This is a genomic window from Micromonospora sp. NPDC047793 (assembly GCF_040642635.1).
Classification (GTDB): Bacteria; Actinomycetota; Actinomycetes; order Mycobacteriales; family Micromonosporaceae; genus Micromonospora.
On sequence record NZ_JBEYSG010000002.1, the window covers coordinates 1 to 55,735 of the forward strand.

The 55,735-nt window shown below is 70.4% G+C and carries 57 protein-coding genes and 1 pseudogene (1 of these 58 cut by a window edge); 38 read left to right on the plus strand and 20 right to left on the minus strand.

Annotated elements, in window-relative coordinates; all coding sequences use genetic code 11:
- Positions 1-307: 307 nt before the first annotated feature.
- On the minus strand, positions 308-2,098 hold the full coding sequence (locus tag ABZ738_RS04585) for a hypothetical protein (protein ID WP_357210986.1): 1,791 nt from the start codon (positions 2,096-2,098) through the stop codon (positions 308-310).
- 504 nt (positions 2,099-2,602) lie between these two features.
- Here ABZ738_RS04585 and ABZ738_RS04590 point away from each other — a divergent pair.
- From ABZ738_RS04590 to ABZ738_RS04620, 7 genes are all read left to right on the plus strand, one after another.
- A complete protein-coding gene (locus ABZ738_RS04590) occupies positions 2,603-3,142 on the plus strand; it encodes a hypothetical protein (protein WP_357210989.1) in 540 nt (179 codons plus the stop codon).
- A 263-nt stretch (positions 3,143-3,405) separates the two neighbouring features.
- Positions 3,406-3,744 carry a MarR family transcriptional regulator gene (locus ABZ738_RS04595; RefSeq protein ID WP_357210991.1) on the plus strand — a complete coding sequence of 113 codons (339 nt, stop codon included), beginning with the start codon at positions 3,406-3,408 and terminating at the stop codon, positions 3,742-3,744.
- Between the two features lie 272 nt (positions 3,745-4,016).
- Entirely contained in the window at positions 4,017-4,214 is a 198-nt protein-coding gene (locus ABZ738_RS04600) for a hypothetical protein (RefSeq protein ID WP_357210994.1), read from the plus strand.
- 23 nt (positions 4,215-4,237) lie between these two features.
- Positions 4,238-4,666 carry a hypothetical protein gene (locus tag ABZ738_RS04605; RefSeq protein WP_357210997.1) on the plus strand — a complete coding sequence of 143 codons (429 nt, stop codon included), beginning with the start codon at positions 4,238-4,240 and terminating at the stop codon, positions 4,664-4,666.
- Positions 4,667-4,705: 39 nt separating this feature from the next.
- Positions 4,706-4,900 (plus strand): hypothetical protein, encoded by a 195-nt coding sequence (locus tag ABZ738_RS04610; RefSeq protein ID WP_357210999.1) that lies wholly within the window; start codon positions 4,706-4,708, stop codon positions 4,898-4,900.
- A 753-nt stretch (positions 4,901-5,653) separates the two neighbouring features.
- On the plus strand, positions 5,654-5,872 hold the full coding sequence (locus ABZ738_RS04615) for a hypothetical protein (RefSeq protein ID WP_357211002.1): 219 nt from the start codon (positions 5,654-5,656) through the stop codon (positions 5,870-5,872).
- Positions 5,869-6,918 (plus strand): hypothetical protein, encoded by a 1,050-nt coding sequence (locus ABZ738_RS04620; protein WP_357211004.1) that lies wholly within the window; start codon positions 5,869-5,871, stop codon positions 6,916-6,918. The genes ABZ738_RS04615 and ABZ738_RS04620 overlap by 4 nt, the downstream gene beginning before the upstream one ends.
- Positions 6,919-7,093: 175 nt before the next feature.
- Here ABZ738_RS04620 and ABZ738_RS04625 read toward each other — a convergent pair whose 3' ends face one another.
- From ABZ738_RS04625 to ABZ738_RS04635, 3 genes are all read right to left on the minus strand, one after another.
- Complete coding sequence (locus ABZ738_RS04625; protein ID WP_357211007.1) at positions 7,094-7,366, minus strand: hypothetical protein; 273 nt, start codon at positions 7,364-7,366, stop codon at positions 7,094-7,096.
- A 97-nt stretch (positions 7,367-7,463) separates the two neighbouring features.
- Positions 7,464-8,957: a hypothetical protein gene (locus ABZ738_RS04630; RefSeq protein ID WP_357211008.1), complete on the minus strand. Its 1,494-nt coding sequence runs from the start codon at positions 8,955-8,957 to the stop codon at positions 7,464-7,466.
- Positions 8,958-9,897: 940 nt separating this feature from the next.
- Positions 9,898-10,089 (minus strand): hypothetical protein, encoded by a 192-nt coding sequence (locus ABZ738_RS04635; RefSeq protein ID WP_357211009.1) that lies wholly within the window; start codon positions 10,087-10,089, stop codon positions 9,898-9,900.
- Positions 10,090-10,363: 274 nt separating this feature from the next.
- Here ABZ738_RS04635 and ABZ738_RS04640 point away from each other — a divergent pair, with 274 nt between their 5' ends.
- From ABZ738_RS04640 to ABZ738_RS04670, 7 genes and pseudogenes are all read left to right on the plus strand, one after another.
- Positions 10,364-11,227 (plus strand): hypothetical protein, encoded by an 864-nt coding sequence (locus ABZ738_RS04640; RefSeq protein WP_357211012.1) that lies wholly within the window; start codon positions 10,364-10,366, stop codon positions 11,225-11,227.
- On the plus strand, positions 11,220-12,632 hold the full coding sequence (locus ABZ738_RS04645; protein ID WP_357211014.1) for a tetratricopeptide repeat protein: 1,413 nt from the start codon (positions 11,220-11,222) through the stop codon (positions 12,630-12,632). Before ABZ738_RS04640 ends, ABZ738_RS04645 begins: the two co-directional genes overlap by 8 nt.
- A 79-nt stretch (positions 12,633-12,711) precedes the next feature.
- Positions 12,712-12,963 (plus strand): hypothetical protein, encoded by a 252-nt coding sequence (locus ABZ738_RS04650; RefSeq protein ID WP_357211017.1) that lies wholly within the window; start codon positions 12,712-12,714, stop codon positions 12,961-12,963.
- Positions 12,960-13,379: a hypothetical protein gene (locus ABZ738_RS04655; protein ID WP_357211018.1), complete on the plus strand. Its 420-nt coding sequence runs from the start codon at positions 12,960-12,962 to the stop codon at positions 13,377-13,379. Before ABZ738_RS04650 ends, ABZ738_RS04655 begins: the two co-directional genes overlap by 4 nt.
- A gap of 369 nt (positions 13,380-13,748) precedes the next feature.
- A pseudogene (locus tag ABZ738_RS04660) lies at positions 13,749-13,951 on the plus strand (hypothetical protein).
- Positions 13,952-14,428: 477 nt separating this feature from the next.
- Complete coding sequence (locus tag ABZ738_RS04665; RefSeq protein ID WP_357211020.1) at positions 14,429-14,914, plus strand: anthrone oxygenase family protein; 486 nt, start codon at positions 14,429-14,431, stop codon at positions 14,912-14,914.
- Positions 14,915-15,037: 123 nt separating this feature from the next.
- Positions 15,038-16,120: an NAD-dependent epimerase/dehydratase family protein gene (locus tag ABZ738_RS04670; protein ID WP_131057732.1), complete on the plus strand. Its 1,083-nt coding sequence runs from the start codon at positions 15,038-15,040 to the stop codon at positions 16,118-16,120.
- Between the two features lies 1 nt (position 16,121).
- On the opposite strand, the gene ABZ738_RS04675 is transcribed toward ABZ738_RS04670, so the two are convergent.
- The 5 genes from ABZ738_RS04675 to ABZ738_RS04695 all read right to left on the minus strand — a co-directional run bounded on the left by ABZ738_RS04675 (position 16,122) and on the right by ABZ738_RS04695 (position 20,100).
- Positions 16,122-17,348, minus strand: coding sequence for a hypothetical protein (locus ABZ738_RS04675; RefSeq protein WP_357211023.1), 1,227 nt, complete (start codon positions 17,346-17,348; stop codon positions 16,122-16,124).
- A 59-nt stretch (positions 17,349-17,407) separates the two neighbouring features.
- Complete coding sequence (locus tag ABZ738_RS04680; protein WP_357211025.1) at positions 17,408-18,100, minus strand: ABC transporter permease; 693 nt, start codon at positions 18,098-18,100, stop codon at positions 17,408-17,410.
- Entirely contained in the window at positions 18,097-18,915 is an 819-nt protein-coding gene (locus tag ABZ738_RS04685) for an ATP-binding cassette domain-containing protein (RefSeq protein WP_131056970.1), read from the minus strand. The genes ABZ738_RS04680 and ABZ738_RS04685 overlap by 4 nt, the downstream gene beginning before the upstream one ends.
- Entirely contained in the window at positions 18,912-19,250 is a 339-nt protein-coding gene (locus tag ABZ738_RS04690) for a PadR family transcriptional regulator (protein ID WP_131056968.1), read from the minus strand. Before ABZ738_RS04690 ends, ABZ738_RS04685 begins: the two co-directional genes overlap by 4 nt.
- A gap of 130 nt (positions 19,251-19,380) precedes the next feature.
- Positions 19,381-20,100, minus strand: coding sequence for a PP2C family serine/threonine-protein phosphatase (locus ABZ738_RS04695; protein WP_357211029.1), 720 nt, complete (start codon positions 20,098-20,100; stop codon positions 19,381-19,383).
- Positions 20,101-20,162: 62 nt separating this feature from the next.
- Here ABZ738_RS04695 and ABZ738_RS04700 point away from each other — a divergent pair, with 62 nt between their 5' ends.
- Positions 20,163-21,305, plus strand: coding sequence for an AAA family ATPase (locus tag ABZ738_RS04700; RefSeq protein WP_357211032.1), 1,143 nt, complete (start codon positions 20,163-20,165; stop codon positions 21,303-21,305).
- Positions 21,306-21,351: 46 nt separating this feature from the next.
- On the opposite strand, the gene ABZ738_RS04705 is transcribed toward ABZ738_RS04700, so the two are convergent.
- The gene (locus tag ABZ738_RS04705; RefSeq protein WP_176092300.1) at positions 21,352-21,894 is read right to left on the minus strand and encodes an XRE family transcriptional regulator; all 543 of its coding nucleotides are present in this window, start codon (positions 21,892-21,894) and stop codon (positions 21,352-21,354) included.
- A gap of 60 nt (positions 21,895-21,954) precedes the next feature.
- Here ABZ738_RS04705 and ABZ738_RS04710 point away from each other — a divergent pair, with 60 nt between their 5' ends.
- Positions 21,955-23,196, plus strand: a complete 1,242-nt coding sequence (locus ABZ738_RS04710; protein ID WP_176092301.1) for a benzoate/H(+) symporter BenE family transporter — start codon at positions 21,955-21,957, stop codon at positions 23,194-23,196.
- A 16-nt stretch (positions 23,197-23,212) separates the two neighbouring features.
- On the opposite strand, the gene ABZ738_RS04715 is transcribed toward ABZ738_RS04710, so the two are convergent.
- The 4 genes from ABZ738_RS04715 to ABZ738_RS04730 form a co-directional block, all read right to left on the minus strand.
- Positions 23,213-23,572, minus strand: a complete 360-nt coding sequence (locus ABZ738_RS04715; protein ID WP_162854399.1) for a hypothetical protein — start codon at positions 23,570-23,572, stop codon at positions 23,213-23,215.
- A gap of 144 nt (positions 23,573-23,716) precedes the next feature.
- Positions 23,717-23,986: a hypothetical protein gene (locus ABZ738_RS04720; protein WP_176092302.1), complete on the minus strand. Its 270-nt coding sequence runs from the start codon at positions 23,984-23,986 to the stop codon at positions 23,717-23,719.
- 81 nt (positions 23,987-24,067) lie between these two features.
- On the minus strand, positions 24,068-24,541 hold the full coding sequence (gene mscL / locus ABZ738_RS04725) for a large conductance mechanosensitive channel protein MscL (protein WP_357211037.1): 474 nt from the start codon (positions 24,539-24,541) through the stop codon (positions 24,068-24,070).
- Between the two features lie 40 nt (positions 24,542-24,581).
- Complete coding sequence (locus ABZ738_RS04730) at positions 24,582-25,262, minus strand: FCD domain-containing protein (RefSeq protein WP_357211040.1); 681 nt, start codon at positions 25,260-25,262, stop codon at positions 24,582-24,584.
- A gap of 50 nt (positions 25,263-25,312) precedes the next feature.
- Here ABZ738_RS04730 and ABZ738_RS04735 point away from each other — a divergent pair, with 50 nt between their 5' ends.
- Positions 25,313-26,626: an MFS transporter gene (locus ABZ738_RS04735; protein ID WP_357211043.1), complete on the plus strand. Its 1,314-nt coding sequence runs from the start codon at positions 25,313-25,315 to the stop codon at positions 26,624-26,626.
- Between the two features lie 10 nt (positions 26,627-26,636).
- Here the strand turns inward: ABZ738_RS04735 and ABZ738_RS04740 are convergent, their stop codons facing one another.
- The gene (locus ABZ738_RS04740; protein WP_131056589.1) at positions 26,637-26,990 is read right to left on the minus strand and encodes an STAS domain-containing protein; all 354 of its coding nucleotides are present in this window, start codon (positions 26,988-26,990) and stop codon (positions 26,637-26,639) included.
- Between the two features lie 165 nt (positions 26,991-27,155).
- Between ABZ738_RS04740 and ABZ738_RS04745 the strand changes: the two genes are divergently transcribed.
- From ABZ738_RS04745 to ABZ738_RS04770, 6 genes are read left to right on the plus strand one after another with little or no spacing between them, the layout of a single operon-like run.
- Positions 27,156-28,016, plus strand: a complete 861-nt coding sequence (locus tag ABZ738_RS04745) for an STAS domain-containing protein (RefSeq protein ID WP_357211046.1) — start codon at positions 27,156-27,158, stop codon at positions 28,014-28,016.
- Positions 28,016-28,432 (plus strand): STAS domain-containing protein, encoded by a 417-nt coding sequence (locus ABZ738_RS04750; protein WP_176092306.1) that lies wholly within the window; start codon positions 28,016-28,018, stop codon positions 28,430-28,432. The genes ABZ738_RS04745 and ABZ738_RS04750 overlap by 1 nt, the downstream gene beginning before the upstream one ends.
- Positions 28,429-28,848 carry an ATP-binding protein gene (locus ABZ738_RS04755; protein WP_131056583.1) on the plus strand — a complete coding sequence of 140 codons (420 nt, stop codon included), beginning with the start codon at positions 28,429-28,431 and terminating at the stop codon, positions 28,846-28,848. The genes ABZ738_RS04750 and ABZ738_RS04755 overlap by 4 nt, the downstream gene beginning before the upstream one ends.
- Entirely contained in the window at positions 28,836-29,858 is a 1,023-nt protein-coding gene (locus ABZ738_RS04760) for an ATP-binding SpoIIE family protein phosphatase (protein ID WP_357211049.1), read from the plus strand. The genes ABZ738_RS04755 and ABZ738_RS04760 overlap by 13 nt, the downstream gene beginning before the upstream one ends.
- Positions 29,855-31,204 (plus strand): sensor histidine kinase, encoded by a 1,350-nt coding sequence (locus ABZ738_RS04765; protein WP_357211052.1) that lies wholly within the window; start codon positions 29,855-29,857, stop codon positions 31,202-31,204. The genes ABZ738_RS04760 and ABZ738_RS04765 overlap by 4 nt, the downstream gene beginning before the upstream one ends.
- A 1-nt stretch (position 31,205) precedes the next feature.
- Positions 31,206-32,741, plus strand: a complete 1,536-nt coding sequence (locus tag ABZ738_RS04770; RefSeq protein WP_357211055.1) for a SpoIIE family protein phosphatase — start codon at positions 31,206-31,208, stop codon at positions 32,739-32,741.
- Between the two features lie 19 nt (positions 32,742-32,760).
- Here the strand turns inward: ABZ738_RS04770 and ABZ738_RS04775 are convergent, their stop codons facing one another.
- Positions 32,761-32,979, minus strand: coding sequence for an AlpA family phage regulatory protein (locus ABZ738_RS04775; protein WP_131054236.1), 219 nt, complete (start codon positions 32,977-32,979; stop codon positions 32,761-32,763).
- A 188-nt stretch (positions 32,980-33,167) separates the two neighbouring features.
- On the opposite strand from ABZ738_RS04775, the gene ABZ738_RS04780 reads away from it, so the two are divergent.
- Positions 33,168-33,410, plus strand: a complete 243-nt coding sequence (locus ABZ738_RS04780; RefSeq protein WP_131054235.1) for a flavin reductase — start codon at positions 33,168-33,170, stop codon at positions 33,408-33,410.
- Positions 33,411-33,472: 62 nt separating this feature from the next.
- Here the strand turns inward: ABZ738_RS04780 and ABZ738_RS04785 are convergent, their stop codons facing one another.
- A complete protein-coding gene (locus ABZ738_RS04785) occupies positions 33,473-34,306 on the minus strand; it encodes a helix-turn-helix domain-containing protein (RefSeq protein WP_131054234.1) in 834 nt (277 codons plus the stop codon).
- Positions 34,307-34,337: 31 nt separating this feature from the next.
- On the opposite strand from ABZ738_RS04785, the gene ABZ738_RS04790 reads away from it, so the two are divergent.
- The 4 genes from ABZ738_RS04790 to ABZ738_RS04805 are packed head-to-tail and all read left to right on the plus strand — an operon-like array spanning position 34,338 to position 37,682.
- Positions 34,338-34,904, plus strand: coding sequence for a TIGR03086 family metal-binding protein (locus tag ABZ738_RS04790; protein ID WP_131054233.1), 567 nt, complete (start codon positions 34,338-34,340; stop codon positions 34,902-34,904).
- A 32-nt stretch (positions 34,905-34,936) separates the two neighbouring features.
- A complete protein-coding gene (locus tag ABZ738_RS04795) occupies positions 34,937-35,473 on the plus strand; it encodes a PadR family transcriptional regulator (protein WP_357211059.1) in 537 nt (178 codons plus the stop codon).
- Entirely contained in the window at positions 35,470-36,171 is a 702-nt protein-coding gene (locus ABZ738_RS04800) for an ABC transporter ATP-binding protein (protein WP_176092314.1), read from the plus strand. The genes ABZ738_RS04795 and ABZ738_RS04800 overlap by 4 nt, the downstream gene beginning before the upstream one ends.
- Positions 36,168-37,682, plus strand: coding sequence for an FtsX-like permease family protein (locus tag ABZ738_RS04805; protein ID WP_357211063.1), 1,515 nt, complete (start codon positions 36,168-36,170; stop codon positions 37,680-37,682). Before ABZ738_RS04800 ends, ABZ738_RS04805 begins: the two co-directional genes overlap by 4 nt.
- Positions 37,683-37,754: 72 nt before the next feature.
- Here ABZ738_RS04805 and ABZ738_RS04810 read toward each other — a convergent pair whose 3' ends face one another.
- Positions 37,755-39,857: a S9 family peptidase gene (locus ABZ738_RS04810; RefSeq protein WP_357211065.1), complete on the minus strand. Its 2,103-nt coding sequence runs from the start codon at positions 39,855-39,857 to the stop codon at positions 37,755-37,757.
- Positions 39,858-39,939: 82 nt separating this feature from the next.
- Here ABZ738_RS04810 and ABZ738_RS04815 point away from each other — a divergent pair, with 82 nt between their 5' ends.
- Positions 39,940-41,283 carry an FAD-binding oxidoreductase gene (locus ABZ738_RS04815; RefSeq protein WP_176092316.1) on the plus strand — a complete coding sequence of 448 codons (1,344 nt, stop codon included), beginning with the start codon at positions 39,940-39,942 and terminating at the stop codon, positions 41,281-41,283.
- Positions 41,284-41,337: 54 nt separating this feature from the next.
- Here the strand turns inward: ABZ738_RS04815 and ABZ738_RS04820 are convergent, their stop codons facing one another.
- Complete coding sequence (locus ABZ738_RS04820) at positions 41,338-43,401, minus strand: SpoIIE family protein phosphatase (RefSeq protein ID WP_131053683.1); 2,064 nt, start codon at positions 43,399-43,401, stop codon at positions 41,338-41,340.
- A gap of 156 nt (positions 43,402-43,557) precedes the next feature.
- On the opposite strand from ABZ738_RS04820, the gene ABZ738_RS04825 reads away from it, so the two are divergent.
- Positions 43,558-47,928, plus strand: coding sequence for a HAMP domain-containing protein (locus ABZ738_RS04825; RefSeq protein WP_131053682.1), 4,371 nt, complete (start codon positions 43,558-43,560; stop codon positions 47,926-47,928).
- Positions 47,925-48,485 carry a response regulator gene (locus ABZ738_RS04830; protein WP_131053681.1) on the plus strand — a complete coding sequence of 187 codons (561 nt, stop codon included), beginning with the start codon at positions 47,925-47,927 and terminating at the stop codon, positions 48,483-48,485. The genes ABZ738_RS04825 and ABZ738_RS04830 overlap by 4 nt, the downstream gene beginning before the upstream one ends.
- A gap of 102 nt (positions 48,486-48,587) precedes the next feature.
- Here ABZ738_RS04830 and ABZ738_RS04835 read toward each other — a convergent pair whose 3' ends face one another.
- Positions 48,588-48,923, minus strand: coding sequence for an STAS domain-containing protein (locus ABZ738_RS04835; protein WP_131053680.1), 336 nt, complete (start codon positions 48,921-48,923; stop codon positions 48,588-48,590).
- A gap of 139 nt (positions 48,924-49,062) precedes the next feature.
- Between ABZ738_RS04835 and hemL the strand changes: the two genes are divergently transcribed.
- The 7 genes from hemL to ABZ738_RS04870 form a co-directional block, all read left to right on the plus strand.
- Positions 49,063-50,397, plus strand: coding sequence for a glutamate-1-semialdehyde 2,1-aminomutase (gene hemL, locus ABZ738_RS04840; RefSeq protein ID WP_131053679.1), 1,335 nt, complete (start codon positions 49,063-49,065; stop codon positions 50,395-50,397).
- A gap of 4 nt (positions 50,398-50,401) precedes the next feature.
- Positions 50,402-51,049 (plus strand): histidine phosphatase family protein, encoded by a 648-nt coding sequence (locus ABZ738_RS04845; RefSeq protein ID WP_131053678.1) that lies wholly within the window; start codon positions 50,402-50,404, stop codon positions 51,047-51,049.
- A gap of 1 nt (position 51,050) precedes the next feature.
- Positions 51,051-51,629 carry a TlpA disulfide reductase family protein gene (locus tag ABZ738_RS04850; protein WP_131053677.1) on the plus strand — a complete coding sequence of 193 codons (579 nt, stop codon included), beginning with the start codon at positions 51,051-51,053 and terminating at the stop codon, positions 51,627-51,629.
- Positions 51,629-52,489: a cytochrome c biogenesis protein CcdA gene (locus tag ABZ738_RS04855; protein ID WP_357211069.1), complete on the plus strand. Its 861-nt coding sequence runs from the start codon at positions 51,629-51,631 to the stop codon at positions 52,487-52,489. The genes ABZ738_RS04850 and ABZ738_RS04855 overlap by 1 nt, the downstream gene beginning before the upstream one ends.
- Positions 52,489-54,189, plus strand: coding sequence for a cytochrome c biogenesis protein ResB (locus tag ABZ738_RS04860; protein WP_357211071.1), 1,701 nt, complete (start codon positions 52,489-52,491; stop codon positions 54,187-54,189). The genes ABZ738_RS04855 and ABZ738_RS04860 overlap by 1 nt, the downstream gene beginning before the upstream one ends.
- Positions 54,189-55,205, plus strand: coding sequence for a c-type cytochrome biogenesis protein CcsB (ccsB, locus tag ABZ738_RS04865; RefSeq protein ID WP_357211074.1), 1,017 nt, complete (start codon positions 54,189-54,191; stop codon positions 55,203-55,205). The genes ABZ738_RS04860 and ccsB overlap by 1 nt, the downstream gene beginning before the upstream one ends.
- A gap of 65 nt (positions 55,206-55,270) precedes the next feature.
- Positions 55,271-55,735, plus strand: partial view of an ATP-binding protein gene (locus ABZ738_RS04870; RefSeq protein ID WP_201272376.1) — the 5' portion only. The gene runs 1,017 nt beyond the window's last position; 465 of the gene's 1,482 nt are visible here — the first part of the coding sequence; the start codon lies at positions 55,271-55,273; the stop codon falls past the right edge of the window.

Sequence of the window (55,735 nt, forward strand, 5' to 3'; positions counted from 1 at the left end):
ACACCCACCAGGCCCGACCCGACGAGACGACTATCGTTCAGCCTGAGCCCACCGGCGCCAGGTAACCAACCCTCCGGCAAACCGGGGGAACCTCACGTGTGACCCTCTGCCGGGCTAGAGCCTGGTTCGGCTTCGACGAGATACGGGCGGGAGTCAAGACACCCTCGACGGCTGCAAAGACTCTTTGGATCAATGCTTGGCCCTGGTCCCACTGCGTGGTTGCGTGCCCCAGCGGTGAGCGGGTCGATCTCTCGTTGGCTTCCCACTGTACTTTCAGCTCGGCAGGGCGCGCACCATTCGCGAGCTGTTAGCTGGGCTGTCTTGACCTGTCGTGATCTTCCGCGTGCGCCGATGGCCGAATTGGCTCCGGTGTCCTCCCGCTGCTGATTGCTGGGCTGTCCACGATGACGGCTGGTGCCACAAATACCCGTCCTCGGGAAGCGTCGGCGATGGGCTCTTCGCCGGACGGGCTTCCAAGGTGGCGGTAGGCGAACTCGCCTGGAAGCAGGTCAAGGGTAATGCTGATGCCCCCGTCGGTGTTCCGGATCAGGTTGGTGCTGACTGATAGGCGGCAGCGCTGAATATAGATGACGCTCGGGCCAAGGTCTAGTTTTCGTCCGCCGATCCGAATAGTGGTGCGCGGCGAAGCCTGGATGAGTCGAAGTTCCCCGCCGAATTGCTGATCAAACTCTGCTGGATTGTTCGGGTAGAAAGTAAAGGTGACACTTTGGTCGGCAATCGGGACGTGTTCTCCAGCGATAAGGCGCGCCGACTGGCGAATCGTCGTAGCGTCCTGGCGGGTCAGGTTGGCCGGCACTGCGAAGGACGAGCGTGTGTGATCCTGGATTACAGCCAGATCGCCGATCAGGTTCAGTATCTCCTGCGGCACGGGATTATTCAGGGATTCGTCGATTGCGGTGTCTACGAGCGGTTCGCTCTCTTCGTTGAGATAAAGTCGGAGGAGGTTCGGCGGTCGGAAGGCAGTGAGCAGTCGGAGAAGGGGTAGCGTCGCGGAGGGGCTGCCCAGTGGATGTTCCACTACGGACACCACGATCCGTCCTGTCCGCTGTAAGGGATTCAAACGTAATTGAAGTCTAAGTACTCCTAGGGCGTCGGCGCCCTTTAGGATGACGCCGCTCTGCCCGCGGAACCGCTCGAAAAAGGCGATTTCTAGACCTTGCTGAGGTAGCCCGGCTGGCGACAGCACCGTTAGCGTTGCCAGTAGCGGAGGGTCGAGGCGCTCCGGCGTCGACCGGATGAGCAGTCGACTAACACGCTCGGTTCCTGTGATTCCCAGCTCCGCTGGCGCGTTCACTGTAACTGATCCGATGAACGGGTCGGAAACATCCAGATCGGTACCATAGGTAAAGGAATCCACAACTTGCTGGCGGGCCTCGCGACCTTCCGGTGTGGCGGGAAAGCTGAATTCGCCCGTGATCGTGATGGGCGGCGGCTGCACACCCGGCCTGGCTCTAACCGTTACCGCCGTCTCACCGTTGACCGTGCACGCCTCAACCGCATAGTCTGCCGAGATCTCTTCGGCCCGGCGGCTTAATGCCTCTACCCTGGACACTAGGTCCGGGATCCCGCCAGAGAGCGTGTCTCGCTCAGCCCTGTGCTCGCGAATCGATTCGAGTAGTTCATCGTTGACAGTCCTAAGTGCACCACGGACGATCTCGGGATGAGCATCGAGTTGCGTGTTTAACCATGTGAGTCCATGCCACTCACGAATGAACGGGTGCTTTTCCTTGAGTCTGCCAAACCACTCTAGCTCCCAGGTATTGTGGTTGATCGGCACGACGAGATACCAGGCAAATGGCTTCAACTTCGCCGCCTGGGCCAACGACTTTTCGACTTGCTTTCGGCGGTCCGGCTTGCGCCCGAGGCGACCGGTGAAGCTCTTCAGCTCGTAGATGCTGAGCCTCCCCGCGTACCGGACCTGTACGTCCCGGCCGCCGTCCCCACCCGAACCATCGATCACCTCCGCGCGAGGAAAGAGCCGGACGAGTAGGCGGGACACGAGTTCGGCGTACTGCGGCTCAGGAAGCTCGTCCCACGGAACCGACACCATAGAAGAGCCTCCAACCACCTCAAGCAAGAAGAGCAGATAACTATACCGAGGTCAGCGACCGCAATCTCCTCGGTGGGACCAGAGGTAGCTCCTATTTCGATCTTCGTTTCGGTCGCGGCTGCCTTGCGGTCGGGGCAGCACACCTGGTGCCAGGTCATTCTCGCTACGCTTGCCGGCTACAGCCTCGACGGACGTACACCGCGGTGTCATGAGCCGCAGTAACCTCGGCGGGGGGCGGGGGTCCGGAGAGACGACTAGGTGACGGCTGAAAGCCCTCCGCACGGCGCACCGGCTGGCAACTACCGGAGACCTCTCCCATTAGCGACCACCGCCACACCCCACATCAACGCCCTACGAAACACGGCCTAGCCGTAGACTCACGGACACGGCGGCCTCACGCCCGCCCGACTCCGAGCCGCAGGCGCCCACGCCGTCGGTGGCGACCGAGGACAAGCCGTCCATGACGCAGCGTGGGGTCCTTCCGTGAAGGCCTTCTTTCGCGGAGGGCGTGGGGCTCCGTCGGAGGACATCATGGGCAAGCGCAACCGTGGGCGTACCCGGGCCATCCGAGCCGAGATGGCGCAGACCGGAGAGAACTACACGAGGGCGGCGGCCGCGGCCGGCGGCAGGCCCGCCAAGCTGCCGGGCCGGGCTCACTCCGATGTGGTTCGAAACCACATCGTTCGCCTCCTGGAGGAGAACGCCCGCCGGAACGCGAAGTACGACGAGCGCCTCGATGAACTCGAACGCCTCGGTCACCGGTTCGTTGACGGCGGACAAACCGGCCACGACACCTGGGAGATCAGGGACTGGCTCAGCGGCGAACTGATCGCCGAAGGCGACGGAGGCTACGAGGGCTACGACGCCGCAACGGCAAGGCTCGACCCGGACGAGAAGTGGCTCCACATCGATCACGTAGGCACCGACATCCCGTGGATCAACGTGGACACCGCTGGATTGCCAGGGGGCCTCGGCGAGGCCATCGAACAATGGGTCAACGGCCACGCCACCGATGAAGAGATCGCGGAGTTCATCGGCTGGCCGGTCGACAAGGTCAAAGACCATCGGTGACCTCGGTGAGGGCCAGAGAAGACGGCACCTGACAGGCGTGGTGCGAGTTGGTCGAAGGCCTCACGATCCTCGCCCACGCTCAACAACGACGAGAGCCCTGTGCGCGGCCGGGGCGACTGCGTACTTGGGGTCGGGGGAGCACAGCGTCCACCGGCGGTCCCGTCCGGCGACGACGAACAGCAGTCCTCATTCGTCCGGAGAGGCACGCTCAGCACTCCCTACCTAAGTAGACACGAGCCAAGCTACCTAGGTAGAGTTGGGGAATGGGAGCAGAACCACGCCTGACACCGCAGACCGTCGCGGTCGTGCGCGCCTTGTTGGCCGACCCGACGAAGCCCCGTTGGGGCCGTGACATCGCCGCCGAGACCGGGTTGAAGTCCGGCAGCTTGCACCCGATCCTGGCACGCCTGGAACAGGCCGGATGGGTGGAGAGCTACTGGGAGGACCCCGCCGCGCACGAGGACGCCGGGCGGCCCCGCCGCCGCTACTACCGTTTCACGACCTCTGGTGCCCAGGCCGCCCGGTTCGCCCTTGCCGAGCTGCCTCAAGCCTCGTCCCGCACCTCCGCCTCCGGCCGACTGCACCCGCAGCCCGGCTACTGACGGGCGGGGATATCCAAGTGTCAATATGGCAGTATTTCAAAACTCACGTCAGTGTCATTATCAATTCGATCGCCGCAGCGGGCATGGCTGGTTTCCTCATTTTCGCCCAGGGAATTTCATCCACGACCATTGAGTTCGCTGCTTCACTCATAGCCTCTCTCCTTAGCCTTGTGTCCCTTTCTATTGTCCTTCTCGAACGGCGGAAAAATCGGACAGAGAGGATTGGTCCATCTCGGGTTGGCCGTGCCCACCCGGCCCGGCACGGTCAAGTGTTGCGGTGGGCGACGGGGTTGTTGCCGGGTGAGGCTGCGGACCGGTACCGCGAGGAGTGGCTCGGGGAGTTGTACGACCTGCGGGCCGAGGGCGCGTCGTGGTGGCGTCGCGTCGGCTACGTGCTCGGGATCGTGGTGTGCAGCGTGCCGCGCCTAGCGGTGAGCCTGCGTCTGCGCCGGTACTGGGCGGTGGATTGATGGTTCGCAATCCGGGTAGAGGTATGCGTTACGGGATTCGTGCCGATGAATCGCTTCCTCCTGATGCCATCGAGCGCCGTCAGGCTTATGACATAGCTTTTACGCGCAACGGGGCGGAGTATCGAGTCGAGGTGAAGAGGGTGGAAGCCTTCAACCGCAGGGTTGAGTTCCACAACCGGAGTGTGGTGAGGGCACGTCTGGCGAGGGTGTCTCCACCCAAGTTTCTTGAGGGAGTTGGCGAGTCGCGGCTCGTGCGGTGGACGACGGGGTTGTTGCCAGGGGAGGCTGCGAACCGGTACCGCGAGGAGTGGCTCGGGGAGTTGTACGACCTGCGGGCCGAGGGCGCGTCGTGGTGGCGTCGCGTCGGCTACGTGCTCGGGATCGTGGTGTGCAGCGTGCCGCGCCTAGCGGTGAGCCTGCGTCTGGGCCGGCGCCGGGCGGTGGACCGGTGACCCGCCGCCATCATGCCGCGCGCCAGGGGGAGGGGACCCATGCCTGACTGGGTGTTTCCCACGATCCTGTTGTCCTATACCGGGCTCGTCGTCCTCCTGGCCCTCGCCGGGGTGTTCAGCGAGACCGAGGCCCGGCGGACCGCCGCGTTCCAGGTGCTGCGGGTGATGCTGCCCTGGGGCGTGCTCACCGTGGCGGCCCAGGCGGTCGCCACCCACTTCACCACCAGCACGTAACTTCCTCTGGTCCTTGACAGCTACGGACCTGAGGCATGGTCTCAGCGGTGGTCGGCGCTGGTGACGGCGGCGGAGGCCGCGACGGTCACCCTGATCACCCGTCAGGGGCGGATGTGGGCCGCTGGTGCCGATGCCGGAGGTGGCCGAGCCGGTGGCCGGTCTGCCGAGGTGGTCGCTGCCGGGTGAACTACCGATCGCCTGATCTGGGTTGATCGGTAATTCAGTGGAATCGTGCGCTGGTAGCCCCGCACGGCTCCGCGTCCATCCGCGAGGTGAGGTGGCCGGCTATGTGACGGCCACCTCTGCCCCGTCTAGATCATCCGGACTGATAGGTGAGGCAACGAACGATGATGTCGACCACCCGCACAACGATCCCTGCTAGCGTCAACGCCCTGCCGCCGTCGTGGCGTTGACGCCTGACTGGTCGACGGCGCCCTGCAGAGCTTCTTCTCTTCCTTCGCGTCTTCATGGTGATACCTCGCTTCGTCGGGGGGCGCTGGCTTTTTCCCGCGCCATGAACAACTCATCGGCAACTACTGGCGCCAAACCCCGACGGAATACAGGATGCGATCTGTGTGATCTGCGGCACTAGTCGCAGGCGAGCCTGTCCCGCCCCAGCTAGCAGGGGGTTTAGGGCGAAGGCCAGCCCCCGTTGCATGTCTCAAGATTCTTTGCTGAATCTCGGTGCCTTTTCCCCTTGTAGGAGGTGAAAGGGCTGGCCGCTGGGGCTTGGCCGAGACGATGGAGGACGAGATGGTCGACGACCCCGTGACGGCGGCCGTTGTCGCTGCGGTGGCCGCCGCGACGTTGCAGTTAGCAGGCGCTGCCGCCTACTGGACGCGGATGCGTGGTCGAGCCCGTCTGGTGCACGCCGCAGCGAACCTCCCGCTGGGTACCCGGGTGAGCGAGGTTTGTCCTGACGGCACCGAGTGGACGGCCGGACCGTCGAGCGGCGGCGAGGCGGGCCTGTGACATCCATCGACCCGACCGACCAGACCACGGAGCTGGGGAATTGGCATTTTGACCCCAACGATCCCCGGCATGAGGGCTGGCTGTTTGAGTACACCGCTTTCGACCACGACAACCGACGCGACTTGGAACGTTTCGTGCGGCGGTTCGCTGGCAGCAGAGGGCTCTCCGAGTCGGAGGTGTCTCCAGAGAGCATCGTCCAAGCCGCTTTGACCCTGGCAGCCCTGCGATGGCCTGAACTGGCCACGAAGGAGTATGTGCGCCTCTGGGTCTACAAGGTCGCGGGGAACATGGTTCGTGCCACCGCGAAGAACCGGCGCGAGGCTTGGGAGCGGACTGCCGTCATGCCTGGCTGGACCTCCGGCGGAGGGCATCACCCCTTTGCGTCGGCGGATCTCCCGTCTGGGGTGGATGGTGAGGCCACTGGTCAGCATCTCTCAGCCATGATCGCTTATCGGGTGACGATCAATTCTTCGTTGGCCAGGCTTCCGCGTGAGGAGCAGGTTGCTGTCCTCCTCACTGATAGCTTCGGCTTCCGGGCGAGGGAAGTAGCCATGGTGCTGGACTGCACGCCGGAGAAGGTGGCATCGCTGCTGCGTGCTGGCCGCGCGAAGCTTCGAAACGATCTAAACGATCTGACTTGTGGCTCCATGTATGCCCGCGTCAGTATTCACGGTGGCGGATTCGTCGCTGCTGGAGACCTCTGGTTCGGACAGAGCTCGCGGTCCAGACGATGGGTAGCTGCGGCTGGTGTCGGGGTGGTGGTGGCGCTGGGTGCGCTCGCCTACACATTGCGCATGCTGGTGGCGGCACGCAGCGCTCTCGATATTGCTCCGCCGCTTGTGGTTGCTGTGGTCGCGACGTTGCTGGCGATGATCGCGGCTTCTACCAGAGAATGGCGGGCTGGGATTGCGACTCGGCTGACCAGGATGGTGAAGGCGGTTCTCGGAAAGGCCGGTCGGAAGGAGCGTGTCGGGGCCTCCTGGCCCCGACACAGCCGTAAGCGTTCGAGCGTCCGCCCGGGCGGGTGGGTCCGCCGGAAGAGGTAGCTGAACCGGACGTGGTGGCATAGCGATCACGGCTGGCGAGATTCGGTGGAATCGCCTGGGATCGGGATGCCTCCATAAGTGTTCTTATCGAGGCATAAGAACGCGGATTCGGACCGCGGGCTCCGACCTCTTCGTCGGACTAGCTGATCTTGTACACGTCAGCCACTTTCTGTGATCATCGTTCCCATTCCAGGGTGATCTTCGCCTTGCGGGGCGACGCCAAGTAGAGCAGGCCGGTCACGGCGACTAGGGCGAGACCGCCGTGGAACTTGGTCTCGAGGCCAGCCGGAAGCAAGCCAAGGGTCTGCGTGAGTGACGAGGCCAACAGCGTTCCGAAGCCGCCGGTGGCAAGGACCTTGACCTTGCGGTTGGTGCTCGGGTTGGGCTGGTTGTTCGGGGTCGTGTTGCGGTTTTTGGGCGTGCGGGAGCCGTCCGCGTTCGCGGGCATGGAGAACCTCCGGGAGAACAAGCGAGAAGAGTCTGGGGGCGCCGCTCGCGACCGTTCACGGTCGCGAGCGGCGGCGTCCGTCGCAGAAGGGACGAGCTCAGCCGAACGCTGGCCTGGTCCTCGGTCTCGTCGTTGTGGGGATGTGGAGTTCGCCGGCCTGTCGGCTGGTGAAGCCTTTGCCCAACCGGTTCAACTTCCTGCGGACGCGCTGGCCAAAGGCTGGCGGTTGTCCGGCTGCTGCGGCGGCCAGATCCCATGTCATGCCGTCGTGAACTGCATAAAGGTCAGCGACTTTCCGCTCTCCGGGCTTGAGCTTGTCGAGGACACGGTCGATGCGAGGGTCGCGGAACTCGGGCAAGCTGAGCACGAGTTCCTCGACGGAGCGCGGGTCGGCGAGCGCCTCAGCCAGGGTGAGGACCACGTCGCTGTCGCTGCCCGCCTGGCCCAACGGCGAATGCAGCGACACGATGCGGCGGTGCCCAAGCTCGGTGTCGCCGATCAGCCGGTGGTTGCGGTGGAACTTTTCGATCCGCTTGAGTAGCACCTTCCTCACGTCCTCCGGCTCAGCCTTCAGCCAAGCGTCCTCAAGCAGTGCCTCCTTCGCGGCCTCGACGTGCGGCCGGCCCTTCGGAAAGAGGTCCAGGACATCGCGCATGAACTTCCGGACGATCTCCTCGCTGTTTTCCCCGTGGATGACCGACTCGCGGGCCTCAACGGCCGCCCGGAAAACCGCGCGGACCACCAGCTCGACGAGCTTCTCGGTCACCGCCGACCAGCCAGGCCATCCGATGTCGCGGACGATCGTCAGGAGGTTGTCCGTGATCGGCCGGAGGAACTCAGTGAGGTCGGGCAGTTTCCAGCTCCAAGAACCGACCATCGAGCTGACCTGCCGCCGCAGCTTCGCCTGATAGGTCATGAAGCCCGAGGCCCAATCGCGCGTGGGCCAGAACACGCCCATGAGCCAGTTCGAGCTACCGGTCACCGCGTCCCGGACGCGCTGGGTAGGACTGAACACTGGCCAGACGGAGGCGGCAACCTGCTCCTGGATGCGACGCAGCGCCTCGAACATCGGACCCCGGACCAGCCTCTGGAGCTTCTCCTGCATCTCCTCAAACCCTGCGAGCCGGAGCGGCCGGACCATGTTGTCCGCGATCTGGCTCAGCACCTTCTGAAAGGGGCCCATCATGCTCGCCATGACGGCCTGGAAGCCCTCGGTCGATCCCGCCCAACTGGCCAGAAAGGCGCCGAAAAGGCGCGACTCGCGGCTCGGCGAGCGACGAGCCCGCCCGGCATCCTTACGGGCGCTGCGGGTGAACCGGTGGTCGATCAGCCGCCGACGCACCCGGAAGGCAACGCTGCGAGACAGCACCCGCTGACGGCACCGGACCACCACGACCTCCAAAGGCGACACCACGACGCGAGGCATAGCCGATGTCACCGCAGTGACCTTGGGGAACATGGCCACGAGCGGGACACCCGTCGGGTTCGCGGCCGCCGCTCGGTGAAACGCCCGGGCCAGGGGAACCCCCTTGCGGACCGGCGGGGCGAGCGAGTCGGGGTTCTCGGCGGAGGCCGCCTCGTTGTGGTTCATGGTGCTCCTTCGTGTCTGGAGTGGTGCTCCTACTCCTCCAGGCCGTCAGAGCGGGGTACCGGCAAAAATTTAGGAACTATTTCTGGAGGGGCATTTTGGCGCCGACTCCGCGAGGACGGTCTTGTCGGCTCAAGCCTAAAGCGGCGGCCGACAACGTTCGGCTCGGAGGAGGTGCGGGGCTCGGGGGAAGGCTCGAGCAACACCATGGTGGCCGTCCCGGAGCGCGGCCGCTCGAGGGAGGCGATCTTGTTCCGCGCGGCCTCGCGCCAGAGGCAAATCGAGGAACTCCTTGATCCGGAGGCCGGTATGGCGCAGGGTCTCAATCACCGCGCTGGACCGTGCCCACCCGCTCACCGGTGCGGCCGGGGACGGCTGCGACGGGTACGTGCCTATGCACGATGCTGAGCTGGTGCAGACCGTGACCGACGATGAGTTCCGGTACGCCTGCTGGCACCCGGCGTGCCCGCGGGCCGAGTCAGGATGTCGAACGGGATCGACGCCCGCGCGACCAGCGGTGCGGCCGATGCCCGATGCCACGGAATCGCCGACAGGGGCAGCGAATCAGCCCAGGTGCGCTGGCCGCTACCAGGGTGCGCGCCGGTCGGACTCTCCAATATTGACGCCTCCGGCGGGGCCTGACTCGGAGATCCGGCAGGGACCCATCGGCGCCGGGTGGGTGAATGGTCACCCAGGGGTGGGATCTCCCCGCGCCGGCCGCCCTGGCCGACCGAAGATCGGCCGACACGAGGAGATCCCACCCCACCACCCGGGCACCGTGCGTGGGCAAGCCCGCAACCCTCTCCACAAGGGCCTTTTCGGTAGTAAGCAGCGAAGATCAACGGCAACGCTGGTCAGCGCAGGAGCGGCCGTGCCGCTCGAATACGGACGGCTACCTTCTGGCGCCGGTCATGCTGGTCGGCGCCAGAAGGAGACCCGTCCGTCACCGTCCGATGATGGTGTGGAACAGCAGAAGGGACCCACCTGCGGCGCCGCCGCCGCAGAGTACGGCCGATGGGACAGAATTGTCGGCCAGGTACGCGAGACAGCTGGCGATCACCCCGATGATCAGGGCGATCAGCAGGACGACGGCCGCACGGACAGTCAGCAGTGGGCCGGGGGGTGTCGATGGCACAGGAGGAACCTTCCAGTTGGGTGGTGAAAGGACACCCGCTGGTAAGTCAGAGTGGATGGGGCGCCCCACGACCTGAGCTCGCATTTCTCCACGCCGGAAGGCTCACACAAAGAGTTCGAGAAAGTTCGTGGGGTGGACCCAGGCGGCGCACCTACAAGAGGTTGTTTTGAGCTTGCGTTGTGACTGAGAGAGCTCTGGTGAGTGATCAGCCACGACGGGCGCCGAAGGCGCCCCCGACCCTGGGGCGCCTTCGGCAACGACCGAAAGGGCGACGGTGACGGTGGACGGCGGCGGCGCGGCGGGCAATACGCCCGCAGAGCAGGCGCGCGGGGCTGCTGTCGTACAACCTGGCGTTAGGCTCGGCGACGAACTCGGTCGCCCCGTGCCGGTCAACCAGGTGCTGGTCAACATGACGTCGGAGTTCGCCGAGGAGACCCGGCGTCTGCAGGAGAACCTGCAGCGGCGTGAGGCCGACCAGATGCTGCTCGCCGAACTCGCCGCCGGCAACTTCACCGGCCGCAGCTACGAGCGGTTCGAGAACGAGCTCGCCGCGTACGCCATGTCGGTGCTGCGTGGCTGGATGCACTCAGGCTTCATCTTCAAGCTCACCGCAGGGCGTGGATTCTCCCTTAACCCGTCCGGTCACGAGCTGGAGGAACTGTTCCGTGAGTCCGACGCCCGGGAGGAGCTCGCCATCATGACCGTCGCGCTGGCGTTGCCGCGATTCCGCGAGCAGGCCCTGGTCGGCGGTGGATGGCGGTTCGAGGGTGGGGCCAGCCTCGCCACCTATTTCATGGGGGCCTGCCTGTATGTGTTTCCCAACGAGGTGCGCAAACGCCGGGCGCAGCGCAGCCGGTGGCGCCTGCAGGACAACGGCGATCCCGGGCTCACGCCGCCGCGCGAGGACCAGATCAACGACCCGTGCGTAATCATCGTGGGCAACCAGCGGGTGAGCGACGACCTCGGCCGCACCGATGACCGGACCAGGGCGATCGTCGCGTTAACGATCGACGGCTACAGCCAGGAGGAAATCGTCGAGCTGCTCAACGAAACCTCGGTGCGCGCCATCGAGGGCGTGCTGCACCGGTGGCGCAAGAAGGAGCAGCGCCGGCAGCCAGGAGGTGAGTCGGATGGATGAGCACGACGAAGAGTTGGAACGCTTTGACCAGTTGCTTGCGCGGTCCTCCCTTGGCACCCCCGGCGCCCGCCGGCTGCGTCGGCGTACCCCGCCCTCCCAGGTGGCGGCGGCGCGACGCATCGCTCATCTGGCCACCGCCGCACCGGCAGCTCGCGACCTGCTGCAGGTGGTTGCCCGGCTAGCTCCGGACCACCCATTCCCCCTCTCGCTGCTATGTAAGGCGAGCGACCTCCTTCCGGGGCTGGCGGAAGCCGCCTGTGCTACCTCGAACGCGTTGCGCGAGACCTGCGAGGCACTGCACAGCAGAGGACTGCTAGAACTCGATGGCACCTGCGTGTCAGTACGGGCAGACATCGCCGGCCACGTGGTCGGCCAGGTGACACCGGATCAGTCGGTCCACTGGACCAAGGCGGTGCTGCGCTTCCTTACTCACGCCCTGCGCCCTGACACCCATCACCGCGACTCCTGGGCCGAGTGGAAGCTCGTTTACCCGCACGTACTGGCCGTGTGTGAAGAGGCGGAGCGCCACCAGATCCAGTTGGGTGACGTCGGCTACCTGCTCGACCGGGCGTCGGTCTATCTGCGCGAGGGCGTCAAGGATCCGGATGGGGCGACCGCACTTGCGGAACGCGCCGTCACGTTTGCCAGCACCGCGGACGACCGCGAGCTGATCGGCGACAGCTTGGGCAACCTGGCGTTGGCGCACTGGGCAGCCAACCGGCTGGCCGACGCCATCCACGCCTCCACGGCGTCACTCAGCCAAGTCGCCGAGACGTACGGAACCGATCACGAGACGTACGCCGAAAGCCTGACCATCCACGGCAACATTCTCGCCGCCGCCGGACGAACCGCGGAGGCTGGCCTGGTACACGAGCAGGCGGTTGAAATTCTCCGGACACTCCACACGGCGCGACCCACCGGCCAGATCCGCGGGCTGCTGGTCGCGGCCCTCAACGACCTTGCAGCACAACTGCTCTCTACCGGGGGGCCGGCAGCAGCGGGTGTGGAGCTACTGGCGGAGGCAAATGAGCTGGTGCGGCGCGGTGAGTACGGCTGGGCCCAGGTCACCATGAACCTGGCCAGGGCGTGCCGTGCCGTCGGTGATGCGATCGGCGCACGTGACCATCTTGAGTCAGTGCGGGACCACTGCGTCAAGACCAGGCAGGAACAGTCGATCACCCTTATTTGCGCCCTTGCGGACCTGGCCGAGGTCTACAAGGAGTTGGGTGACAGCCGCGCCGGTCCGACTCTGCGTGAGGCGCACCGCGTCGACAGCGCAAGCGCCTTGGACGCCGCGTCGGATCGGCCACCGAGCATCGAGGCCACCACAGCGAAACCTTTCATGGCGAACCCGGCCAAGGCGTACATCTCGCCGGCTAGGCCCATCGTCGGCATCGAGAGCTGAGGACGGTCACCGGCGGGCCTGAGCCCGCTTACCCCGCTGGTAGCACCGGCGGTACTACCAGCGGGGTAAGCTCGCAACCATGACCGCGAAACGCTCCATCAGCGTCCCCGACGACGTGGCCCAGTGGCTCGACGGCCAGCCCAACGCCAGCGCCGCCATCACCGCAGCCGTCCGCGCGCAGATGGCTGGCACCCAGCTCGACGAGGTGCTGCGCCGCGCCGGCATCGAGGTCACCGACGCCGGCAAGGCTCGCTGGCGCGACCGCCTCGCCACCCCCATCCCCGATGAGGCCCTCGCCGAGGGCCAGCGCCTGCTCGACGAGGCCGCGTGAGCGGCGACCAGGTCGCCGTCGTCCTGGACGCCACCGCGCTCGCCGCGTACGTCGACGGTCAAGTCGCCGTCGGTGAGCTGATCGCCGAAGTCGCCGACGAGGGGCGCACGGCAGGCGTGCCGGCAGTCTGCCTCGCCGTCGCCTACGCCGCCACCAGCAGCGAGGTCAGCACCGCCCTGCTCACCCTCCTGACCACCACCCCGGCCGTCACCGTGCTACCCCTCGGCGCCGAGCCCAGCATCGACGACGCCCGCCAGGCCGGCGTCCTCGCCCGCGCCGCAAGCGGCGACATCGCCCTCGGCCACGCCGCCCGCACCGCCATCGCCCACCAGGCGCACCTGGCCACCACCGCCCCCACGCCGGCCGCCGCCGTCCTGCCCGCCGGCTGGAGCATCCTCGACCTCAACCAGGTGTAACCCACGTACTGAAGAAGACCCTGCGCAACATGGTCACTTTCGGGTCAACGTTGAGTTCATCGGTGCCCCGTGCGGTGGAAGTTGCAGCAACGGTGGGCTTGCCCGATGCCTGCCTTCGGCAGCGACGGCAGCCGGTGACGGGTGCGGACCGGATCACCGTGGCGGGAGGTGCCCGCAGAGTGTCCGCCGTGCCACACCCTCCGCGCTTGCGTCCTCGCCACGATCGGCGACCAACCGCACCGGCCTGTTGAAGATGGCGAGCAGCAACCCGGCGAACGAAGGTATCCACTCCAAGGCGGGAAGCCGAGATCGCCTTTACCCAGCTTGATCCAGCGGGGCGCGGTCCTCTATGGGCGGCGGACCCGGTGCATGGGTCTCGACGATGTCGAGCAGCACCGTCGGAGGACGCGCGTGCTGATGCGCGGCGGGCCAGGTAACGGGCCGGCGGTGGGCCGAAGCGGGAAGAGCGTGGTGCGGCGCCAATGCCTACATCCGATCACCCCCGAGCGCGGCCACCGGCGCGGCAGCGACCGCGGGTCTACCGGCATTGCGGGGATTGCAGCGAGGCGTAGGGACGGGGCGGCGAGGACCGCTGCGAGTGAGCCGCCGTTGCCAGCTGCTCCGCCGAACGGGTCAGCCGGGCGTCGGCTGATCGGCCCGTGGGTGCTCCGTGGGTGCTCGGATGCCAGCGGCCCCAGATGGATTTCCTCTTTAGATGCTGGATTCCTGCCACGAGCGGCTGCCGACGCGGCAACTACGTTGAGTAACGACCACGCTGACCTGCTAATACTGAAGCGACTCTGCCCGGATCTGCGGACGAGATTCCGGACGGAAGCGCCTTGCGGGCAGCAGTCAGGGGCAGGACCGTCCGCAGTGGATTAAAAGTCCACAGCTCTGCCATTGAGCTAGCGGCCCGCGCGCTCAGGTTACCGGACACTGCGGGGATCGGGCTCGCGGCTGTCGAGCAGCCGTCGATGACTGCCCGGTGGCCGGGTGGTGCCGGGTTGGCAGGATCGACTCGGGCGTCGGTTCGACAGGGGGAGGCAAGCGTGCCGGAAGGCGTACGGGTCGTGGTGCTGGCCGGGGGCGTGGCGGCCACGGGGCTGGTGGCGGGGTTGTTCTTCGCGTACGCCTGCTCGGTCATGCCGGGGTTGGCGGCGACCGACGATCGGACGCTGGTCGGCACCATGCAGTCGATCAACCGGAAGATCGTCAACGGCTGGTTCATCTCGGTGTTCCTGGGTGGGCCGGTGCTGGTGGCGGTGGCGGTCGTCGGGTACTTCGGTGACGGCGGTGCGGTGCTGTGGTGGCTGGTCGCCGCGCTGGTCCTGCACCTGGTGACGCTCGGTGTAACGGCGCAGTGCAACGTGCCGCTCAATGATCAGTTGGACGCCGCCGGGTCGGTCGACGGGATCACCGACCTGGCGGCGATCCGGCGTCGGTTCGAGGTGCCGTGGGTGCGCTGGAACCTGGTTCGGACGGGCAGTTCGGTCGGGGCCTTCGCCAGCATGATCGGCGCGCTGCTGGCCCGGTAGCGTCGCCGCGCACGCGGGACGTCGGCCGGGTGGGGCCGCGACCGCCGGGGCCGCGCACGGGAGCGCCGCCGGTCGGGAGCCAGGTGGACGCGTGGAAAGCGACTGACCGGGTACGGACCGGACATGCGGATCGTGGTGGTGGGCGCGAGCGGCAACATGGGTACGGCACTGCTGCGCCGGTTGTGGCGTGAGCGCGGTGTGGAGATCGTCGGGGTGGCGCGGCGGCTGCCGCACGCGGGGGCCGGTGAGCCGTACGCGGGGGTGCGGTGGCACTCGTGCGACATCGGGCGGGCCGGTGCCGTTGACGAGTTGACCGAGGTGTTCGCCGGGGCGGACGCGGTGGTGCATCTGGCCTGGCAGATCCAGCCCAGCCACGACCAGCAGGTGTTGCGGCGTACCAATGTGGGCGGCAGCCGGAATGTCGTGGACGCGGTGCTGCGGGCGGGCGTACCGGCGCTGGTGTACGCGTCGTCGGTGGGGGCGTACGCGCCGGGGCCGAAGAACCTGCCGATCAGCGAGCGGTGGCCGGCGACCGGGGTGGCCGAGTCGTCGTACAGCCGGGACAAGGCGGCGGTGGAGGAGATGCTCGACGGGGTCGAGCGGACCCGTCCGGAGCTTCGGGTGGTACGCCTGCGGCCGGGGTTGATCTTCCAGCGGGAGGCGGGTACGGAGATCAGCCGCTACTTCCTGGGGCCACTGGTGCCGGTGCGGCTGCTCCGGTTCGGGCGGCTGCCGTTGGTGCCGGCCAACCGCCGGCTGCGGATGCAGGCGGTGCACGCCGACGACGTGGCCGACGCGTACGCCCGGGCGATTCTGGGTGACGCGCGCGGCGCCTTCAACGTCGCCGCGGACCCGGTGTTGACGCCGGAGCTGGTGGCCCGGCACTTCCACGGCTGGACGGTGCCGGTGGCCGCCCCGGTGCTGCGGACGGCTGCCGCGCTGACCTGGCGGGCCCGGCTGCAACCGGTCGACGCGGGGTGGGTGGAGTTGGCGTTGAACGCGCCGCTGATGTCCAGCGAGCGCGCCGAGACCGAGCTGGGCTGGCGGCCACGCGTGGACGCGGTCACCGCGCTCAAGGAGTTGGTGGCGGGCATGGCGGAGCGCGCCCACACGGCCAGTCCGCCGCTCTCCGCCACCCCCGACCTGCCCGGCCGTCCCGCCGCCCTCCTCAAGGCCCGCCCCGCCGGCCAGGGCAACCCCTACTGACTCAGCGGATGGTGGAGGCGGTGATGGTGGGGCCGGAGCCGGCGCCCTGGTAGAAGATGCCGGGGTGGGTCTGGAAGCCGTGGCTGGGGTTGCGGCGCAGGGTCGACTTCTCGATGCGCAACGTGCCGGTGCGGTTGTTGCTGACGAAGAAGATCGCCCCGCCGCACTCCTTGGCGTCGTTCCCCTCGATCAGGGTGCCGGCGACGCGGACCGAGAATTCGTTGCCGTCGGCGTAGATCGCGCCGCCGCTGCCGCCGCCGGGAGTGCCGGAGCGGGCCGGGTTGGCGCCGGTGCCGACGGCCGCGTTGTCCCGCAGCACGCTGTTCAGGATGACCCAGGAGACGCCGATGCTGCTCAGTGCGCCGCCGTTGGCGCAGGTGCCGCCGGTGAAGGTGCTGTCGACCACGTACACCGGTTGGCCGTCGTGCTGGTCGAGCACCCGGATGGCGGCGCCGCCCACGTCGGGGCCGGTGCGGTCGCAGCGGTTGCCGACGAAGTGCGAGTCGACCACCTTGAGCCGCCCGCCGCGTACGAAGATCGCGCCACCGCCGCCACCGTCGACGCGCTGGCCGGTGGCGTCGCCGTCGGCGAAGGTCAGGTTCTGCACGGTGAGCTGCGGGTGGTCCTGGTTCTGGCAGCGCGCGGTGGTCCAGCCCTGGAGCGGGTCGCAGGTGTTCATGTAGAGGATGCGGCGCTTGCCCTGCCCGCTGAGCGTGATCTTGCCGCCGCCGTCCAGCACCACCTTCGGGCCGTTGGCGTTGCGGACCTTCGCGGTCGCCGCCATCGTGATGGTCACCGGGTCGGGGCCGCAGTCGAAGGTGATGATCCCGCCGGCCGCGACCGCCCGCACCACCGCTGCCGAGGTGCAACTGGCCGGGGTGCCGTCACCGATGGTGCGGGTCGGGTTCGAGGTGTCGACGGCCTGGGCCACGGCGGGCACGGGGGCCGCGTCGGCCGGGGGCGCGCTGTCGCGTACGCCCGGGTTGTCGGCCGACCGGGTCGGGTCGGCACCGGCGGCGGGGGTGCCGAGCGCGGCGGTGCCGGACGGGCTGGTCTCGGCGCTCTGGTGCTGTCCGGGCGGTGCCTCGGAGGTCGGCTCGGCGGGATCGCCGCCGGCCGGCTGCTGGACGCTACGCGGGTCGACGCGGGGTACGGACGGGCCGCCGCAGCCGGTCAGACCGACGGCGACACCGAGCGCGACCACGGGAGCGAGGGATCTGAGACGCACCAGGTGATGCTAGAGCCTGCGCGGGGGTCCGCGACCGGTCGCGGACCCCGTGGTGACTCTCAGGTGATCGGTACGTGGTGCAGGTGCCGGCGGCGGCGCAGCCGGACACTGAACACCCCTGCCACGGTCACGGTCAGCAGCAGCGTCACCGCCAGCCCGTGCAGGACGCCCCGGGCCAGGTAGCCGTCGTCGGCGTGGTCCACCGCCCAGGTGGCGATCTCCCGGCTGGACCAGAACGGGGTGAGCTTCGCGCCCTGACTGGCCGGGTCGAGCAGCATCTGCATCGCCACCACGGTGAGCAACAGCAGGGTGCCCTCCAGTTCGCGGGGCAGCAGCGCGCCGATCAACATGCCGAACGGCGCGGCCACCATCACGCAGCAGAGCATCGCCACGGCGATCCCGGCGTACCGCAGGTTGGTCGTGTCGAGCACGGTGAGCAGGAAGAACGGCACCGCGACGGTCAGTCCGAGCGCCCACAGGCCGAGCATCCGGCCGAGGTACAGATGGTGCGGCCGGTAACCGGCGAGCCGGAGCCGGGGTTCCAGCTCGCGGGCGGCGCTGGTGGCGAAGAGCGCGGCGGTGCTGACCGCCCAACTGATGCCGAGGAACAGCGCCCGGATCGACTGCCCGACGTGCGAGTCCCGCCGGATCATCCAGAAGACCAACGGCATCAACAACAGGAGCAGGAGTACGCCCCGACGACGCGCCAGTTCCCGCAACGTCATCTCGGCGACGGTGAGCAGCCGCTTCACGCCCGACCTCCCTGCTCGGCGGAGGTCAGGTCGAGCACGATGTCGACCCGGTCGAGTTGGTTGAGCAGGTGCGTCACCACCACGATGGCCTTCCCCTCGTCGCGCAGCCGGGTCAACTGGTCCCAGAGGTTGACGTAACTGCCCTGGTCGAAGCCCTGGTACGGCTCGTCGAGCAGCAGCACGTCCGGTTGGGCGAGGGTGGACATGGTCAGGTTCAGCTTCTGGCGCGTACCGCCGGAGAGGTGCCGGGCGAGCACGGTGCCCTCGGCGTCCCAGCCGAGGTTCCGGGCCGCCGCCCGACCGGCCTGCCGGGCCGGGCCACGGGCCACACCCTGACCGGCGCCGACCAGCACGAAGTGCTCGTCGGGGAGCAGGAAGTCGGCGGTGCCGCCCTGCTGGGGGCAGTAGCCGAGCCGGCCGGAGACGGTCACCTCACCGCTGTCCGGCGAGATCAACCCGGCGCAGATCCGCAGGAAGGTGCTCTTGCCGCAGCCGTTCGCGCCGACCACGGCGGCGATCTGCCCGGCGCGTACGGTCAGCGAGGCGTCCCGCAGCACCGGATGCCGCCCGTACCGCTTGGTGATGCCCTTGGCGGACAAGCGCACCGGCCCGGGACGCGGGCCGGGCGCGGTGCCGATGCTCTCCACGATCGCGGCGGCGTAAGTCTGCGGCGGGCCGAAGACCTGCCACGGGTCACCGCCGCCCTCGCGCAGGTGTGTGGCGGCCTCGGCGACCACGTGCCGGGCGGCGTCGGTCGCCACCCGCCGCCTGTGCAACTCGGCCGCGAACCCCCGCAGCCAGTCGTCGACGTTCACCCCTCGACCCCCTTCGAGACGATGTCGGTCACCGGCGCCACGAACGTCAGCCAGGCGTTACCGCCATTGTGCAGCGCCGCCCGCCCGTCGTCGGTGAGCTGGTAGTACTTGCGGGCCGGACCCGACCCGCCCTCCCGCCACTGCGCGGTGACCAGACCGGTGCGCTGCAATCGCAGCAGCACCGGATAGAGCGTGCCGCCCTGGATCGGTCCGACGCCCGCGGCGTCGAGCGACTGGGCGAGCTGGTAGCCGTAGGACTCGCCCTCGCGCAGCAGGGCCAGCACGCAGAGGTCGAGCACACCTCGCAGCCACTGCCCACGACGATCGGGATCCACCCGCCGAACCCTAGTGGCGCTACCTAGATGGCACAACTACCTAGTTGCGCACAGCGGCGCCTCGGGACCACGGTGGTGCCTCGGTCCTGGCGGCGCCTCGGGACCACGGAGGTCCCGAGGCGGTGGCGGGTCAGCTCGGCACGACGTCGGAGATCACCACGGTGACGTTGTCCGGCGCGCCGGCCTGGTGGGCGAGCTTCACCAACTGCTCACCGCACTGGTGGCGGTCGGTGTGCAGGCTCAGCGCAGCGGCGATCGCGTCGTCGGTCACGTAGTCGGAGAGCCCGTCACTGCAGAGCAGCAGCCGGTCGCCGGCCGCCACGCTCACCGAGCCCATCGTCGGCGGGGCGTCCGCGCCCTGCACCGCACGCGTCACCAGCGACCGCTGCGGATGGTGCCGGGCCTGCTCACGGGTCAACGTGCCCTGGTCGACGAGCGCCTGCACGAACGTGTCGTCCCGGGTCAACTGCCGCAGCCGGCCCTCCCGCAGCAGATAGCAGCGCGAGTCGCCGACCTGCGCCAGCACCAGCGTGTCCCCGGCGAGCAGGGCCGCCGTGAGCGTCGTGCCCATGCCGTCCCGGGCGGGCTCGGCGGCGATCGCCGCGTGAATACGTTGGTTGGCGGTGCTCACCACGGCCCGTAGCGAGTCGGTGGCGGCGTCCGGTGCGGTGGGCGGGATCAACTCGTCCAGGATCCGGATGACGATCTCGCTGGCGACCTCACCGGCGGGCAGCCCACCCATGCCGTCGGCCACCGCGACGAGGCGCTCACCAGCGAGCGCGGAGTCCTCGTTGTTGGTGCGGACCAGGCCGATGTCGTTGAGGATGGCCGAGCGGAGGATCAGCGTCATGGGTCAAGCTTGCCAAGAACACCCTTCCCGCGTCTCTACGCACTACTGCGTAGGGTTGAGGAATGTTGCCGATGTCCATGGTCGGGCGCGCCGACGAGCTGGCTGAGCTGGGCCGAGTGTGGTCCACCGTGGCTGGTCGGAGGCGTCGAACACCGGCCGTCGTGGTCGTCACCGGCGGCGCGGGCGTCGGCAAGAGCCTGTTGGTCGCCGCCGCGCTGGACGAACTCACCCCACGACCGGCGATGGTGCTCAGCGGCGCCGCCCGGGTGCACAGTCCGGCACCGTACGACTGGCTGGCCGCCGTGCTCAGCGGACGCGACCCCGACCGGCTCGACCTGCCGGCCGACACCGTGCCGCCGGACGCGCTGGCCTGGCTCGCCCAACAACCCACCGCGCCACGCGAGCGCTACGCCCCCGGCACGCTGCTGCGCCTCGCCGTACGTGCCGTCCGGGCGCTGGTCGGCACCGGCCCGGCCGTCCTCGTGGTCGAGGATCTGCACGCGCTCGACCCGGCCAGCCTCAACCTGATCGGCGAACTCGCCACCGCCCCCGGACTGCCCGCCCTGCTGGTGGTGGCGACCCGACCCGCCGCGCACGCGGTCGCCCCGGAACTCGCCGGCCGCACCCTGGCCCGGCTCTGCGGCGTACCCGGGGCGGTGCGCCAGCACCTCGGGCCGCTGCGCCCGGTCGAGGTGGCCGAGGTGCTGACCCAGGTGTACGCCGGCCACCCGCTGCCCGGTCGACTGGTACGCGGCGTCTGGCGGAGCACCGGCGGCAACCCGTACGCGCTCACCGAGCTGCTCGCCGCGTACGCCGGACAGCCACCCGAGGCGCTGCTCGCCCCGGTCGACGTCCCGCCCGCGTTCGACGGACGGCCTCGGCCTGCCCGTCGAGGTGTGCCGCCGTTCGACGCCGACGGTGGGCGGGCGGCGTCGGGGCTGTCGCGTACGCCGGAGTCGTCGGGGGCGTCGGCGGGCGGTACCGGACTGTCGGCCGAGTTGACCGGGCGGGAGGTGGAGGTGCTCGACTGCCTGGTCGCCGGGATGTCCAACAAGCAGGTGGCGAGCGCCCTGGGCATCTCGGTGCGGACGGTCACCGTGCACGTGTCCAACCTGCTGCGCAAGACCGGCTCGGCCTCGCGTACCGAGGTGGCGCTCTGGGCGGTACGCCAACGGCTCGCCGAACCCACCCCCGCCGAGATGTAAGGAAGGGACCCTTCCTATACACGAGGCGTTAGCAGGGGGCCCTTCCTTACATCCGGGGGTAGCGCAGGAGCAGGCTTGCGGCCACCTCCTCGTCGCCCACGGCGGCGTAGAGGTGCGGCACGTCGGACGTCCAGCGCAGGTGGCCACCGGCGGCGACGGTCAGCGGCGCGTCGACCGGGCCGGCGCGCAGCACCCCGGCGAAGACGGTCACGTGCTCGGTCACCCCGGGTTGGTGCGCGGGGGAGAGCTGGCCGGGGCCGGGCGCCACCCGCATCCGGTACAGCTCGTACGTCGCGTCCGAGTCGTCGAAGACCTCCAGCAGCGTCGCGCTGACCGCCGCGCCGCGTACGGTCGGCCCGGCCGACGGCCCGGAGAGCACGGCGGTCAGCGGTACGCCGAGCTGCGCGGTGATCGCGTACAACGTCTCCAGGGTGGGGTTGCGGACGCCGTTCTCCAGTCCGGAGAGCGTCGCCTTGCCCACTCCCGCCAGCCGGGACAGCGCGGAGAGCGAGATGCCGCGCGCCTCGCGGAGGGCGCGGACCCGCTGGCCGATCGCGGCGGTGTCCGAATCTGGTGGTGGCTGCGACATCCCGATATGGTGCTACACGCCGCTGTTCCGTAAACGGAACGGTCGGGAAGGGGTGGGGTCATGGCGGGACGGACACAGCCGATCCTCGCGGGGGTGGTGACCGCGCTGGTCGGGTTCGCCAGCTCGTTCACGGTGGTGCTTGCCGGGCTGCGCGCGGCCGGCGCGAGCGAGGCACAGGCCGCCTCCGGGCTGCTCGTCCTCTGCGTCGCCTCCGGGCTCTGCGCGGTCTGGCTCGGCCTGCGCCACCGGATGCCGCTGAGTATCGCCTGGTCCACGCCGGGCGCGGCGCTGCTCATCGCGACCGGCCCGGTGCCCGGCGGGTGGCCGGTCGCCGTCGGCGCGTTCCTCGTCTCGGGCCTGCTCATCGTCGCCGCCGGCCTGTTCCCGGCCCTCGGCCGCGCCGTCGCCGCGATCCCCAAACCCATCGCCGGGGCGATGCTCGCCGGGGTGTTGCTGCCGCTCTGCACCGCACCGGTACGCGCCCTCGTCGACGTGCCGCACCTCGCCGCGCCGGTGCTGGTCTCCTGGTTGGTGCTGCACCGCTTCGCCCGGCGTTGGGCGGTCCCCGGGGCACTGGTGGTCGCCGCCGTCGCGATCGCGCTGACCACGTCGGGCGGTGGCACCGGTGGACTGCGGCCGGTGTTCACGCTGACCATGCCGGCGTGGAGCCTGTCGGCGCTGATCGGTGTGGCACTGCCGCTGTTCCTGGTGACCATGGCCGCGCAGAACGTGCCCGGCACCGCCGTCCTGGTCGGCTACGGTTACCGGCCCCCGCTCGGCTCGGCGCTGCGGACCACGGGACTGGCCAGCATGGCCGTGGCGCCCGCCGGTGGTCACGCGGTCAACCTGGCGGCGATCACCGCCGCGCTGGCTGCCGGACCGGACGCGCACCCCGACCCGGACCGCCGCTGGATCGCCTCGGTGACCGCCGGCATCGGGCTGGCGATGCTCGGATTGGGTGCCGGTGCGGTCACCACGCTCGTCGGTTGGGCGCCACCCGTACTGATCGAGGCGGTCGCCGGACTGGCTCTGCTCGGCGCGCTGGCCACCGCCCTGACCGCGGCGCTGGCCGATCCCACGGCCCGGGAGGCCGCCGTGGTGACCCTGGTGGTCACCGCCTCCGGGGTGTCGCTGATCGGCATCGGCGGCGCCTTCTGGGGCCTGGTGGCCGGCTGCCTGATGTTCCTGATCTTCCGTCCCCGCCGCCCCACGCCGACGCTGTCGACCCCGGTCACCGAACCCGACCGGCCTGCTGCCGCGCCCGCCCCGACCGCCGGGTCCGTCCCGACTCAGACGTCGTGAGCGGGCCGAGGCGGGGTCAGTCCTCCGGAGGGAGGTCGGCGGCGAGGACGTCGAGCCGAACCTCTCCGTCGACGACGGTGTTGATCTGGTCGGCCAGTACGTAGACGGCACCGGTGGGGACCAGTTCGGTGGAGACCTTCAGGTAACCGGTGCGCAGCAGGCGGGCGGCCAGGTCCGCAGGAACGTCGGGTTCCTCCGTGGCGGCGGACTCGATCAACTCGTCCAGGCTGCTGCCAGGGTCGGCGGTGGGCGCCTGCACGGTCACGGCGTTCGGGTCACCGCGCTGGACCAGGTCCACCGTGCCGACGTCGAGGCCGGCGGCGTCCACCACCCGCATGCCGGTGGTGACCCGCGAGACAGTGGTCTGTTGATCGATGCCCTGCTGCTCCATACTCCGCGCGGTTCCCGCCCCCCACTGCTCCTAAACCACCCACCCCATCCGGTACGCCCCACCCCTCCGCCTTGTCGATCAAGAAGTTCGGGTCGCGTTCGCGGCGGTGGCGAGACGAAAACTTCTTGATCAACCCGGGCTGGGGGTGGAGGGTGGGGGGGAGGGCCAGGGGGATGGGGGGCGGGGGGAGAGTTCGCGCCAGGTGTCGGGGCCCTGGAGCAGCGCGCGGACCGTCTCCTCGGCGTCGTCGACGGTGTCGTACTCGTAGAACCGGGATGCGCCCTCGGCCCCGCCGGCACGCTGTTCCACGTACCAGCGATCGGCGTCCGCCCGGAGGAAGACGTCCCGTCGGGCCAGCCGCCCCCATTTCCCGTTCCACCAGTGCTTTCGCTGCTCCATGGCGGGACTCTATCGAACATGTGTTCGACATGGGGCGGCCCCTGCGGGATTCCCACAGGGGCCGATGTGCGGGTGCCGGGTTCAGCGCCCGGTGGGCGGTTCCTCCCGGCGGCCGAGCACGTCGTCCAGGGCGCCGCGCTGCTGAGCCGGGGTGGTCCGGCCGGAGGCGACCAGGGCGTCCCGGATCTCGGTGAGCAGCTTGACCTCCTCGCTCGGTGCCGAGGGCGGCGGCTCCTCGCCCCGCTTGCGGCGCTCGGCCAGCTTGTTCATCGGGAAGACGACCAGGAAGTACAGCGCCGCCGCGGTGAGCAGGAACGTGATCAGCGCGTTGACGAAGGCGACCCAGTCGAACGGGATGCCCTGGATCTTCGGTGCGGTGCCCTCGATTCCTTTGTCGTTGCCGGTGATCAGCACCACGAAGACGCGGATCAGCGGCTCCAGGAACGACTTGGTGAGCTGCGTGACCACGCCGGTGAACGCGGCGCCGATGACGACGCCGACCGCGAGGTCGACGACGTTGCCGCGCATGATGAAGTCTTTGAAGCCCTTGAGCATCCGTAACTCCTGAGGTGTCCGGTATTTCGTCGAGGACAACCTATGCCTTGGGTGCGGACTCCAGGAAAGCACCGGCCTCCCGGGCCGCCAGCTCCGGGTCGCCGGCCCGGATGGCGGCCACCAGGCGGGCGTGGTCGACGTGCCGGTCCGGTGTCAGGGCGTCGCCCATGGCCTGCGCGACGGTGCTGCGCAGGGCGGTCGCGACCGAGGCGTAGAGCTCGGCGAGCATGCCGTTGTGCGCCGCCGCGACGACGGCGGTGTGCAGCGCCACGTCGGCCTCGACGAACGCGGCGACCTCGCCGCCGCGCCAGGCCGCGTCGCGGGCCGCCAACGCGGCGTCGAGGGTGGCCAGGTCCTCGGCGGTACGTCGGCGCGCGGCGAGCCGGGCGGCCTCCACCTCGAAGGCGCGGCGTACCTCGATCACCTCGGTCATCCGGTCGTCGGTGAGGCGGCGGGCCACCACGGGTGCCAGTTCGTCGGTGGAGAGCACGTAGGTCCCGGAGCCCTGTCGGCACTCCAGCACCCCGGCGTGGGCCAGTGCCCGGACCGCCTCGCGGACCGTGTTGCGCCCCACGCCGAGATCCTCGACGAGTTGCGGCTCGGTCGGGATGCGGCTGCCCACCGGCCACTCGCCGGCCAGGATCCGCCGCCGCAGCCGGGCGATGGTCTCGTTCGTCCGTCGGCCCCGGGGCGGGACGGCGGAATCAATCGCTGGTGGCACTGGTTACAGCCACTCGCCGAAATTCATCCCATGATTGTAGGTTCGAGGTCATGACTCCGCCAGCCGCCGGCACCCCCGCCACCACTGCCCCGACCGCCGGCGCCGCACCCGCTGCGACCGGGACCGCTGACGCCGGAAACCCGGTGGGCGGGGCGCATCGGGCGCGTGCCGGGTGGCTGCTGCTGGTCGGGATGCTGCTGGTGGCGCTGAACCTGCGGGCCGCGATGACCAGCCTCGGCGCACTGCTCGACGAGGTACGCGTCGGGTTGGCGCTCTCCGGCGCGATGGCGGGTGCCGTCACGACCCTGCCGGCCGTGGCGTTCGCCGGGTTGGGTGCGACCACGCCGTGGCTGGTCCGGCGGCTCTCCGCCCCGCGACTGCTGGTGCTGGCGATGATCGCGCTCACCGTCGGGCAGGTGCTGCGGGTGGTGACCGGGTCCGCCGTGGTGTTCCTGGCCACCAGCGCGCTCGCGCTGGCCGGTATCGCGGTGGCGAACATCCTGCTGCCGATGCTGGTCAAGCAACACTTCCCGCACCGGACCGGCCTGGTCACCGGGGTGTACATGATGACGTTGACGGTGGGGGCGACGGCGGCTGCCGCCGCTGCGGTGCCGGTGGCGCACGCCTTCGGCTCGTGGCGGGCCGGACTGGGTGTCTGGGCGGCGCTCGCGGCGGTGGCCGTACTCCCGTGGTTGCCGGCGGCGCTGCGGACCGGTGGGGCCGCGCGGCGGTCGGGTCGGCACGGCGGGCGGGCGCGTCTGCGGATCAGTCCCGCGCGCACCCGGCTCGGCTGGGCGATGGCGCTCTATTTCGGCGCGCAGTCACTGAGCGCGTACGCGATCATGGGCTGGCTGGCCGTGCTGTTCCGGGACGCCGGTTTCCGGCCGCAGGACGCCGGCCTGCTGCTGGCCGGGGTGACCGCGCTCGGGGTGCCGATCGCGCTGCTGATGCCGACGCTGGCCGGTCGGCTGAGCGACCTGCGGCTGCTGGTGCTGGCGTTGACCGCCGCCTCCAGCGTGGCCTACCTGGGGCTGGCGTTCGCGCCGCGTGGCGGGGCGGTGCTCTGGGTGGTGCTGCTGGCGTTGGGGCAGGGTGCCTTCCCGCTCATCCTGGCCACCATCGGGCTGCGGGCGCGCACGGCCGACGGGACGGTCGCGTTGTCGGCCTTCACGCAGAGCGTCGGGTACCTCATCGCGGCGCTCGGGCCGCTGCTGGTCGGGATCCTGCACGAGTCCACCGGTGGGTGGACGGCACCCCTGGGCTTCCTGCTGGTCGCACTCGCCGTGCAGACCGGGGCAGGAATCGTCATCGCTCGCCCTCGGTACATCGAGGACGAGCGAGGCCCGGCCGTGGCCGGTGGGTAGCGCGGTGGAGTCAGGAGGAGGTGGTGGGTTCCCCCGCGACCGCCTCGTCGACCGTCGGATAGGTGTGCAGGACCTCCACGAGGCCACTCACCTCGAGGATGCGCAGCACGCCGCGTTGTGGCGCGGCCAACCGGACCACCCCGCCGGCCTCGTCGGAGCTGTTCTTCGCGCGGACGAACACCGACAGACCGGTGGAATCGCAGAACGAGACATCCGACAGGTCGAACACGAGGCGGCTGCGCCCCTTGTCGAGCAGGTCGGTGATCTGGTCCTGCAGTTGCGGTGCGGTGGCCATGTCCAGTTCACCTGCGACCGACACCACGACCACGTCACCGCGTTGCTCCGTGTGCACCGTCAGGGACATATGCCAGACCTCCTGTTTATCGGAGGAACGGTATCCCACGCGGAGCCCGGTACGCAGAACGGGAGCACGATGAGGTGGCCCCCGTCATTCCCTTGCTTCGTGACAAGTAGTTTGTGGGTCCGCGGTGATAGAGTCCGGCCGGTCCAGGTCTAGGGGGGTAGTGCGATGGCGTTGAGCGCTGACGAGAGTGGCCGCTTGGCGGACCTGCTCACCGGTCAGGCCGGACAGATCGTCCAGCGGTGGACCGAGGTCCTCGCCGCCCAGTTGCGGGGCCGACTCAGCCAGGCCGAACTGGTCCGGCAGGTGCAGGAGATGCACCGGGTGCTGGTGGACGGGCTCGGCAAGGGTGTGGGCGACCTCGCCGCCGAGGAGGCCACCGAGCTGCGGGCCGTGCTCGCCGAGGTCTCCCGTGGGCAGGCCCGGCAGGGCTTCACCGCCAGCGAGACCGCCAGCAGCGTGTTCGCCCTCAAGGAGGCCCTGCTGACGGTCATGGAGACCGATCAGGGCACCGGAACCCTGCGCGACTTCGTCGCCTTCTCGGCGCTGGTCGACCAGATGGGCCTCTTCACCTTCGAGACCTACGTCCGCACCCGCGAGAGCCTCATCGCCGACCAGGCGGAGCAGTTGCTGGAGCTCTCCACCCCGGTGGTCAAGCTCTGGGAGGGCGTGGTGGCGGTGCCGCTGGTCGGCACGCTCGACTCGGCCCGCGCCCAGGTGGTGATGGAGCGGCTGTTGCAGACCCTGGTCGACACCGGCTCGCCGTACGCGATCATCGACATCACCGGCGTACCGGCGGTCGACACCCAGGTCGCCCAGCACATCCTGAAGACCGTGGTGGCGGCCCGCCTGATGGGCGCCGACTGCATCATCTCCGGCATCCGGCCGCAGATCGCCCAGACCATCGTCGCGCTCGGCATCGAGTTCGGCGACATCGCCACCAAGGCGAGCCTCGCCGACGCGCTGCGGCACGTGCTGCGGCTCACCGGCGTCGAGGCGAACCGGCGACAGACCCGCCGGGAGGTCTGATGGAGCGGGTGCCGATTCTCAAGATCGGCGACATCCTGCTGGTCTCCATCCAGCTCGACATGTCCGACCAGACGGCCGTGGCCCTCCAGGAGGACCTGGCCGAGCGGATCGTCGCCACCGGCTGTCACGGCGTGATCATCGACATCACCGCCCTGGACATCGTCGACTCCTTCGTCGGCCGGATGCTCTCCACCATCGCCTCCATCTCCCGGGTGCTCGATGCCGAGACGGTGGTGGTCGGGATGCGTCCGGCGGTCGCCATCACCCTGGTCGAGCTGGGCCTGTCGCTCAACGGCATCCGGACCGCCCTGAACGTCGAGCGCGGGATGGAACTCATCGCGGCCGACCGCGCCGACGACCTTCACGACGACGACTTCCACGACGGGGCGGATCCCGAGCCGACGGCGTCGTCATGACCAGCGGCGTCGACCTGGGGCGTCCCCAGGCGCAGACGGTCGGCAGCGACGAGGACGTGGTACGCGTCCGGCAACTGGTGCGTACCGTGGCGGTGGCGGTCAAGCTGTCGCTGGTCGACCAGACCAAGGTGGTCACCGCGGCCAGCGAGCTGGCCCGGAACACACTGGTGTACGGCGGTGGCGGCACGGTCGAGGTCTCCAAAGTCGACAACGGCCGCAGGTCCGGCATCACGATCGTCTTCGCGGACGACGGTCCGGGCATCGTCGACCTGGACCTCGCTCTGACCGACGGCTACACCACCGGCGGCGGCCTCGGTCTCGGCCTGAGCGGTGCCCGCCGGCTGGTGGACGAGTTCGACATCCAGACCGCGCCCGGGCAGGGCACCCGGATCACGATCACCAAGTGGTCCCGGTGACCGCCGCGCCGGTCTCCGACCGGGGCACCTGGTACCGCGTGGAGAACGGCAGCACCGGCAGTGCGGTGCGGCGGGCGGCCGAGCGCCTGGGGAATGAACTGGCTCTGCCCGAGGGCCGGATCGCCGACCTGGCCATCGTCGCCGCCGAGCTGACCAGCAATCTGATCAAGCACGCCGACGACGGTATGCTGCTGCTCCGGCCGGTACGCCGCGAGCTGGACGCCGGGGTCGAGCTGATCGCCCTGGACTCCGGTCCGGGCATGGCCGACCTGGCGCAGTCCGCGCGGGACGGGCACTCCACCACCGGCACCCTCGGCATCGGTCTGGGCGCGATCGTGCGCCAGGCGAGCTGGTTCGACGCGTACTCCTGGCCCGGCCGGGGCACCGTCATCGCGGTACGCGTGTTCGGGGGCGCGGACACCGACCTGCCCTGGGTCGGCGGGCTGACCCGGCCGCTGGCCGGCGAGACGGTCTGTGGGGACGGTTACGCCTGGCGGGTCGTCGGCGATCGCCGTCAGGTGCTGGTCACCGACGGTCTCGGGCACGGCCCGCTGGCCGGGGCGGCCACCGACGCCGCGCTCGCCGCGTTCCGTGGTGCCCCGGTCGCCGCCCCGGCCGAGGTGGTCGCCTACCTGCACCGCTCGCTGTCGCACACCCGTGGTGCCGCGCTCGCGGTGGCCGAGCCGGACCCGGCGGGGGCGGTGTTGCGGTACGCCGGGTTGGGCAACATCAGCGGCGTGGTCATCGACGCGGATGGCCGGCGGCGTGGCCTGGTCTCGCTGCCCGGAATCGCCGGGCACCAGCGGCCCACGATCCGGCAGTACGACTACCCGTTCGGCCCGGACAGCCTGCTGGTGATGCACTCCGACGGGGTGGTGGACCGCTGGCGAATCGAGGATTATCCCGGCCTCGTCGGGCGGTCGCCGCTGGTGACGGCCGCCACGTTGCTGCGCGACGCCGGGACCCGACGCGACGACGCCGGAGTACTGGTGGCAAGGTCCTGGTCATGACCACCGCCTCGCTGATGCAGATGGCGCTCCGGGTCGAACAGGACATCTTCGTGGTCCGCCAGCGTGGCCGCGAGGTGGCCGGCGTACTCGGCCTGGAGCACCAGGACCAGGTCCGGATCGCCACCGCGATCAGCGAGGTCGCCCGGGACCTGTTGCGGGCCGTCGGCGGGGCGGACGTGGTCTTCGCCGTCGCCGACACCGTGGACGGCCGTCACCACCTGCGCGTCGACCTCGTTCCGGTGGCGCCGCTGCCGGACGGGCGCTACCAGCCCGAGTCCGGCGCGGTGGCGCGTCTGGTGGACACACTCGGCGTGGTTGCCGAGGAGCAAGTTACGGTCGTCAGGATGTCGCGACGGATCCCGGCCACCGCTGCGGCGCTCACCCCCGAGCGCCTCGCCCAGTTGCGCGCCCGACTCGCCGAGAGCGCGCCGGGCACGGCGGAGGAGGAGCTCGCCACCCAGAACACCCAGCTCATCGCCGCCCTCGACGAGGTACGCACCCAGCGCGACGAGCTGGCCCGGCTCAACGAGGAACTGGAACAGACCAACCAAGGTGTGATGGCGCTGTACCACCAGCTCACCGACGAGCTGGAGGCGACGAACACGGGCGTCGTGGCGCTCTATGCGGAGCTGGACGAGAAGTCGGCGCAGTTGCGTGCCGCGAGCGAGTCCAAGACGCGGTTCCTGGCGAACGTCAGCCACGAGCTGCGGGCCCCGGTCACCGCGATCATCGGGCTGGCCCGGCTGTTGGGCGACTCCGCCTCCGACCCGCTCACCAGCGAGCAGGAGCGCCAGGTCGGCCTGATCCGTGGCTCCGCCTCGGATCTGCTGTCCCTGGTCAACGAGCTGCTCGACCTGGCCAAGGCGGAGTCCGGCCGGATCGAGCCGGCCATGGCGGACGTGGACCTCAAGGCCCTCTTCGGACAGTTGCGGGGCACCCTGCGGGCGCTGCCCACCGCCGGTGACGTGGCGCTGGTGGTGGAGGAGCCGCCGGCACCGGCCACACTGCGGACCGACGAGGTGCTGCTCGCCCAGGTGCTGCGCAACCTGCTGCACAACGGGTTGAAGTTCACCGCCGAGGGCGAGGTGCGGCTGCGCGCCGAGCAGCACGACGGTGGCTGGCGACTCTCCGTATCGGACACGGGGTCAGGCATCCCCGACGAGCTGCACGAGCGGGTGTTCGAGGAGTTCTACCAGGCGCCGGGCCCGACGCGGACCGGCGGCACCGGCCTCGGCCTGCCGTACGCCCGACGGCTGGTGACCCTGCTCGGCGGCACCCTCGACCTGGCCAGCGAACCCGGCCGGGGCAGCACCTTCACGGTCTCGCTGCCAGCGGACGGAGTCTGACGTGGACGGCGCCGCGACAGTTCTCGTGGTCGACGACAGCCGGACCAAGCGCTACCTGTTGGTGAGCTGGTTGACCCGGGCCGGTTTCACCGTGCTCGAAGCCGAGACGGGCGGCGAGGCGTTGCGCCGCGTCGGGGTCGACCCGGTCGACCTGGTGGTGCTCGACGTCCGGCTGCCGGACATGAGTGGCTTCGAGGTCTGCGAGCAGATCAAGGCGGCGCACCCGGCGCTGCCGGTGATCCACGTCTCCGCGCACGCGATCGACACCGCCGACCGCACCCAGGGGCTGACCCGGGGGGCGGACGCCTACCTGGCGGAGCCGATCGAGCCGGAAGAACTGGTCGCCACCGCCCACGCCGTGCTGCGCTACTACCAGGCGCGACAACGGGCCGAACTGCTCGCCGAACGCCTCACCGGGTTGGCCGACACCACCCTGGCGGTGCACTCCGCGCCGAACTTCGCCCGGCTGCTGGAATCGGCGGCGGCGGGAGCCGCCGAGATCTTCAAGAGTCCGGCCGCAGTGGTCGCCGAGACCTTCGACGGTGACTGTCTGGCCGGGGTTTCCACCGGTCCCGGTGCCGAGGGCCGCATCGTGCCCTGGGTGGTCGACGACACCGGGGTTCCGACCGGCACCGTCGTCACCGTGCAGGAGCCCGCCGGTTGGGCGCTCGTCGACTGGCCGACCGACGACACGGTCACGGTGGCCGCCGCCCGGCTGCGCGAGGACCGCGCGCCGATCTACATCGTGGTCCCCACCGGCACCCAGACCGCCCGTACGCCGGTGCTGGTCCAGCTCGCGCAGGCGGTGGCGTCGGCGGCGGAGGCGCAACGCTCCTTCGACGAGGAGCACCGGATCGCGGTGACCCTGCAACGCAGCCTCCTGCCACGGCGCATCCCCGAGATCGCCGGGCTCGACCTGGCCGTCCGGTACGAGCCGGCCAGCGCCCGGACCGAGGTGGGCGGCGACTTCTACGAGCTGGTGATGCTCGACGGCCACCTGCTGCTGGCCATCGGCGACGTGGCGGGCCACTCGCTGCACGCGGCGACGGTGATGGCCGAGCTGCGGCACGCGGTGCGGGCGTACGCGGTGGAGGGACACCAGCCGGGCGAGATCCTGCACCGGGTCAACGAGTTGATGCGGACGTTGCTGCCCGACGAGCTGGCGACCATCTGTGTGCTGCTGCTGGACCCGTCCACCGGACACGTCCGGCTGGCCAGTGCCGGGCACCTGCCGCCGCTGATCAATCAGGACGGCAAGGTCGAGTACGTGCAGCACTCCGCGCCGCTGCTCGGCGTACGCGCGCCCCGTCCGGCGGATCTGGAGTTCGTCCTGCCGGCCGGCGCGACGATGGTCTTCTACACCGACGGGTTGATCGAACGGCGGGACGCCACCATCGACGACGGACTGGCCGCCCTGTCGGTCAGTGCGTCCCGGGTGGACGACGACCTGGACCGCTTCTGCGAGCGCCTGCTCGTCGAACTCGCCCCGCACGAGATCCAGGACGACGTCGCCGTCGTCGCCCTCCGCCGCCGCTGAGGCGTTCCTGAGGGGTGATCTACCCCTGCTCGTCGTCGTCCGCCTGGCGTGGCTGGCGGTACTCGGCGATCCAGGCTTCGACCTCGGATTTAAGCCAGACGGAGCCGCCCATGAGGGTCTGAAACGGCTTCGGGAAGGCGGGATGCCAGACGAGCTGGCGGAAGCGTGACCGCCCGACGCCGAGCATCTGCTGAATCTCGCCTGGACCGACCAGCGGGCCGGGCACCTCGTCGCCCATGTCGCCGAAGGTAGACACAGCCATGCCTACCCAAATAGGTGTTCCCTATTCGGCCGCCATATATGGCCTGCCACATTTGACAGGGGGGTCGGTGTTGGGTTGGGATCGGGGTAGGCCCCTCGGCTGCTGGAGGCCGAGCCCGGCGGCCGAGGGCTTGCCGCCCGTCCCACCCCCGGGAGGAGCCCCGAATGGCGCAACGGCACGCCCCCGTCAGACCCCTCTGGTTCTGTGCCGCCTGTGCGCACGGTTGGCCGTGTGCGCCGGCCCGAGTCGAGCTGGCGGCCGACTACGGTCCAGGTCGACTGCTCGCGCTGGACATGGCCGACCTGCTCACCGAGGCGACCGCCGACCTGACCCGGCTCGGAGCGCCACCCGAGCCGCTGTACTTCTACGTCCGGTTCCTCGGCTGGGTCCGCAATCCGCCCCGATGACCGCTCACGCCGCCGACCAAGACCCCCTGGCGGGCCTCCGTCGGCGGCGAGTGGCGACGCGGTCAGTGTCGCCGGGAAGATGGCCGAGCGCGATCCTGGTCGGCGTACGCGCCGGGGGAGACGCCGGTGACGGCGGTGAAGTCGCGGATCAGGTGTGCCTGGTCGCTGTAGCCGAGTTCGGCGGCGAGGGCGGCCCAGTCGGGTGTGTTGCCCGCCGCTCGCTCGATCGCCTCGTGCAGCCGGTAGCGGCGGATCATCCACTTCGGGCCGACACCGATCTGGCTGAGGAAGAGGCGTTGCAGTCGGCGGACTGAGAGACCGTTGTCGCGGGCGAACCCGTCGACCCGCCGTACGTTCCGGTCGGTCCGGATCGCCTCGGCCAGCCGCATCGCCTCGTCGGTGACCGGGGCGGGCCGGGGTTCCCAGCCGGTCAGAAGGTCGTCGAGGGCGCGGCAGCGGGCGGCATCCGTACCGGCGCAGATCGCCGGGCTCGGTGCGGCGGCCGGCGGCCAGTGGTCGGCCAAGTCCGCGAACGACCGGCGTCGGCCCGTCAACTCCACCATCGGGCGACGCCAGAACGGGTGGAAGCCGCCCGGCCGGAACTGGATACCGCAGACCTGCCCGGTGTCGGCGAGTGTGGTCGAGAAGAGGCTCAGGCCGGGCCCGGCCACCTCGGCGTGTTCCGGACCGTCACCCTCGCGCGCGAACACCACGTTGACCGCTGGGTGCGCCACTACCCGCTGCTCGAACGGCTCGGTCAGAGCCCAGTCGACGAGCCAGTAGTGCTCGACCCATGGGCGTAGCGGTGCGGCGGGCAGGTGCCGACGGAAGCGGACCCGTCGCATCAGCCCGGCCGGTTCGAGAATGCCCCGGCTGTCCCCGCGCAGCTGTCGCATTTCTTCAAGACCACCCTCATACGCTGCCCATATGGCGACTCAGACTAGCGATCTCCTGGCGCTGGCGGCGCCGCGTACGGTGGCGGTGGTGCGGGCGGTCCGGGACGACCAACTGCACCTGCCGACGCCCTGCCGGGACTACGCCGTCCGCGATCTGCTCAACCATCTGTACGACGTGGTGGTCGCCTTCCAGGCGCTCGCCGCCCGGGAGCAGGTGACCTTCGCCGCCAAGCCCGATCACCTGCGCGAGGGCTGGCGGGACCGGTTCGAGGCGGAGACCCGTCGACTGGTCGCGGCATGGTCGGACCCGGCCAGCGAGGAGGGTGTCTCGCCGGGGATGGGGATGCCGCAGCCCGTGGTCGGCGGCATGGCGCTGCTCGACCTCACCGTGCACGGTTGGGACCTGGCGGTCGCCACCGGCCAGCCGTACGAGGCGGCCCCGCAGACGGTACCGGTGTTGCGCGAGTTGGTCGCACAGCTCGGCGCGCAGGGCCGCCAGATGGGTGTCTTCGCCGAGGAAGTGACCGCTGGCCCCGCCCTGCCGGAGCTGTCCCGGCTACTCGGAGCGACCGGACGGGACTCGGCGTGGAGTGCTTGACGGCAGCTATTCGCTGAGTGAATAGTGGGCTGGTGTCCACGTCGCACGTTCTGCTCGGGCTGCTCGCCACCGGCACCATGCACGGATACGAGCTGAAGCGGGCGTACGACGAGCGGTTGCCGCAGGCCCGCCCGTTGGCGTTCGGGCAGGTCTACGCGACGATCAACCGGCTGCTCCGCGACGGTCTGGTGGTCCCGGCGGGGCAGGAACGCCTCGCCGGACCGGACCGCACCGCCTACGCGCTGACCGACGAGGGACGGGCGGCACTGGACCAGTGGCTGGGCAGCGTCGAGCCACCCATGCCGCACGTCAACAGCGCGCTGTTCGCCAAGGTGGTGGTGGCGCTCCTGGACGCCGACGCGGACCGGGCCCGGACATACCTCGTCGCGCAGCGGCGGGCCCACACCGATCGGCTGCGCGAGCTGACCGCGCTCAAGACGGCACCGGAGGCCACCGTCGACGACGTCGTGGCAGCCGACTACGCCATCGCCCATCTCGACGCCGACCTGCGCTGGCTGCGCACCACCCTGGAGCGGGTCGCCGACTGGCACCGGGAGGTGCACTCGTGACGCAACTTCAGGCACGCGCGCTGGTCAAGTCGTACGGGCCGACACCCGCACTGCGGGGCCTCACCCTCGACGTCGCCGAGGGCGAGATCGTCGCGGTGACCGGGCCGAGCGGCTGCGGCAAGTCGACCCTGCTGCACTGCCTGGCGGGCATCCTGCGGCCCGACGCCGGTGAGGTGACCTGGCGGGACCACCGCATCGACACCTGGTCCGAGGCGGCCCGGTCGCGCCTGCGGCGTACCGAGTTCGGGGTGTTGTTCCAGTTCGGTCAGCTCGTCCCGGAGCTGACCGCGGCGGAGAACGTCGCGCTTCCGCTGCTGCTCGCCGGCACGGGGCGGCGAGCAGCGCGGACGGCGGCGCTCACCTGGCTCGACCGGTTGGGCGTGGCGGACTGCGCCGACGTGCGGCCGGGGGAGATGTCCGGCGGGCAACAGCAGCGCTGCGCCACCGCACGGGCCCTCGTCACCGAGCCACGGGTGCTCTTCGCCGACGAGCCGACCGGGGCGCTGGACTCGCTCACCGGCGAGCAGGTGCTCACCACACTCGTCCGGCTCACCCGCGAGCAGGGCACGGCGGTGGTGCTGGTGACGCACGAGCCCAGGATCGCCGCGTACGCCGACCGCGAGATCGTCATGCGCGACGGCGTCATCGACCACACCGGTCTCGGGCTGGACGCGCCGCTGACCGGCGGCGCGCGGTGAGACCGGGGACGCTGGCCCGGCTGGCCCTGGCCGGCAACCGCACCGACGCCGCCCGGGTGGTCCTGACCGCACTGAGCGCCACCCTGGCCGCCCTCGCCGGGCTGGCGGCGATGACCGTGCTGGCCATCGAGAAGCCACCGGGCCACGACTGGGAGCAGTCCCAGCAGTACGCGAACGCGCTGCTGCGCGAGCCGGGGCTGCGCGGCGGCACCGCCTTCGCGCTGCTGCTGCTGGCCGTACCCGTGCTGGCCCTGGCGGGGCAGAGTGCCCGGCTCGGTGCCCCGGCCCGGGACCGCCGCCTGGCCGCCCTGCGGTTGGCCGGCGCGACCCCGGGTCAGGTCACCCGGGTCGCGATGCTGGAGACCGGCCTCGCCGCGCTGGTCGGGACGCTTGTCGGCCTGGCGGTGTACCTCGGCGGGCGGGAACTGCTGCACCGCCCGGACGCCCAGGGTCAGCTCGCCCTGCCCACCGACGTCCTGCCCTCGGTGCCGGCGATCGCGGCGGTGACGCTGGGGCTGCCGCTGCTCGCGGCGGTGGGCACCGCGTTGCTGCTGCGCCGGGTCGCCACCACACCGCTGGGCGTGTTCCGGCGGGCCGGTCGGACCCGGTCACCCCAACCCTGGCCGGCACTGTTCATCGGCGGTGGTGTGGTGGTGACCGCGTTGGCCGAGCCGCTGCGGGAGGCAGTCGAGGGCGTCGACACGGACTGGATCGCGATCCTGTTGGCCCTCGGTCTCTTCGCCGTCGTGACGGGGGTGGTGCTCGGGACCGGATGGCTGTCGCACGCCGCCGGGCGGCTGCTGCACCGCCTCGCCCGAGGCCCGGCGACGCTGCTGGCCGCGCGACGGCTGACCGACGACCCGTGGACCAGCAGCCGCACCTTCGCGGCGCTGCTGGCCAGCGTCCTCATCGGTGCCGGTGCGGCGACGTTCCGGGCCTACTTCCAGCTCCGGCAACGGATCGAACAGGAGGAGAGCCTGGCCGCCGAATACCTCGGCGACGACCGGTCCTTCTATCTGAACACCATGGACCTGGTCGACCTGGCGGTCCTCGTGGCGGTCGTCATCGCCACGGCGGGCCTGCTGGTCACGCTGGTGGAGGGCATCGTCTCCCGCCGCCGGGCGTACGCCGCGCTGGTGGCCACCGGGGTGCCCCGGACCACCATCGGCACCTCGATCCTGGTCCAGGTGCTCGCGCCGGTGGTGCCCGCCGTGCTGCTCACGGTCGGCGTCGGGTACGCGATCGGGCGGCTGTTCACCGGCGACGTGGTCAGCGGCGGCTACACCCAGGAGGTGTGCCGGGCGCGCGCGGAACTGTGCGACGACCCGGCCACCCGCCCGCTGCACGTCGAACTCGTGCCGGTCGAGCGCGTGGTCCGCACGCCGGACGTACCCCTGGAGCAGCTCGCGCTGGTCGGCGGCGGTGCGCTGCTCGCGGTGCTGGTCACGGTCGGGCTGGGGCTGCTGTTCCTGCGGGCCAACACCGCGATGGAGGAACTACGAACCACCTGAGACGGCGTCCGCCATGGCCCAGGGCAGGCGCGCCCTGGGCCATGAGCGGCCGGTGGCCGGATGACGGGACGGTCAGGCGCGGCCGAGCCGGTCCAGGGTCCAGGCGTTGACGAACGCCTCCTCCCGCCAGGCGTCGTAGCGACCGCTGGGCCCGCCGTGGCCCGCCTCCATCTCGGTCTTGAGCAGGTATTCACCCTGCGGCGCGACGGCCCGCAGCCGGGCGATCCACTTCGCCGGCTCGTGATAGAGCACCCGGGTGTCGTTGAGGCTGGTCATCGCCAGGATCGCGGGGTAGTCGCGGTCGGCCACGTTCTCGTACGGGGTGTACGACTTCATGTAGGCGTACACCTCCGGGTCGGCGAGCGGGTTGCCCCACTCCTCCCACTCGGTGACGGTCAACGGCAGCGACGGGTCGAGGATCGTGCTGAGCGCGTCCACGAACGGCACCTGCGCGACGATGGCGGTGAACGCGTCCGGCGCGAGGTTGGCCACCGCGCCCATCAGCAGCCCGCCAGCCGAGCCGCCCCGGGCGAGCAGTCGGTCCGACGACGTCCAGCCCGCCTTGGCCAGGTGCCGGGCGCAGGCGACGAAATCGGTGAAGGTGTTCTTCTTGGCCAGCAGTTTGCCGTGCTCGTACCAGCTCCGGCCCAGCTCGCCGCCGCCCCGGATGTGGGCCACCGCGAAGATCACTCCACGGTCCAGCAGGGACAGTCGACCGACCGAGAACCAGGGGTCCATGCTGGCCTCGTACGAGCCGTACCCGTAGATGACGCAGGGTGCGGAGCCGTCGCGGGGGGTGTCCCGGCGGCAGACCAGCGAGATCGGCACCTTGGTCCCGTCGTCGGCCAGCGCCCAGTCCCGGTGCTGTTCGTAGTCCTCCGGCCGGTACTCCCGCCCGTCCGGGCCGGGCAGCACCGGTCGCCGCCGCAGCAGCGTCATCTCGCGGGTCACCAGGTCGTAGTCGTACACCGAGTCCGGGGTGACCAGCGAGGTGTAGCGCAGGCGTACCCGCCCGGTGAGGTACTCCGGGTTCGAGTCCAGCCCGACGGTGTGCAGCAGCTCCGGGAACGCGATGTCGTGCCCGTCGCCGCCGCCGCCGCCGACCGGCAGCACCCGCAACCCGGTGAGCCCGTTGGCGCGCAGCGTCACGACCAGGTGGTCGGCGAAGGCGTCGACGGCCTCCAGCCGGGTGCCGGGGGAGTGCGCGATCAGCGGCACCCAGTCGCCCGGGGCGTCGGCCGAGGTGTACGCCAGCGCGAAGTCCTCCGCGCCGTCGTTGTGCAGGATCAGGAACCGGTGCCCGTGGTGTTCCACCGAGTACTCGACGCCCTGCCGGCGGGGGGCGATCACGGCCGGCTCGCCGGTGGGGTTGCCGGCCGGGATGACGCGTACCTCGCTGGTGAGCTTGCTGGCGATGTCGATCAGGATGAAGCGCTCCGAGCGGGTCAGCTCGACCCCGACCCAGAACCGCTCGTCGTCCTCGGAGTGCACCACCACGTCGTCGGCGGCGGCCGTACCGAGCACGTGCCGCCAGACCCGGTGCGGACGCCAGGCGTCGTCCACCGTCACGTAGAACAGCACCGAGGCGTCGGCGGCCCAGGCGGTGCCGTAGAAGGTGTCCGGGATCTCGTCGGGCAGCAGCTCGCCGGTGGTGAGGTCCTTGATCCGGAGGGTGAAGCGTTCCTTGCCGGAGAAGTCGGTCGAGTACGCCAGGAAGCGGCCGTCCGGGCTGACGTCGAAGGCGCCCAGCGAGAAGAAGTCGTGGCCCTCGGCGAGCAGGTTGCCGTCGAGCAGCACCTCCTCGCCCTCCAGCGGGGCACCGGCGGGGCTGATCGGCGGCGTGGTCTCGCCGTCACGGACCGCCCGACGGCAGTGCACGCCGTACTGCTTGCCCTCGACCGTCCGGGAGTAGTACCAGTGCCCGCCCTTGCGCGTCGGCACCGACAGGTCGGTCTCCTGGGTGCGCCGGCGGATCTCCTCGAACAGTTCCGTGCGCAGGTCGGCGAGGTGCGCCGTACGTGATTCGGTCCAGGCGTTCTCGGCCTTGAGGTAGCCGATCGTCTCAGGGTCGTCCTTGGTGGCCAGCCAGGCGTACTCGTCGACGACGACGTCGCCGTGGTGGACGCGTTCGCTCGGCACCTGCCTGGCTACGGGTACGGGGGTCTCGGTGGTCACGGCGCCACGTTACCGGCAGGCCGGGCGTCTCGGGCGGCGCAAATGCCCACTTCGTCGTTCGAACACATGTACGATCGCTGCCATGGTGCCAGCGCGTTCCACCGGCGGGTCCGGTGCCCTCGACATCGCCCGTCGCCTTACCGACATCTGCGGCTCCCGCTTCGCCCGGTTCGCCGGCCCGGCCGACGAGGTGGCCGGGCGAGCGGCCCGCTGGGTCGCGGTGCCCGGCGGCGCCCACGCGGCGGCGGAGGTGCTGCGGCTCGCCGCGCGGCACGACCTGACGGTGGTGGCGCGCGGTGCCGGCACCAAGATCGATTGGGGAGCCGTTCCGGAACGGGTCGACATCATGCTCGACACCGGTCGGCTCGCCGGCATCGGTCACCAGCCGTCCGAGCGGGGCACCGCCGAGGTCGGTGCCGGCACGCCACTGCGCGCGGTGCAGGCCAGCCTGGAACGCACCGGTCAACGGCTCGCGCTCGACGCGCCCTCGCCCGGCGCCACGGTCGGCGGGGTGCTCGCCGCGGACGAGGCCGGTCCACTGCGCCACCGGCACGGCACCGCCTGCGACCAGCTCGTCGGCCTGCGCTACCTGGCCGCCGACGGTGACCTGGCCGAGGCCGGTGGCGGGGCTGCCGGGCTGGCCCAGGCCCGGCTGCTGTGCGGGTCGGAGGGCGCGCTCGGCGTGCTGGTCAGCGCCACCCTGCGGGTGCAGCCCCTGCCGGCCAGCCGGGTCTGGGTGACCCGCCCGGTGTGGACGCCGTTGGAGGTGCACGACCTGGTCCGGGCGGTGCTCGCCGCCCGGCTCGACCCGGCTGCCATCGAGGTGGACCTGCCGGCCGGCACGGGACCCCGGCCGAGGGACCGCCGGGCCGAGTCGATGGCGCGCCATCCGTCCATGACGGGGCGCCCGTCGACCGGCCCGGCGGGGGCCGGCTCGCTGGTGGTGCTGCTCGAAGGTGGGCCGTCCGACGTGGCGGAGCGCGCCGACCGGCTCCGGTCGATGCTCGGCTCCCGGGCCGTCGTCGCCCGATCGGCACCGTCCTGGTGGCGCAGCTACCCGTTCGCCCCCGGTGACACCGCGCTCCGGCTGGAGGTGCCGATCAGTGACCTGCACGCCGCCGTCTACGCGCTGCGGGACGCGGCCGGCTCGCCGGTGCCGGTCCGGGGCTCCGCCGGTCTCGGCGTGGTGCACGCCGCACTGCCCGGCACGATGGCACCCGACCGGGTGGCGTCGATCCTGGTCGCGGTGCGCGGCGTGCTGCTCGCCCGACAGGGGCGTTGCCTGGTGCTCTCCGCGCCGCCCGCCGTCCGGCGAGCCGTCGACCTGTGGGGCGAGCTGACCGGCGTGGCCCGGATGCGCGCCGTCAAGCAGCACCTCGACCCGGGTCACCGGCTGGCCCCCGGTCGCCTCCCCGGTGGCCTCTGAGCCACGCCGGCCGTGGCGCTGCGCAGTCCTGGGGACGAAGCGCAGCTCCGTCGGTCAGACCGCGTCGTTGCGCAGGACCAGGATGGCGATGTCGTCCCGGGGTGCCTCGACCGAGAAGTTGATCGCGGTGGCGCGCAGCCGGGCCGCCACCACGTCCGCCGAGTAGCCGGCGAGCGGCCCGGCGGCGTCCCGGAGCCGACCGGTGCCGAACAGTTCCCGGCCCCGGCGTCGCTCGGTCACGCCGTCGGTGTAGAAGACCAGGCAGTCGCCGGGATCGAGGGCGATGTCCAGGGTCGGCGAGGTGATCGTGTCGAGCAGGCCGAGCGCGGTGCCGCCGGTGCCGACGAACGCGGCCGGGCCACCGGACGCGCGCACCAGCACCGGCCGGTCGTGGCCGGCCAGGTGCAGCCCCACGTCGAGTTGCCCGTTCTCACCCTGCCCGACCGCCGCCAGCGCCAACGTGCAGTACCGTCCGGCACCCCGCTCGACGAGCGTCTCGTTGAGCCGGGACAGCACCTCGGGCAGCGGCTTGCCGTCCCCGGCCAGCACCCGGATCACGTCCCGGACCAGCCCGGTGACCGCAGCGGCCTGCACCCCCTTGCCGGAGACGTCGCCGATCACCACCAGCCAACGGCCGTCCGGCATCGGCACCACGTCGTAGAAGTCGCCGCCGACCTCGGCGTCGTCGCCGGTCGGCACGTACTCGGCGGCGAAGCCGATGCCCTCCACCACCGGAAGCACCGGCGGCAGCAGCGACTGTTGCAGCGTCTGTGCCACCCGCCGACGTTCGGCGTGGATGCGGGCGTTCTCGATCGCCAGGGCGGCACGCCGGGCCACGTCCTCCAGCACCGCGATCTCGTCGGGATCGTGCCGGTGCCGCTGATGCCGGCCGACGGCCAGCGTGCCGAGGCGCTGACCTCGGGCGATCAGCGGCACGGCGAAGCCCTCCATCGGCGCGCCCAACGGCGTCTGGGTGCCGTTGCGACTCGCCTCGCGCAGCCGGGCCTGGACCGAGTCCGGTCCCGCCTCGCGCAGCGTCGCGTGCAGATGCGGCAGCATCGACTCGTCGGCGTGACTGGCCGCGGCCAGCTTGAGTCGACCCCACTCGTCGGTGGTGTGCACGGCACACCACTGACCGAGCCGGGGCACCACGAGCTGCGGGACGAGCGCCATCGTCAGCTCCACGTCCAGGGACTGGGCGAGCAGCTCGCTGGCCTCGGCGAGGAAGGTCAACCAGGCCTGCCGCCGGACGTCGGCGCGGCGCAGCCGGTCGTTCTCCAGGTGCAGCGACAGCCGCTCGGCGGTCAGCAGGGCCAACGGCCGGGCGTACGCGGTGGGGGCGGCGTCGAGTTCCAGCTCACCGGCGTACGGGCGGTGCACCGCCAGCGGCACCCGGAGCAGGTCGTTGCCGGGGCGGGGCTGTCGGCCGTACCGGGCGAGGACCTGTGGGCCGTGCCCGTCGCCCCGGTCCAGGCGCACCACCCCGCCGGCCGCGCCGACCATCTCCGCCACCCGGGTGAGCAGGCTGGTGGCGAAGTCCGGCAGCGGATCGTCCGCGTACGGGTCGGGGGTGGGCTGCATCAGGGCGCTCATCGCCCCGGCGCTCGGCACCGAGGAGTGGCCGCCGTCCGAACGGCCGATCGGCGGGGCGAAGTCGTCCGGGCGTCCGGGCTGCGGCCCGTCGCGCTCCAACCGGAACCACACGCCCTTGCCGCTGGGCAGGTAGGTGGTGCCCCAACGGCTCGCGAAGTGGTCGACCAGCAGCAGGCCGCGCCCGCGCTCGGCGACCTCGGTGATGTCGGTCTCCACGTTCCGCACGCCGACGGTCAGCTCGTCGACCGGCCCGGAGGCGAAGTCCGACACGGTCACGGTCAGCCCGGTCGAGTCGGCGCTGACCTCGATGTCGAGTTCGGTGCGGGCGTGCTCGACCGCGTTGGTGGAGAGCTCCGTGGTGAGCAGGAGCGCCTCGTTGAGAAGTTCGTCCAGGTTCGCCTCGGCAAGTACGGACCGGACGACGGCTCGCGCGGCGGCCGGCGTACGCCGATCGGCGGGCAGCCGGACCCGCCGGACGTGCTCCTCCGGGCCCCCGTCCGTCGTTGGCCCCACCGCCGCTGACACTCTCGTATCCTGCCCCGGCACCCGGCCCGTGCCAAGCCGATCACGGGTCGGGTCCGGAATACGGACGGCGGTGCGCCGTGGCGGTTTCGAGGTCACGGGGACAATGATGGGGTGGCCGGCGCGAGCCGGTGTACCCCGATGCGAGTGCGAGGAATGATGACCACGGCGAAACAGTCGGCGATCGCGGACACCTCCGCCGCCGACCACGAGGCGGTCCTCACCGAGCTGGCCGAGGCGCTGCGGCGGGTCCGCGGAGGCGATCTGAAGGTCAGGCTGCCCCGGCGTTCGGGGGCGGCCGGTGAGGTGGCCGACGCCTTCAACGACGTGGTGTCGCTCCAGGAGCGGCAGCATCTGGACCTGCGCCGGATCAGCCGCGTCGTGGGTCGCGACGGTCGGCTGACCGAACGCCTGGACGAGGAGGGGCTGGACGGCTCCTGGGCGGAGGGGCAGCGCGCGGTCAACTCGTTGATCGACGACCTGGGTCGGCCCACCACCGAGATCGCCCGGGTCATCGTGGCCGTCGCCGACGGCGACCTCTCCCAGCACATGGCGCTGGAGATCGACGGTCGCCCGCTGCGCGGCGAGTACCTGCGCATCGGCCGCACGGTCAACACCATGGTCGACCAGCTCTCGTCCTTCTCCAACGAGGTGACCCGGGTGGCCCGGGAGGTGGGCACCGAGGGCAAGCTCGGCGGTCAGGCCGACGTCCGCGGGGTGGCCGGCACCTGGAAGGACCTCACCGACTCGGTGAACACCATGGCCTCGAACCTGACCGGCCAGGTGCGGTCGATCTCCCAGGTCGCGACGGCGGTGGCGAAGGGCGACCTGTCGCAGAAGATCACGGTCAGCGCGCGCGGCGAGGTGGCGGCGCTGGCCGACACCATGAACTCGCTGACCGACACGCTGCGTCTCTTCGCCGAGCAGGTGACCCGGGTGGCCCGCGAGGTGGGCACCGAGGGCAAACTCGGTGGTCAGGCGGAGGTGCCCGGCGTGGCCGGCACCTGGAAGGACCTGACCGACAGCGTCAACTCGATGGCGTCGAACCTGACCGCCCAGGTCCGCAACATCGCCCAGGTCTCCACGGCGGTGGCCCGGGGTGACCTGTCGCAGAAGATCACGGTGGCCGCCCAGGGCGAGATCCTGGAACTCAAGGACACCGTGAACACGATGGTGGACCAGTTGTCGTCGTTCGCCGACGAGGTGACCCGGGTGGCCCGCGAGGTGGGCACCGAGGGCAAGCTCGGCGGTCAGGCCCAGGTGCGCGGTGTCTCCGGCACCTGGCGGGACCTGACCGAGAACGTCAACCAGCTCGCCGGCAACCTGACCAGCCAGGTGCGGAACATCTCCCAGGTGTCCACGGCGGTGGCCCGGGGTGACCTGTCGCAGAAGATCACGGTGGATGCCCGGGGCGAGATCCTGGAGTTGAAGTCGACGGTCAACACGATGGTGGACCAGCTCTCGTCCTTCGCCGACGAGGTCACGCGGGTGGCCCGTGAGGTGGGCACCGAGGGCAAGCTCGGTGGTCAGGCCGAGGTGAAGGGTGTCTCGGGCACCTGGCGGGATCTGACGGACAACGTGAACTCGATGGCGTCGAACCTGACCGGTCAGGTGCGGAACATCGCGTCGGTGACGACGGCGGTGGCGAAGGGCGACCTGTCGCAGAAGATCACGGTGGACGCCCGGGGCGAGATCCTGGAGTTGAAGTCGACGGTCAACACGATGGTGGACCAGCTCTCGTCCTTCGCCGACGAGGTCACGCGGGTGGCCCGCGAGGTGGGCACCGAGGGCAAGCTCGGTGGTCAGGCGCAGGTGAAGGGCGTCGCCGGCACCTGGCGGGACCTGACGGACAACGTGAACTCGATGGCGTCGAACCTGACCGCCCAGGTCCGGAACATCGCCCAGGTCTCCACGGCGGTGGCCCGGGGTGACCTGTCGCAGAAGATCACCGTCGACGCGCAGGGCGAGATCCTGGAGTTGAAGTCGACCGTGAACACGATGGTGGACCAGCTCTCGTCCTTCGCCGACGAGGTGACCCGGGTGGCCCGGGAGGTGGGTACGGAGGGCAAGCTCGGTGGTCAGGCCGAGGTCAAGGGTGTCTCCGGGACCTGGCGGGACCTGACGGACAACGTGAACTCGATGGCGTCGAACCTGACCGGTCAGGTGCGGAACATCGCGTCGGTGACGACGGCGGTGGCGAAGGGCGACCTGTCGCAGAAGATCACCGTCGACGCGCAGGGCGAGATCCTGGAGTTGAAGTCGACGGTCAACACGATGGTCGACCAGCTCTCGTCCTTCGCCGACGAGGTCACGCGGGTGGCCCGCGAGGTCGGCAGCGAGGGCAAGCTCGGTGGTCAGGCGCAGGTCAAGGGCGTCTCGGGCACCTGGCGGGACCTGACCGAGAACGTCAACCAGCTCGCCTCGACCCTGACCACCCAGCTCCGTGCCATCGCCCGGGTCTCCACCTCGGTGACCCGAGGTGACCTGACCCAGCGGATCACCGTCGAGGCGCAGGGCGAGGTCGCCGAGCTCAAGGACAACATCAACCAGATGATCGTCACCCTGCGGGAGACCACCCACAAGAACGCGGAGCAGGGCTGGCTCGACTCCAACCTGGCCCGCATCGGTGGTCTGTTGCAGGGCCAGCGCGACCTCGGTGAGGTCTGCCGGATGATCATGCAGGAGGTGACCCCGCTGGTCGACGCGCAGCTCGGCGCGTTCTTCCTGGCGGACAACTCCGAAGGGGTGATGCGGCTGCGGTTGACCGCCTCGTACGGCTACGTCTCGCGGGGACACGACGTCACCTTCGGGCCCGGTGAGGGACTCGTCGGTCAGGCGGCGATCTCTCGGCGCACGATCCGGGTCGGCGCGGTGCCGGACGGCCGCATCACGCTCCGCTCCGGGCTCGCCGACACCCCGCCGGCCGACCTGGTCGTGCTGCCCGTCCTCTTCGAGGGCGAACTGCTCGGCGTGATCGAGTTCGCCACCGTCACCCCCTTCTCCGAACTGCACCTGGCGTTCCTGGAGCGGCTAGTCGCCACCATCGGCATCGCGGTCAACACCATCCAGGCGAACCGGCGAACCGAGGAGCTGCTGGCCCAGTCGCAGCGGCTGGCCCACGAGTTGCAGGAGCAGTCGGCGGAGTTGCAGCGCACCAACGCCGAGCTGGAGGAGAAGGCGACGCTGCTCTCCGAGCAGAAGGGCAACATCGAGACCAAGAACCGGGAGATCGAACTGGCCCGGCTCGGCCTGGAGGAGAAGGCGCAGCAGCTCACCCGGGCCTCGGCGTACAAGTCGGAGTTCCTGGCGAACATGAGCCACGAGCTGCGGACGCCGCTGAACTCGCTGCTGCTGCTGGCCCGGCTGCTCGCCGAGAACTCGGAGCAGAACCTCAGCCCGAAGCAGATCGAGTTCGCCCGGACCATCCACGGCGCCGGGTCCGACCTGCTCTCGTTGATCGACGACATTCTCGACCTGTCCAAGATCGAGGCGGGCCGGATGGACGTCGAGCCGACCGAGATCCAGTTCGCGGAGATCCGCAACTACGTGGAGCAGGCGTTCGCGCCGCAGGCCGACGAGAAGGGCCTGGACTTCCAGGTACGCGTCGGCAAGGACCTGCCGGCAGCGGTGGTCACCGATGCCCAGCGGCTCCAGCAGATCCTGCGCAACCTGCTCTCGAACGCGGTCAAGTTCACCGACAACGGCGCGGTGACGCTGCGCATCGCGCGTGCCCCGGAGCACGCGGTGTTCGACGTTCCGGCACTGACCAACGCCCGGCAGGTGCTCGCGTTCACGGTGATCGACACCGGCATCGGCATCTCCGACGACAAGCTGTCGCTCATCTTCGAGGCGTTCCAGCAGGCGGACGGCACCACCAGCCGTCGCTACGGCGGCACCGGTCTGGGGCTGTCGATCAGCCGGGACCTGGCCCGCCTGATCGGCGGCACGATCACCGTCACCTCGGCGCCGGGCCAGGGCTCGACGTTCACGCTGTACCTGCCCGACGTGCTGGCGCCGGACGCGGTGGTGGCGCCGTCGCCGCCGTCGCCACAGCGGGCCGGTCTGCCGTCGTCGCTGCTGATGCCGCCGGTGGAGCTGCTGCCGCAGCGGCCGGAGGCACCGAAGACCCGTCAGCTCGACGGCGCCACCGTGCTGATCGTCGACGACGACGTCCGCAACGTCTTCGCCCTGACCAGCGCGCTCGAACTGCACGGCATGACCGTCCTGTACGCCGACAACGGCACCGACGGGGTACGCCTGCTGGCGGAGCACCCGGAGGTGGACATCGTCCTGATGGACGCGATGATGCCCGACCAGGACGGGTACGAGACGACCCGGCAGATCCGCCGGAACCACCGCTTCGTGGACCTGCCGATCGTCTTCCTGACCGCCAAGGCGATGCCCGGTGACCGGGAGTCGGCGATCGCGGCCGGGGCCAGCGACTACATCACCAAGCCGGTCGACCTGGACGAGCTGATCGAACTCATGACCAGCTCCATCAGTGGCAGCCGCACCGAGGAGGGCTCGTGACGCAGGTGGCGAAGGCGCTGCTGGTCGATGACCGCAGGGAGAACCTGATGGCCCTGGAGGCGATCCTCCAGGGTCTGCCGGTGCAGACGGTCGCGGTGGAGAGCGGCGAGGCGGCGCTGAAGCAGTTGTTGGTGGACGACTTCGCGGTGATCCTGCTGGACGCCCAGATGCCGGACATGGACGGCTTCGAGACGGCGAGTCACATCAAGCGGCGGGAACGGACCCGGCACGTACCGATCATCTTCCTGACCGCCGCCGACCGCGACGCCCAACTGGCGCTGCGCGGCTACGCCGTCGGCGCGGTGGACTACCTGACCAAGCCCTTCGACCCCTGGGTGCTGCGGGCCAAGGTCTCGGTCTTCGTGGAGCTGTGGACGAAGACCCGGCAGTTGGCCGCGCAGTCCGAGATGGTGCGGGAGCGCGACGCCCAGTGGCGACTGCTGACCGACGCGGTCGACGAGGCGAGCACCCTGCTGCGGACCGCCGACAAGGACCCTGACGCCGTCTCGCAGGCGGTGGCCCTGCTGGAGCAGGCCCGCTGGGGCACCACCTCCTGACACCGCCCGATCGTGACGTCGCCGTGGACTGCCGCCCGGTGGTCCACGACAGCGTCACGATCGACCCGGCGGCCCGTGATCGGGACCGGGGTGAGCGGTGTCTTAGCTGGTAGGGGCGTCGTTACGGATCATCAGGGCACTGCGCAGGCCCGTGATGTCGAGTACGCGTATCAGGAACTCGCCCACGTTGGTCAGCAGGAGCAGGCTCTGCGCGTGGCTGGCCTTGCGGCTGAGGACCACGAGCGTCCCCAACCCCTGCGAGTCGCAGAAGGTGACCCCGCCGAGATCGAGCACGATCCGGGGCGGGGGTTCGGTGAGCACTTCGTTGACGACGGTCGACAGCTGGGCGGCCGTGAGCATGTCGATCTCACCGGCCAGGCGAAGCACTGCTTCGTCACCAGTCCGGTGTACGGTGATGGACAGTTCGGCACGATCCACCGGGTCAGCCTAGCGCGATCTCGGGCACCCGGCCCGTCGAGGCGAACCGCCTCCGCCCAGCGTGCCGCAGGTGAGCCGGATAACCCTGAACTGGGGTGCCTGCCGATCCGCCGTCGGGCGCTGACACAATGGCGGCATCGTGACCGAGGTGTTTCCCGCCGGAACCGACCGCTATCCGGTCGACGCGCCGGCCTCAGAGGCCCTGTTCGACCGCGCCCGCGCCATCGTGCCGGGCGGGGTGAACTCCCCCGTGCGTGCCTTCCGAGCGGTCGGCGGCACCCCACGCTTCATGGTCCGTGGCGAGGGACCATGGCTCCACGACGCGGACGGGCGACGCTACGTCGACCTGGTCTGCTCCTGGGGCCCGCTGATCCTCGGCCACGCCCATCCCGAGGTGGTGGCGGCCGTGCAGGCCGCCGCCGCGCAGGGCACCAGCTTCGGCACGCCCACCCCGGGCGAGGTCGACCTGGCCGCCGAGATCGTCGCACGCACCCCGGTCGAGCAGGTCCGGCTGGTCAACTCGGGCACCGAGGCGACCATGTCGGCGATCCGGCTGGCCCGGGGCTACACCGGGCGCTCGAAGATCATCAAGTTCGCCGGCTGCTACCACGGGCACGTGGACGCGCTGCTGGCCGCCGCCGGCTCCGGCGTGGCCACCCTCGGCCTGCCCGACTCGCCCGGCGTCACCGGCGCGGCGGCCAGCGAGACCATCGTGCTGCCGTACAACGACCTCGCCGCGGTGCAGGAGGCGTTCGCCGCCGAGGGCGAGCACATCGCCGCCGTGATCACCGAGGCGGCGCCGGGCAACATGGGCGTGGTGGCGCCCCGGGACGACTTCAACGGCCAGTTGGCGGGGATCGCGCACGCGCACGGCGCGCTGCTCATCATCGACGAGGTGATGACCGGGTTCCGGGTCTCCCGCTCCGGCTGGCACGGCCTCGATCCGGTCGACGCGGACCTGTGGACGTACGGCAAGGTCATGGGTGGTGGGCTGCCCGCGGCGGCGTTCGGCGGGCGCACGGAGATCATGTCGCGACTGGCTCCGGCCGGTCCGGTCTACCAGGCCGGCACCCTCTCCGGTAACCCGCTGGCCTGCGCCGCCGGCCTGACCACGCTGCGGCTCGCCGACGAGGCGCTGTACCGCCGGCTGGACGACACCGCCGCCGTGGTGGGCAAGCTCGCCGGCGACGCGTTGGCCGCCGCCGGGGTCCCGCACCGGCTGTCGTACGCGGGCAACATGTTCTCGATCTTCTTCACGGACGCCGACGTGGTCGACTACGACAGCGCCCGCACCCAGCAGGTGCCCGCGTTCAAGGCGTTCTTCCACGCGATGCTCGCGGCCGGGGTCTACCTGCCGCCGAGCGCGTTCGAATCCTGGTTCGTGTCGGCGGCGATCGACGACGCCGCCCTGGAACAGATCGCCGCCGCCCTGCCGGTGGCGGCCAACGCGGCGGCAGCGACGACAGGGGTGTAGACCAATGAGTAAGACGGTGGTCCACGTGCTACGGCACGGAGAGGTGTACAACCCGGACGGCATCCTCTACGGCCGGCTGCCCGGGTTCCGCCTCAGTGAGCTCGGTGTCCAGATGGCCAAGGCCGCCGCGCAGGGGCTCGCCGAACGCGAGGTCGTGCACGTGGTCGCCAGCCCTCTGGAGCGCGCCCAACAGACCGCCGAACCGATCGCCGCGCAGTTCGGGCTCCCCGTCGGGGTCGACGAACGGCTCATCGAGAGCGCCAACTGGTTCGAGGGCAAGAAGGTCTCGCCCGGCGACGGCTCCTTCCGTGACCCGCGTAACTGGTGGGTGCTGCGGGACCCGGTGACCCCCTCCTGGGGTGAGGCGTACCGGGTGATCGCCGAGCGGATGTTCGCCGCGCTGCACGCGGCCCGGGTCGCCGCCGAGGGGCGGGAGGCCGTCCTGGTCTCGCACCAGCTCCCGATCTGGACGCTGCGTCGGCACGTCGAGCGCAAGCGGCTCTGGCACGACCCGCGCCGTCGGCAGTGCGGTCTGGCCTCGCTGACCACGTTCCACTTCGACGGCGCCAAGATCGTCGGGATCGGCTACTCCGAGCCGGCCGCGCATCTGGTGGCGATCTCGCCGACCGCGCGGACGGCCAAGGGGGCCTGAGATGCGTACCCGCAGGTGGGCCGTTGGTCTGCTCGCCGCTGTCACCGCGACGACGGTGCTGAGCGGCTGCACCGGCGGTGGCCGGGAGGCGGCCTGCGACAACACGGGCGGCATCGTGGAATGCGCCCCGGACCAACGGTCCGACGCGCCGCGCCTCGCCGGTGACCTGCTCGACGGCGGTTCCTACGACGTGACGCAGCAGCGGGGCCAGGTCGTCGTGGTCAACTTCTGGGGCTCCTGGTGCGCGCCGTGCCGGGCCGAGGCCGACGACCTGGAGAACACCTACCAGGCGACCAAGGACTCCGGGGTGACCTTCCTCGGCATCAACGTGCAGGACAGCCGGGACAAGGCGATCGCCTTCGAGGAGGGCTTCGGGATCAGCTACCCGAGCATCTTCGACCCGGGCAGCCGCCTCGCCCTCGACCTGGACATCCCGCCGAACACGATTCCCGCCACCGTGGTTCTGGACCGGGAGGGCCGGATCGCGACCGTGATCCGGGCGGCGGTACGCCAGGAGGGCCTGCAACCCATCGTCGAGCGGATCGCCGCAGAGTCGACCGCGGCGTCCGGCCCGCGCTGATGGGCGAGACCTTCGGTCAACTCGCCGTCTCGGGGCCACTGCTACTGGCGATCGGCGCGGCGGCGCTGGCGGGACTGGTCAGCTTCCTCTCCCCATGCGTCCTGCCCCTGATGCCGGGCTACCTGTCGTACGTGACCGGCTTGGCCGGCGCCGACCTCGAGGGCCGAGATGTAAGGAAGGGCCCCCTACTAACGCCTGGTGTAGAGGAGGGGTCCCCTCCTAACACCTCGGGCGGGGGGACGGCGCTGCGGGAGCGCACCCGGGTCAGCCCGGCGGTCAAGGGGCGCGTACTCGCCGGGACGCTGCTCTTCATCGCCGGTTTCACCGTGGTGTTCACCGCCACCGCGATCCTGTTCAGCAGCATCGGCCGGGTCTTCTTCGACTACGAGCGGGCGCTGGAGATCGTCGTCGGCGCGTTGATCGTGGTGCTCGGGCTGGGCTACCTCGGGGCGCTGCCCGGCTTCCAACGCGAGTTCCGGATCAACCGTCTGCCCAACGCCGGCCTGCTCGGCGCACCCGTCCTCGGTGCCGTGTTCGCCCTGAGCTGGGTTCCCTGCACCGGCCCGACGCTGGCCGCGGTGCTCGGCATGGCCACCACCAGCGGGCAGACCGACCGCGCGGTCATCCTCGCGGTGGCGTACTGCCTCGGGCTGGGCATCCCGTTCATCGTCTTCGGGCTGGGCTTCAACCGACTGCTCGGGGTCTTCCGCACGATCCGGCGGCACAGCCGCTGGGTCACCCGGATCGGTGGCGTACTGCTGATCCTGATCGGGCTGGCCCTGCTCACCGGCGGTTGGACCAACGTCGTGATCTGGTTGCAGACCACCATCGGGGTGGGCGATTTCGAGGTGAGCATCTGATGACCGCGGTGGACGACCGGCCCGCCACGCCAGCCCAGTCACCCCGGCGCCGCCCCCACGCGCTGCTCCGCAACTCGTGGCGGCAGCTGACCAGCATGCGTACCGCGCTGGTGTTGCTCTTCCTGCTCGCGATCGCCGCGATCCCGGGTTCGGTGCTGCCGCAGCGTGGCGTCAACCCGGAGGACGTCCGGGACTTCTACACCGCGAACCCGCAGCTCGCGCCGGTGCTGGATCGGATCGGCGCGTTCGAGGCGTTCAGCTCGGTCTGGTTCTCCGCGATCTATCTGCTGCTGTTCACCTCGCTGATCGGGTGCATCACGCCCCGGCTGCGCGATCACGTCCGGGCGCTGCGGGCCAGGCCGCCGGCCGTACCGAAGCGGTTGGAGCGGTTGCCCCAGCACGCGGTGGTGCCGGCGCCCGCCGGTGGCGCGGCCGCGGTCGCCGAGACCCTGCGCCGCCGCCGGTGGCGGGTGGCGGTACGCGGCGACGAGATCTCCGCCGAGAAGGGCTACCTCAAGGAGACCGGCAACCTGATCTTCCACAGCGCGATGGTGCTGCTGCTGGTCGGTGTCGCGCTCGGTTCCTGGTACGGCTGGCACGGCAACCGGCTGCTCGTCTCCGGCCCGGACGGCGTCTTCTGCAACACCCGCCAGCAGTACGCCGAGGCGAAGCTCGGCCCGCGCGTCGGCGACGACCTGCCTCGGTTCTGCATGCAGCTCGACGAGTTCGAGGCCGAGTTCCTGCCGAGCGGTCAGCCCTCGTTCTTCAACGCCAAGGTCACCGTCGACGAGGACGGCGGTGCGCCCCGGGCGGCCGAGTTCTCGGTCAACTCGCCGCTGCGCCTCGACGGCGCGAACGTCTATCTGCTCGGCCACGGCTACGTGCCGCTGATCCGCTACACCGACCGGTTCGGCAACACCCAGACCAGTACGGTGCCGTTCCTCACCACCGGCGACATGGGTCTGACCAGCGAGGGCCTGGCGGCCTTCCCGGACGCCAACGTCGACCCGGCGACCGGCGAGCGGAATGCGGACCTCCAGATGGCCTTCTCCGGCCTGTACCTCCCGACCGCACCGCAGGAGCCCCCGTTCACCCGGTCCGAGTACCCGACGGAGCAGAATCCGCTGCTCGGGCTGATCGCGTACCGGGGCAACCTGGGCCTCGACGGCGGCATCCCCGGCTCGGTCTACCAGCTCGACCAGCGGCAGATCCGCAACGGCCGGCTCACCGAGGTCGGCTCCAAGGACCTGCGCAAGGGCGAGAGCTGGACGCTGGACGACGGCACCACGGTCGAGTTCGTGGGCACCGAGCGCTACATCGTGCTCTCCGTGCGGCACGATCCGGGCACGATGCTGCTGCTGGTCAGCTCCGTCGGGCTGGTGCTCGGGCTGATGGGCTCGCTCTTCGTCCGGCGACGCCGGATCTTCGTCCGGGTGCTGCCCGCCGGCTCCGGGCCCGCCGGCTCCGGACCCAGTGGCTCCGAGCCCTCCGTGGCCGGGCTTCCTGGTGCCGCACCCCCCGCCGGTGGATCTCCGACGGGCGGTAGTAGCTTGGTCGAGGTGGCTGGCCTGCCCCGGACCGAACATCCGGGGTTCGCCGCCGAGTTCAGCCAACTGGTCGCCGCGATCGGCGATGACCGGCGGACCGGCGAGGCCATCGACCCGGACGAGCGGGCCGGGGCGCGAGAAGGAGCCGAGTGATGTCCGCACTCTCCGACCAGGTGGTGTCGATCGCCACCCTGGTGTACCTGCTGGCGATGATCAGCCACGCGGTCGAGTACGCCCTCGGCAACTCGCGGGTCAAGGTGACGGCGCCCCCGGCCCGCGAACTGGTCGGCGCGGCGGTCGGCGGCGGCGCCGGGTCGGCGGGGGCCGGCAGCCTGACGGGTACGGTCGGCGCCGACGGCGTGGCCGGGGCCGGCGGCGGGGCGGCACTGACGCCCGCCGAACGCACCGCGAAGCGGGCCGCACTCGCCGGCTGGATCGCGGTGGCCCTGACCGGCGTGGGCGCGGCCCTGCACCTGGTCGGGCTGGTCACGCGGGGTATCGCCGCCGAGCGGATGCCCTGGGGCAACATGTACGAGTTCGTGCTCACGGTCTCGTTCATCGGGGTGGCCGCCTGGCTGGTGGTGCTCTGGAAGGTGCCGTCGCTGCGCCGCCTCGGGCTGTTCCTGACCCTGGTCATGGTGCTGCTGGTGGCCACCGCCGAGCTGGTGCTCTACACCCCGATCGTGCCGCTGGTGCCGGCGCTCAACTCGTACTGGTTCGTCGTGCACGTGTCGACCGTCGTCTTCGCCTCGGGACTGTTCCTGCTGGGCTCGGTGCCGGCCGCCACGTATCTGATGCGGGCCGGCTACGAACGCGGCAAGCGCAGCTTCCCGTACACGCTGGCGAAGAAGCTGCCGGCGGCGGCCAGCCTGGAACGCCTCACCTTCGTCCTGCACGCCTTCGCGTTCCCGCTCTTCACCTTTGCGGTGATCGCCGGTGCGATCTGGGCCGAGGCGGCCTGGGGTCGGCCGTGGGGCTGGGACCCGAAGGAGACCTGGTCGTTCATCTCCTGGGTGATCTATGCCGGTTACCTGCACGCCCGCGCGACGCCGAGTGTGAAGCGCAACGTGGCCGCCTGGCTTGCCATCCTGGGCTTCCTGACGGTGCTGATGAACCTCTTCGGCGTGAACATCTTCTTCGAGGGCCTGCACTCCTACGGCGGTCTGTGAGAACAGAACCCAGGATGTAGAACTACACTTCTTATAACTGTAGTTCTACATTTTGGTGGTCCGCCATGAGGCTGTCGAAGCCTGTCGAGATCTTCGACCGCGACGCGGAATGGGCCGAGCTGACCCGTTTCGCGACCGACGTTCGCCCAGGTGCAACGCTCGGAGTCGTCAGCGGGCGCCGCCGCCAGGGCAAGACCCTGCTTCTGTACGAGTTGGCAAAGGCCACCCGCGGGTTCTACTTCGGGGCGACCGAGGCGACGCCGGCCGAGTCCCTTCGGCGACTCGGTGAAGCTCTCGGCCGGTACGCCGGCAGCCCGGGCCCGGTGCAACTGTCGGACTGGCAGCATGCCGTTGACGCCCTGCTCGCCTTGGGCAAGGAGCGTGCCGTCACCGTGGTGATCGATGAGTTCCCCTACCTGGCCAGGGCCAGCCGGGATCTTCCGTCGATCATCCAGCACGCACTCACCCCTGGCCGACCTGAGCGCACCGGCTCACGTACCCGCCTTCTCCTGTGCGGATCGGCGCTCTCC

Bases quoted from the DNA above. Each gene is read 5' to 3' on its own strand.
- ABZ738_RS04590 (WP_357210989.1), top strand. From the start codon at position 2,603: ATGGGCAAGCGCAACCGTGGGCGTACCCGGGCCATCCGAGCCGAGATG.
- ABZ738_RS04595 (WP_357210991.1), top strand. From the start codon at position 3,406: ATGGGAGCAGAACCACGCCTGACACCGCAGACCGTCGCGGTCGTGCGC.
- ABZ738_RS04605 (WP_357210997.1), top strand. From the start codon at position 4,238: ATGCGTTACGGGATTCGTGCCGATGAATCGCTTCCTCCTGATGCCATC.
- ABZ738_RS04610 (WP_357210999.1), top strand. From the start codon at position 4,706: ATGCCTGACTGGGTGTTTCCCACGATCCTGTTGTCCTATACCGGGCTC.
- ABZ738_RS04615 (WP_357211002.1), top strand. From the start codon at position 5,654: ATGGTCGACGACCCCGTGACGGCGGCCGTTGTCGCTGCGGTGGCCGCC.
- ABZ738_RS04625 (WP_357211007.1), bottom strand. From the start codon at position 7,366: ATGCCCGCGAACGCGGACGGCTCCCGCACGCCCAAAAACCGCAACACG.
- ABZ738_RS04630 (WP_357211008.1), bottom strand. From the start codon at position 8,957: ATGAACCACAACGAGGCGGCCTCCGCCGAGAACCCCGACTCGCTCGCC.
- ABZ738_RS04645 (WP_357211014.1), top strand. From the start codon at position 11,220: ATGGATGAGCACGACGAAGAGTTGGAACGCTTTGACCAGTTGCTTGCG.
- ABZ738_RS04650 (WP_357211017.1), top strand. From the start codon at position 12,712: ATGACCGCGAAACGCTCCATCAGCGTCCCCGACGACGTGGCCCAGTGG.
- ABZ738_RS04670 (WP_131057732.1), top strand. From the start codon at position 15,038: ATGCGGATCGTGGTGGTGGGCGCGAGCGGCAACATGGGTACGGCACTG.
- ABZ738_RS04695 (WP_357211029.1), bottom strand. From the start codon at position 20,100: ATGACGCTGATCCTCCGCTCGGCCATCCTCAACGACATCGGCCTGGTC.
- ABZ738_RS04700 (WP_357211032.1), top strand. From the start codon at position 20,163: ATGTTGCCGATGTCCATGGTCGGGCGCGCCGACGAGCTGGCTGAGCTG.
- ABZ738_RS04705 (WP_176092300.1), bottom strand. From the start codon at position 21,894: ATGTCGCAGCCACCACCAGATTCGGACACCGCCGCGATCGGCCAGCGG.
- ABZ738_RS04710 (WP_176092301.1), top strand. From the start codon at position 21,955: ATGGCGGGACGGACACAGCCGATCCTCGCGGGGGTGGTGACCGCGCTG.
- ABZ738_RS04720 (WP_176092302.1), bottom strand. From the start codon at position 23,986: ATGGAGCAGCGAAAGCACTGGTGGAACGGGAAATGGGGGCGGCTGGCC.
- mscL (WP_357211037.1), bottom strand. From the start codon at position 24,541: ATGCTCAAGGGCTTCAAAGACTTCATCATGCGCGGCAACGTCGTCGAC.
- ABZ738_RS04735 (WP_357211043.1), top strand. From the start codon at position 25,313: ATGACTCCGCCAGCCGCCGGCACCCCCGCCACCACTGCCCCGACCGCC.
- ABZ738_RS04740 (WP_131056589.1), bottom strand. From the start codon at position 26,990: ATGTCCCTGACGGTGCACACGGAGCAACGCGGTGACGTGGTCGTGGTG.
- ABZ738_RS04745 (WP_357211046.1), top strand. From the start codon at position 27,156: ATGGCGTTGAGCGCTGACGAGAGTGGCCGCTTGGCGGACCTGCTCACC.
- ABZ738_RS04750 (WP_176092306.1), top strand. From the start codon at position 28,016: ATGGAGCGGGTGCCGATTCTCAAGATCGGCGACATCCTGCTGGTCTCC.
- ABZ738_RS04755 (WP_131056583.1), top strand. From the start codon at position 28,429: ATGACCAGCGGCGTCGACCTGGGGCGTCCCCAGGCGCAGACGGTCGGC.
- ABZ738_RS04765 (WP_357211052.1), top strand. From the start codon at position 29,855: ATGACCACCGCCTCGCTGATGCAGATGGCGCTCCGGGTCGAACAGGAC.
- ABZ738_RS04775 (WP_131054236.1), bottom strand. From the start codon at position 32,979: ATGGGCGACGAGGTGCCCGGCCCGCTGGTCGGTCCAGGCGAGATTCAG.
- ABZ738_RS04780 (WP_131054235.1), top strand. From the start codon at position 33,168: ATGGCGCAACGGCACGCCCCCGTCAGACCCCTCTGGTTCTGTGCCGCC.
- ABZ738_RS04785 (WP_131054234.1), bottom strand. From the start codon at position 34,306: ATGCGACAGCTGCGCGGGGACAGCCGGGGCATTCTCGAACCGGCCGGG.
- ABZ738_RS04790 (WP_131054233.1), top strand. From the start codon at position 34,338: ATGGCGACTCAGACTAGCGATCTCCTGGCGCTGGCGGCGCCGCGTACG.
- ABZ738_RS04815 (WP_176092316.1), top strand. From the start codon at position 39,940: ATGGTGCCAGCGCGTTCCACCGGCGGGTCCGGTGCCCTCGACATCGCC.
- ABZ738_RS04825 (WP_131053682.1), top strand. From the start codon at position 43,558: ATGACCACGGCGAAACAGTCGGCGATCGCGGACACCTCCGCCGCCGAC.
- ABZ738_RS04845 (WP_131053678.1), top strand. From the start codon at position 50,402: ATGAGTAAGACGGTGGTCCACGTGCTACGGCACGGAGAGGTGTACAAC.
- ABZ738_RS04850 (WP_131053677.1), top strand. From the start codon at position 51,051: ATGCGTACCCGCAGGTGGGCCGTTGGTCTGCTCGCCGCTGTCACCGCG.
- ABZ738_RS04855 (WP_357211069.1), top strand. From the start codon at position 51,629: ATGGGCGAGACCTTCGGTCAACTCGCCGTCTCGGGGCCACTGCTACTG.
- ABZ738_RS04860 (WP_357211071.1), top strand. From the start codon at position 52,489: ATGACCGCGGTGGACGACCGGCCCGCCACGCCAGCCCAGTCACCCCGG.
- ccsB (WP_357211074.1), top strand. From the start codon at position 54,189: ATGTCCGCACTCTCCGACCAGGTGGTGTCGATCGCCACCCTGGTGTAC.